Raw genomic sequence first — 55919 nt, 5'->3', positions numbered from 1 at the left:
CGGGTGGGGGGACGAGGGCTCGCCTGGCCTTGGGCTGGCCGGTTCGCGCGCGCATGGCGTAGGAGCCCGGCCCACCCCGGACGCACCGGCCAGGACACCCGGCTTATGTGCGTATGGGTGCGGGGACGCGGATGCCGGGCCCGTCTGCGCACGCTGACCCGTGTCGCGCCAACCCGCGTGCGTGGGGCATGGCGTGGTGGGGGCGTCGTTCGGGGCGGGTGAGCCGCCTTCGCGCGTGTGGACGCGCGAGTGATGGGCCCGGGGACGCGGATGAGGTGGCATCGCACCCGCGTGGATCGGGAGGCGGTCGCCGAGCGGCTCGCTGGGGTGGCGGGGCCGGTGGTGAAGCGGGATGTCGGTGCAGAGCCCACCATGGCCTGGCGGAGTCTCCTCGGGTGAGGTGTGGGTCAATGCGGCCCGGCCATGATCCGCTTGGGTGGCGGGGGTGATGCGGGTCGTGTGTGCCGACAGCCTCTCGCCGTGCGGTGGACATGCCGGGGCGCCGGGCAGAGCGCCATGCCGGGTGGCACGGCCTCATCGCGCCCGCGAACCAGCCGTGCGGGTGTCTCCGCGCAGCCCCGGTGACCGCTTCCGTGCCCGAGCACACCGACCCGCGCGGCCACCCGGGCCGCGCGGTGACGAACAACCCGCCCGCGTGACCGGCTATCCCGCGCGCTTCGGCCCCGGGTTGGCGCGCTGTCGCCGCATGGGGGTCGTGGCGGCCGCGTGACTCGCACGCGGCCGCTCGGGGTGGCGGTGGGCAACCGGGAGCCAGGGGTGAACCCGCTCGGCCGCACCGCATCGTGCTGGCGAGTACGGCGGCAGGGGAGTCGCGCTCGCCCGTCGGCTGCCGGTGTGTCGCGTGCGCGAGATGCCCCGGGTGGTGTCCTCGGCCTGTCCGTGAGGTGATGGGCTGCCGTGCCCGCCGGGCCGGGCGAGGGCTCGCGGGGCGTGTGGCGTGCGCGAGATGCCCCGGGTGGTGTCCTCGGCCTGTCCGTGAGGTGATGGGCTGCCGTGCCCGCCGGGCCGGGCGAGGGCTCGCGGGGCGTGTGGCGTGCGCGAGATGCCCCGGATGGTGTCCTCAGCCTGTCCACGACGTGATGGGCCGCTCGTACCCGCAGAGCCGGGCGATGACTGGCCAGCGGCGCGGTTGCCGGGTGTGTGGTGGCGTGAAATGCCCCGGGCGACCGGGTATGACGTGATGCGCGGCCCGATCCACCGCGCCCGTTCGCCCAGAGCCGGGTCGGGGCCTTGCCGCGCGCGGGTTTCGAGGCGGTCCGATGGCGTGTCCTGCGCCGCCGCCCGCCCCTGGAGAGGCCGCCGTCCCGGGCGCGATGGGCCCTGGCGAGCCCGGCTCGCGCGTCCGGCGCCCCGGGGCGTGTCCCCGCTCCGCCCACGGCCGTCTCCATCCCCGCCCCCGCCCAAGCCCAGGCCTCAAACTCGATCCACTCCAGAGTTGCAAACCGTACGTCCGTCTTGTTTAATGACCGGCATGACCCTCGCCCCCCGCCTCCGCGCTCTCCTCCCCGCCCCGGGCGCGCCTCGCGTCTTCGCGGTCAACCAGCTCGTCGACTCGCTCGGCACCGGCCTGTGGCTGACGTGTTCGGTGGTCTTCTTCATCAAGTCCGTCGGCCTCCCGGAGACGCAGGTCGGCACGGGCATCGCCGTCGCGGGCCTGGCCGGGTTCCTCGCGGGGCCGCTGTTCGGGCACCTGGGGGACCGCATCGGCCTGCGGGGGCTGGCCGTGGTGCTCGCCGCGGCGCAGGCGGTGTGCATGGCGTCGTTCGTGCTGGTGCGCTCGTTCTGGCCGTTCCTGCTGGTCTCGGTGCTCTTCGAGTTCTGCCGCCGGGGCGGGTCGGCGTGCCGGAACGCACTGGTCGCGGCCACCGTCGCGCCGGAGCAGCGGGTGCGGACGCGCGCGTACCTGCGGTCGGTGCTCAATGTCGGCTTCTCGGTGGGGACGCTGGTCGCCGGTGTCGTGCTGACGCTGGACACGCGGGCGGCCTACGTGGCGGTCATCCTGGGCAACGCCGCGACGTTCCTCGCGGGCACGTGGTTCTACCTGCGGGTCCCGGCCGTGACGCCGCGCCCGAAGCCGCCCGGCGCGCCCAAGGGCGGTGTGTGGCGCGATTACCCGTTCCTGTCGCTGACGCTGCTCATCGGGCTGCTGTCGATCGACGTCTCGATCTTCGCGGTGGCGATGCCGGTGTGGATCCTGCAGTACACCGACGCCCCGCGCGCCCTGGTCGCCGGGATCATGCTGCTGAACACGATCATGGCCATCGCGCTGCAGGTACCGGCCACGCGGCGCGCCGACTCGGTCACCGGCGCCGCCTCGCTCGTCCGGCTCGCCGGGCTCTCCTCGGGCGCGGCGTGCCTGCTGTTCCCGCTGACCCTCTACGTCCCGACGTGGACGGCGGTCGCGCTGCTGATCGCGGCGGCGGTGCTGCTGACCGGCGCCGAGCTGTGGCACTCCGCGGGCGGCTTCACCATCTCCATGGACCTCGCCCCCGAGCACGCCCTCGGCGCCTACCAGGGCGTCTTCGGCCTCTCCAGCGCGCTGCACAGCAGCGTCGGGCCCGCGCTGGTCACCGCGCTCGCGCTGGTGTGGGGCGGGCCGGGCTGGCTGGTGCTGGCGGCGTTCTCCGCCGGACTGGGCCTGCTCGCCAGGCCGCTCACCGCGTGGGCGCTGCGGAAGCGCCCGGTCGAGCTGGCGGCCTAACCGACGCGGCAGCGGCCCGCGGCCAGCCGGTCGAGGGAGCCCAGGATCTCCGCCGGGCGGACGTGCGTCAGCGCCACCGACGCCGTCAGCGGGCCGCCCGACGCGGGACGCACGCACACCGCCGTCTCCCATCCGAGGCGGTGCAGGTACACGCGGTCGACGGTCTCCCACGGCAGCCACACCGCGCCGCCCCGGTCCTTCAGGTACAGCCACATTCCGAGGCCGTCGGCGGCCAGGAACGGCCCGCCGCGCGTGTTCAGGTACAGCACCGCCCCCACGATCGCCGCCATCAGCGCCACCGCCACCACCACGACGCCGATCGCGACCGGCGCGGGCGCGACCAGGACGTCCACGGCCACCACCGGCACCATCACCAGCGCCAGGACGCCCAGGAGCGGCCGCCGCGCGCGCAGCACCGGCCACGCCGCGGGCCTCAGCTCGAAGGGGAGGCCGGCCGGGACGAGGTCTGCGGTGGCGTGGGTCGGTGACACGAGGGGAGAGCATACGGAGCCCTCACCCGAAGTACACGCGTCCCCTCGCGAAGTGACTCAGCGCGGCCATGATCTCGGCCTCGCGCTTGTCGCCGAAAACCACCGACGCGGTGAACCTGCTGCCGAAGTAGGCGCGCTGCATCGCGGTGTCCATCGAGGTCATCGCCCCGCCGCCCTGCCCCGCCGAGGGGTCGTGCGGCTGGAACGCCACGACCTTCTCCTGGAGCCAGCGCCGCGTGTAGACGCGCGCGATCGACTCCCACGGCAGCCACACCGCCCGCACCGGCCACTTGCGGGCGCGCACCCACACGCCGTGCTCGTCGCAGGCCAGGGTCGGGCCGCCGAGCATCATCGTCACGGGGATGAACGCCAGAGCCCCCACGCACACCACGACCATGACGAGCAGGAACCCGTACTCGCCGTTCGACACGATGGCGGGCACCACCGCGCAAAGCAGCAACGGCACCATGACCAGGCTGAGGACGCCGCCCATGATGCCCCACACCCTCCCGGCGCTCGGCCGCACGACGAACGGCAGGTCGGCCGGGATGCGCGGGGCGAACCGGTGCGGCTGCGGGACGGAGTAACCGCCCGGGTACTGGTAGGACACGCGGGCAGGTTACGGCATGGGAGCCCGTGTGGCCAGGTCAGCCGATGCGGACGCGGCCGCGCGAGAGCCGGTACAGCGCGGCGAGGACCTCGTCGGGGGACTCCCGCAGCGTCGTGGCCGCGTAGTACTCCGCCGTCGGCGCACCCGGATAGAGGGTGCCGGGCCGGGTCGTGACGATGTACACCTCGGCGTCGTTCCCCATGTGGACGGTCTCGCCGGTGCGGACGCTCGCCACGCACTCCCACGGCAGCCACACCGCGTCGCGCCCCTCGAAGGTGCGCCTGATCCACATGCCCATTTCGTCAGCGGAGAGGACCGGTGCGCGGACCAGCGGACTCGCCACGAGCAGAGCCGTCTGCGCCCCGCCGAGGGCGATGCCGCCCCAGAGGAACTCGGCCCCGTCGTCGCCGGGGAGGACCACGCCCGTGACGATCGAGAGGGCAGCGGCGAGGTAGAGGAAGCCGACCGCCCACCACTGCCAGCGCAGCGAACCGAGAATGTCCAGACGCAGGACGTACGGGAGATCGGTGGGCACCCGGGGGCGGTAGCGGATGAGCTGGATGGCGGGCATGGTCCAGTCTGCCCCGCCCGCGCCAGCCCCTCGGACCCGCGTGCGGAAGCCCGCCATCGGTGAGACGACGCGGGGACGCCCACCCGTCCCCGTGTGACCGCTACCCCTCCGCGGCCGCCTCCTTCCGCACCTGGTCGGCCAGGTGCGCCGGCATCGGCTCGTAGCGGGCGAACTCACGGGTGAACGACCCCGTGCCGGAGGTCATCGCCCGCAGCTCGATCAGGTACCGCACCAGCTCCGTGGCGGGGACCTCGGCGCTGATCAGCGCCTTGTCACCGTCGGTCCCGGTGCCCAGGACGCGCCCGCGGCGGCCGGACAGGTCGCCCATCACCGCGCCCACGTACATCTCCGGGACCCGCACGGTCACCTCGTCGACCGGTTCCAGGACGGTGATCTGCGCCTTCTCGGCGGCATCGCGCAGGGCGAGCGCGCCGGCGCTCTGGAAGGCCGCGTCGGAGGAGTCCACCGAGTGCGCCTTGCCGTCGACCAGGGTGATCCGCACGTCCACCACCGGGTGACCGGCGCCCAGACCGCGCCTCATCTGCGCGAGCACGCCCTTCTCGACACTGGGGATGAACTGCCGGGGGACCACGCCGCCGACGATCTTGTCGACGAACTCGAAACCCGCGCCGCGCGGCAGGGGCTCCACGGTGATGTGGCAGACGCCGTACTGGCCGTGCCCGCCGGACTGCTTCACGTGCCGCCCGTGCCCCTCGGCCTTGGCCGTGAAGGTCTCCCGGAACGCCACCTTCACCGGCTCGGTGTCCAGGTCCACGCCACCGCCGCGCAACCGGTCCAGGACCACGTCGGCGTGCGCCTCGCCCATGCACCACAGCACGATCTGGTGGGTCTCGGCGTTGCGTTCCAGCCGCAGCGTCGGGTCCCCGGCGACGAGCCTGCCGAGGTTCTTGGCCAGCGCGTCCTCGTCGGAGCGGGTCTTGGCGACCACCGCCACCGGCAGCAGTGGCTCCGGCATCGGCCACGGCGCCATCAGCAGCGGCGAGTCCTTCAGCGAGATCGTGTCACCGGTCTCGGCGGTACCGGACTTGGTGATCGCGCAGATGTCCCCGGCGATGCAGCGCGGCGCCTCGTGCAGCGCCGAGCCGAGCGGCGTGTAGATGTGCGCGACGCGTTCGTCGGCGTCGTGGTCGGGGTGACCGCGCTCGCCGAGGCCGTGCCCGGAGATGTGCACCACCGACTCGGGGGTGAGCGTGCCGGAGAACACCCGCACCAGCGACACCCGGCCCACATAGGAGTCGATGGTCGTCTTGACGACCTCGGCGACCAGGGGACCGTCGGGGTCGCAGGTGAGCGGCGCGGCCGGGTGCCCGTCGAGGGTCGTGACGGGCGGGACGTCGTGCTCCAGCGGCGAGGGGAACCCGCGCGTGATGACCTCCAGCAGCGCGTCCAGGCCCACCAGGGTCGGCGCGTTGACCGGGATCACCGGGTGGAAGGAGCCGCGCGCCACGGCGGTCTCCAGGTCGTCGATGAGCGTGTCGACGTCGATCTCCTCGCCGCCGATGTAGCGCTCCATCAGGGTCTCGTCCTCGCTCTCGGCGATGACGCCCTCGATGAGGGTGCCGCGCGCGTCCTCGATCATCGGGAGGTGCTCCGGATCGGGTTCGCGCACCACCGGGGGGTAGCCCTCGGAGTAGTCGTAGATCTTCTGCGTGAGCAGGCCGATGAGGCCCACGACGTGTTCGCCGGTGTCGTCGAGCATGGGCAGGTACAGGGGCAGGACGCCCTCCCCGAACACGCGCCGGCACAGGGCCACCGTCTCGTCGAGGTCGGCGCGGGGATGGTCGAGGCGGGTCACGGCGACCGCGCGGGGCATCTCCACCGCCGCGCACTCGTCCCACAGCGCGACCGTGGCGGCGTCCATGCCGTCGACGGCCGACACCACGAACACGGCGGCGTCGGCGGCGCGCAGGCCCGCGCGCAGCTCACCGACGAAATCGGCGTAACCGGGGGTGTCGAGGAGGTTGATCTTGATCCCGTCGTGCGCGATGGGCGCGCACGAGAGGGTCACCGAGCGCTGTTGCTTGACCGCGGCGGGGTCGGTGTCGCAGGTCGTGGTCCCGTCGGTGATGCTGCCCGCCCGGTCGATCGTCCCGGTGGCGGCCAGCAGAGCTTCCACGAGGGTCGTCTTCCCGACCCCGGAATGGCCGACGACGACCACGTTCCGCACCTCGCCGGGCGCATTCACCACCGGCGCGCGGCCGGTGACTCCCTTCTCTTGAGGCTTGCCTGCTGCCTTCGTCATTGGCGGGCTCCTCACCTGAGAGCGGATGAAATTGTCATGAACCTCGATGACACACCCATCCAACACCGGACACAACCCCGGCGCGCCATGAAACGCGGTGCGGCGCGCGGCGCGGGGTAGGTGGCCGCGTGGTACGGACGGCGGCGAACGATATCGTGTGAGGACGCGCGGGCCGTCGGCGACCTGACCGGACGGGCGCCACCGGGCCCTCGGGCCGGGCGCCCGTGACCCGCCGGAACTGTGAAGGCGGCATGGCGAAGAGTTTCAGCGGGTTCGGCAGGGCCCAACTGGCGCGGTTCCTCGACCCCCTCGGGCGGTACCTCGTCCGCGCCGGGGTCAGCCCGAACGCCGTGACCCTCCTCGGCACCCTCGGCGTCATCGCCGGGTGCGTTTTCCTCGTCGCGCGCGGATACCTGCTGTCGGGCCTGGCGGTGGTGACCGTCTCGGCCTGCACCGACATGGTCGACGGCGCGATGGCCCGCGTGAAGGGCGTCACCAACCGCTTCGGAGCGTTCCTCGACTCCACGATGGACCGCGTCGCCGACGGCGCGATCTTCGGCGCACTCGCCTACTGGGCCGCCACCACCGGGCAGCCGCGCGCGGCCGCCGCCGCGCTGCTGTGCCTGGTCCTGGCGCAGGTCGTGTCCTACGCCAAGGCCCGCGCCGAGGGACTGGGCGCCGACTGCTCCGTCGGCCTCGCCGAACGCCCCGAGCGGCTCGTCCTCATCGGCATCGGCACCCTCCTCGGCGGACTCGAAGTGCCCTACGCGCTGGAGGCCGTCCTGTGGCTCCTGGCGGTCCTGTCGGCGATCACGGTCGTGCAGCGCGTCCTGCACGTCCGCGCCCAACTCGTCCGGGAAGGCAGCCACCGGTGAAGGACAAGCTCACCGAATGGGCGTACGGCGCGGCCTGGCGGCTCGTGCGCGCCCTCCCCGAGTCCTGGGCCGCCGGGCTCTTCCGGGCCGGCGCCGACCGCGCCGCCCGCAAGAACGGGCCCTCCATCCAGCGGCTGCGCGGCAACCTCCGCCGCGTGGTCGGCGAGGCCGTCCCCGAAGCCGAGATGGACGTCCTCGTCCGCGACGGGATGCGCTCCTACGCCCGCTACTGGCTGGAGGCCTTCCGGCTGCCGACCATGGGCCACGAGACCATCCTCGACCGCTTCATCCTCGACAACTACGAGGTCTTCGACAAGCACCGCGAAGAGGGCACCGGCGTCATCGTCGCCCTCCCGCACTCCGGCAACTGGGACCTCGCCGGAGCCTGGGTGTGCGCCAAGGGCTACCCCATCACCACCGTCGCCGAGCGCCTCAAACCCGAGGCCGTCTACGAGAAGTTCCTCGCCTTCCGCCGCTCCCTCGGCATGGAGATCATCCCCCACGCCGGCGGCGACCGCTCGCCCATCGACGCCCTCGCCGACGCCATCAAGGAACGCCACGTCGTCCCCCTCCTCGGCGACCGCGACCTGTCCCGCCGCGGCGTCGAGGTCAGCTTCTTCGGCGGGCGCACCCGCATGCCCGCCGGGCCCGGCCTCCTCGCCCTGCGCACCGGCGCCCCCATCTACACCGTCGTCGTCCACAACGAGGGCCGCATCGGGCGCGGCGAGCTCAAAGGACCCGTCCCCATCCCCACCGAGGGCACCCAGAGCGAACGCGTCGCCGCGATCACCCAGTACATCGCCGACGACTTCGCCGCCGGGATCGCCGCCCACCCCGCCGACTGGCACATGCTCCAGCGGATGTGGCTCGACAAACCCGGGCGCCCCGCGTGAAGATCGGGATCGTCAGCCCCTACTCCTTCGACGTCCCCGGCGGCGTCCAGTTCCACATCCGCGACCTCGCCGCCGCGCTCATGGACCTCGGGCACGAGGTCAGCGTCCTGGCGCCCGCCGACAAGGACGACCCGACCCTGCCGCCCTACGTGGTCGCCGCCGGGAAGTCCGTCCCCGTCCGCTACAACGGCTCCGTGGCCCGCCTCAGCTTCGGGCCCATCTCCGCCGCGCGCGTCCTGCGCTGGCTCCACCAGGGCCGCTTCGACGTCCTGCACCTCCACGAACCCCTCACCCCCAGCCTCTCCATGCTGGCCTGCATCGCCGCGCGCGGGCCCGTCGTCGCCACCTTCCACTCCGCGATGACCCGCTCCAAGGCCCTCGCCGCCGCCCACGGCATCCTCCAGCCGATCCTGGAGAAGATCTCGGCGCGCGTGGTCGTGTCCGCCCTCGCCCGCCGCGTCCAGGTCGAACACCTCGACGGCGGCGGCGTGGAGATCCCCAACGGCGTCGACGTCGCCCACTTCGCCGACGCCGAACCCCTCCCCGGCTGGCCCGGCGACGGCGGCGCCCTCGGCTTCCTCGGCCGCTACACCGAACCCCGCAAGGGCTTCCCCATCGTCCTGGACGCCTTCGCGCGCCTCGCCCCCGAACGCCCCGGCCTGCGCCTCCTCGTGGCCGGGCGCGGCGACCCCGAGCAGGCCGTCGCCGGACTCCCCAAGGACATCGCCGACCGCGTCGTCTTCCTCGGCATGGTCGACGAGGACACCAAGGCCCGCATGCTCCGCAGCGTCGACCTCTACATCGCCCCCAACACCGGCGGCGAGTCCTTCGGCATGATCCTCACCGAGGCCATGGCCGCAGGGACACCCGTCCTCGCCAGCGACCTCGACGCCTTCCGCCGCGTCCTCGACGACGGGAACTGCGGCGCCCTCTTCCCCGTCGGCGACGCCGCCGCCCTCGCCACCGAGGCCGGGCGCCTCCTCGACGACCCCGCCCGCCGCGCCGCCTACCGCGACACCGCCGCCCGCGCCGTCGCCGCCTACGACTGGCCCGTCCTCGCCCGCAGCATCCTCGACGTCTACGAAGCCGCCATCGAGGTCACCGGCGGCGTCGTCACCGGCGACGAGAAAGACCTCCGCCGCGCCGAGGGGGACTGAACACCCCGGCGCCCATCCACTACGATCAGCCGCCATGTGGTGGGTGGTCGGAGTCGTCGCGCTGATCGTGCTCGCGTCGACGTACCTGACCTGGACGGCGACGCGCGTCGAACGGCTGCACCGCCGATCCCAGGCCGCCGCCGAAGCCCTCGACGCCCGCATGGGCGCACGGGCCCTGGCCGCCGCCGCGCTCGCCGCGCGCGTCCGGCCGCACCTCGGCGGCTACGCCGACGCGCTGGACGCAGCCGCCCGCGCCGCCCTCGAATCGGTCGACGGGCAGCGCGAGGCCGCCCAGAACGACCTGACCCGCGTCCTGCGGGAACTCCCGCTGGACCCCGGCGACCCGGAACTGGCCGCCGTCCAGCGCGCCGGGCGCCGCCTGGCCATCGCCAAACAGGTGCACGCCGACATGGTCCGCGACGCGCGCGGCGCGCGATGGCGGCCGGTGGTGCGGGTGTTCGGGCTGGCGCGCAGGCACCCCGAGCCGCGGTACTTCGACATGGACGAGCCGGTCTGAGCCGTGCGAAGGCCCCACTCCGATCCTCTACGGGACGGGTGTGACATCGGTTGACCCGTGGGACGCCGCCGCGAAACAGTGGCCAATGTCCTGCGGATTGGCCAGGCGGTCCGGCCATGATCCAGACGTACGATGGCGGTGACCATACCCTTACCCCCGCTCATCGAGGAGTCCGTCCCAGTGTCGACTGACAACACCACGACCACCGGCACCGCCCGCGTCAAGCGCGGCATGGCCGACATGCTCAAGGGCGGCGTGATCATGGACGTCGTCACGCCCGAGCAGGCGAAGATCGCCGAGGACGCGGGCGCGGTCGCGGTCATGGCGCTCGAACGCGTCCCCGCCGACATCCGCGCCGAGGGCGGCGTGTCCCGCATGAGCGACCCCGACATGATCGACGGGATCGTCGGCGCCGTCTCCATCCCGGTCATGGCCAAGGCCCGCATCGGGCACTTCGTGGAGGCCCAGGTCCTGCAGTCCCTCGGCGTCGACTACATCGACGAGTCCGAGGTCCTCACCCCCGCCGACGAGGTCAACCACATCGACAAGTGGCCCTTCACGGTCCCGTTCGTGTGCGGCGCCACCAACCTCGGTGAGGCCCTGCGCCGCATCTCCGAGGGCGCGGCGATGATCCGCTCCAAGGGCGAGCCCGGCACCGGCAACGTCGTCGAGGCGACCCGCCACATGCGGCAGATCCGCGCCGACATCAAGCGCCTGAGCACCTACGACGAGGCCGAGCTGTACGCCGCCGCCAAGGAACTGCGCGCGCCCTACGAGCTCGTCGCCGAGATCGCCGAGTCCGGCAGCCTGCCGGTCGTCCTGTTCACCGCCGGCGGCATCGCCACCCCCGCCGACGCGGCGATGATGATGCAGCTGGGCGCCGAGGGCGTGTTCGTCGGCTCGGGCATCTTCAAGTCCGGCGACCCCGCCAAGCGCGCCGCCGCGATCGTGCAGGCCACCACCTTCCACGACGACCCCGACGTCGTCGCGAAGGTCTCGCGCGGCCTGGGCGAGGCGATGGTCGGCATCAACGTGACCACCATGCCCGACTCCGAGCGCATGGCGACCCGGGGCTGGTAGTAGCGACCACGCGCGAAAGGGCGGCCCGCTCCGGGCCGCCCTTTCGCGCGTCTCAGGCGTCCTGGTTGCACCAATCGCGGGCGCTCTCCTGGGCCAGGCACCCGATGACCGTGACGGCCAGCCCGATGCCGACCAGCGACCCGCACAGGTAGCCGCCGCTCGCCCCGCCACCGCTGGTCAGCAGGTTCAGCCCGGCGACGATGATCGCGATCGACTCGACCACGATCGCCAGGATCCGCGCCCAGTTCCGCCCGGCGCCCAGCCCGACCGCCGCGGCGATCTCCAGCGCGGCCTGCGCCAGCGCCAAGACGATGAAGACCAGGAAGATCCCGCCGGAGGAGGAGTCCACCTGCCCGGACATGCCGAGCAGCACCAGGGCCAGGACGACGGTTAAGGCGCCCTGGATCCAGAGGATCACCTGCGCGGTCGTGACGTTACCGGGTTTCACGGCGCCTCCCATGGGCTCGCGGGGCTGGGTGAGGGAGCGTCCCGCCGCCTCCGTCCGCGAAGGCACGGGACGCCGGGTCACCCACCACGGTAGAGGGGCCGCGCCCGCGTTGGGGGGAGGCGGGGCTACCGCGTGAACCAGTCACGGGCGGGCCGCCCGGACATCATCACCGCCAGCAGCACCGGGATCACGAACCCGACGATGGTCATCGGATTGGGCCGGACGACGGTGTTCAGCGCCGCCACCGCGGCGCACAGCCCCGCCACGACCAGGACGGCGATGCGGACCCAGCGGTGGCGGCTCGGGACGTACAGGGCCAGCACGCCCGACGCGATCGCCAGGACGATCATGAGGATCGCCGCGTACAGCAGCACCGACACCTGCCCGGTGCTGAACTTCGCGTCCAGGCGCGCGTCATCGCTCTCATGGAAGAGGATCACGCTGAGCCCGATGAACGCGCCCGAACACAGGCTGAGGCCGAACTGGAGCCACAGCGCGATCTGCGCGGCGAGCACCGGCCCGGGCTTCACCGGACCGCGCGGAGGGGTGCGGTCGGTCATCGCGGTCGGCTTCTAGTGGTGGAACCACCGGCGCGGGACGCGCAGGAGCAGGTTCCACACCACGACCAGCGGGACGATCAGGGCGAGCAGGGCGGCGTACACCGGGGCCTTGATGACCCAGATCGCGGCGACGTCGGCGGCGATCAGGACGATCTCGGCGGCGACGATGACCAGCCACAGGACGCGCTTCTGGCCGCGCATCAAAGCCGCGAACAGCAGCCACAGCAGCGCGGCCACCGCGCCGGCGGCCAGCACCGGCCAGCGCTGCTCGCGCACGAACGCGGGGACGGTGTCCGGCAGCGCCACCCCGGCCGGGATGCCCAGGACGTGCACCAGGCCCTTCAGCCAGCCCTTCAGCACACCGCCGCCGGTGACCACGGGAACCGCGATCAGCCCGGCGATGAGGAGCACCGCGATGGCCTGCACCCGGATGAACGTCCGGGCGACCTTCGCGGCCCGGGGCATCGGGTTGTACGTCTTGGCCATGACCGCTCCTCGTAGATGGACACTCGCTGATGTGGCAGGGTAGCGGGTCACACAGCGGAGCGCATCCCCGGGCGGCCCGCGCGTCGTCGTGCGTAGGCTGCCGGTGTGGATCTGACTATCGGTGTGCTGGCCCTCCAGGGCGACTTCCGCGAGCACCTGCTGGCCCTCGCCGAGCTGGGCGTCCTCGCGCGGCCGGTGCGGCGCGTGGAGGAACTCGACACGGTGCACGCCCTCGTGGTGCCCGGCGGCGAATCGACCGCCATCTCCAAACTCGCCGTCGACTTCGGGCTCGCCGGGCCGATCCGTGAACGCATCGCCGCCGGGATGCCCGCCTACGGCTCCTGCGCCGGGATGATCATGCTCGGCGCCGAGGTCCTCGACGGCCGCCCCGACCAGGTCACCTTCGGCGGCGTCGACATGGTCGTCCGCCGCAACGCCTTCGGCCGCCAGATCGACTCCTTCGAGACCGACGTCGAACTCGACGGCATCGGTGAGTTCCGGACCGTGTTCATCCGCGCGCCCTGGGCCGAGACCGTCGGCCCGGACGTCGAGGTCATCGGCCGCATCAAGGGCGGACGGGCGGACGGTAGGATCGTCGCGGTGCGCCAGGGACGGGTCATGGCCACCGCATTCCACCCGGAGGTGACCGGGGATCTGCGCGTGCATCAGACCTTCGTCGACCTCGCGCGGGGATATCTAGACCAGTAGTCCGAAGGGAACACGATGAGCGGCCACTCAAAATGGGCCACCACCAAGCACAAGAAGGCCGTGGTGGACGCCAAGCGAGGCAAGCTGTTCGCGAAGCTGATCAAGAACATCGAGGTGGCTGCGCGCAGCGGCGGTGGTGATCCCGACGGCAACCCGACCCTCTTCGACGCCATCCAGAAGGCCAAGAAGAGCTCGGTGCCCAACGACAACATCGACCGGGCCGTCAAGCGTGGCTCCGGCCTCGAAGCCGGCGGCGCCGAATACGTCACGATGATGTACGAGGGCTACGCCCCCGGCGGTGTCGCCGTCCTCGTCGAATGCCTCTCGGACAACCGCAACCGCGCCGCCGCCGAAGTCCGCGTCGCCCTCACCCGCAACGGCGGGAACCTCGCCGACGCCGGCAGCGTGTCCTACATGTTCACCCGCAAGGGCGTCATCATCGTGTCCAAGGCCGACGGCGTGACCGAGGACGACCTGCTGGTGGCCGTCCTGGACGCCGGCGCCGAAGAGGTCAACGACCTCGGCGACGCCTTCGAGATCCTCAGCGAGGCCACCGACCTCGTCCCGGTGCGCCAGGCGCTCCAGGAGGCCGGTTTCGACTACGACTCCGCCGAATCGGGCTTCGTGCCCTCGGTGACGGTCCCCGTCGACCTCGACGGCGCCCGCAAGGTCATCAAACTCGTCGACGCCCTCGAAGACTCCGACGACGTCCAGAACGTCTGGACCTCCATGGACATCTCCGACGAGGTCGCCAAAGCCCTCGACGAGGACTGACCCCCGCGACACCAACGGCCCCACCCCGGTGGGGCCGTTTCCATGCCCGGTGGGGGACCGGCGTCACTCGTGTGAAAACCACACGCGTTCCCTTGCGTCCCACCCGTACTCTCCACCGCATGGCGACGAAGCTCAACCAGATCGTGGCGGTCGAGAAGGGCGTGAAGGCGAAGTCCGCGCAGGACCTCGCCGACGCCCTGCGGGAGGTCGGCAAACCGGCCCTCCTGTCCGGCATCGCGCGCACCTACCAGCCCAAGGACGAAGAGGGCGAGGTCCTCCCGCCGGAGTCGACCCGCGTCCAGGTCCGCGCCGAGGAGACCCTCAAGCGCGTGGCCGCCGGACTCACCCGCCTCTTCGACGTGACCGCCACCAAGGAGGTCACCAACGGGCGCGCCACCGCCGACGTCGTGGTGGACGGGCAGACCCTGCTGCGCGAAGCGCCGGTCACCTACCTGCTGTTCCTGGAGAAGCAGCTCGCCGAACTCCTCGGGTTCGTGCGCAAGCTCCCGGTCCTCGACGCCGCCGAGACCTGGTCCTTCAGCGACTCCGCCGACTGCTGGGCCACCGAGCCCGTGCGGACCGTGCGCACCAAGCGCGTCCCCCGCAACCACGTCAAGGCCGAGGCGACCGACAAGCACCCGGCGCAGGTCGAGGTCTACCACGAGGACGTCTCCATCGGGTACTGGACGACGGTGAAGTACTCCGGCGCCCTGCCCGCCAAGCGCGTCGCGGAGGTCATCGAGCGCATCGAGAAGCTTCACCACGCCGTCAAGTTCGCCCGCGAGGAGGCCAACTCCATCGAGGTGGCCGACCAGCGCGTCGGCGACAAGGTCTTCGGCTACCTCTTCGGGTAGCCGGTGAGACTCCCCGCCGGGAGCGGCGGGGACCGTCCGCCTGAAAAGCGGGCGGAAGACTGAGACGCAGACTCAGCCTGACCAGCCGGTGGACACGGTTGTACCCCGTGTCAGGGCCTGTCAGCCGGGTGCCCCCGGCCGGCGGCCCGCTCACCGCATCAGATTCAGATTCTCGCTCCAGTCTCAGCACCCGAGCCGTCGGCCGTATCGCGGCCGGGGCCGAACACCGAGGTCGCGGGTTCGAATCCCGCCCTGGCATCCACACTGCCGGGTGGCGCAGGTGGCAGCGCGCGGTGTTGGCAGCCTCAACGGTCACGGATCAGCGATCCGGCACACCAGGGCGGCGACACGGGGCCCGGAGGATGGACACTCCTCCGGGCTCCACCAACCTCGCTACGACAGCGAGCCCGAGATCAGGGCGTGCGTGTCGCGGTAGCCCAGCCGCCGGTAGATGCGGTGCGTGGCGTCCTCGCCCTCCATCGAACCCAGCGCCACGAACGGGAACTCCCGCAGCAGGTCGCGCGTCGCCCACGCCGTCATCGCCGCCGCCAGGCCCTGCCGCCGCGCGCCCGGGTGCACCGTGATCGAGGCCAGGAACGGGACGTCCTCGGCCGGGCCCGAGACCGCGCCGCAGCCGACCAGGCCGTCCTCGCCGGGGATCCCGAACCAGCGCTTGACGTGGCCGTCGCCGGTGCGCGTGGAGGCGTCCGGGAACGACTCGTCCAGCAGCCGCTCGATCGCCGCCTTCCCCGCCTCGTCGCCCGGCAGCCACGCCGCGCGCTCCTCACCGGGCTGGGGCTCCGGCGCGGTGTCGGTGTAGAACCAGCGCCATTCGCCGAATCGTTCGGGACGCAGCTCCGCCGGGAGCAGCTCCATGATCGGGCGCGGCAGGCTCAGCCGCGTCGGCCTGTGCTCGGCGGCCACCGCGGCCACCAGCGCCGCCGCCGTGACGGGATCCCCATCGGCGAGCAGCAGGTCACGGCCGTGGAACACGCGCCGCCAGGCCACCGCACCGTCCACGGCGTAACCGACGGCGTCGGGCGCGGTGAAACTGGTGACGAACGGCGCGTACTCCGACGCGGCCCGCACGGATTCGCCGTCGGGCAGGAAGCGGTAAGAGATGGACACGTATTCGATCCTTACCCCCCGTCGCCCGCGCGGTCAACGGCGCGGGCGGGGTTGAGATTCAGTGCACAAAGACGTATCCGGACGGGTCGCCAAGACACGCCCACCACGGACTGTCGGTGCCCGCCGGTAGGTTCGGCGGCCACGGGTAAGGTCGTGATCGAACATCCATACGGACGCGAAGGGCTTCAACGGTGCGGGTACTCGGCGTCGACCCCGGACTCACCCGCTGCGGCGTCGGCGTGGTCGAGGGCGAGCCGGGACGTCAATGCCGCCTCATCATGGGCGGCGTCATCCGCACCGACCCCGACGCCGACCTCGCCGAACGGCTCCTGTCGGTGGAGACCAAACTGACCGCGATCCTGCAGAAGTACGCCCCCGACGCCGTCGCCGTCGAACGCGTCTTCAGCCAGCACAATGTCGCCTCGGTCATCCCCACCGCCCAGGCCTCCGGCGTCGCCATGCTCGCCGGCGCCCGCCGCGGCCTGCCCGTCACGACCTACACGCCCAGCGAGGTCAAGGCCGCCGTCACCGGATACGGCGACGCCGACAAGAAACAGGTCACCCTCATGGTCACCCGCCTCCTGCGGCTGACCGAGGCCCCACGGCCCGCCGACGCCGCCGACGCCATCGCCCTGGCCATCTGCCACGTGTGGCGAGGCGGCGCCAAGGCCCTCCTCGGCCGGGCCCAGTCGAAGGGAGCACGACAGTGATAGCCAGCGTGCGCGGGACGGTCATCGCCCTCGCCCCCGACGCCGCGGTCGTCGACGTCGGCGGCGTCGGCTACTCCGTGCGCGCCACCCCCGGCACCCTCGCCGGGCTCGCCACCGGCCGCGAGACCACCCTCCACACCACCCTCGTGGTGCGCGAGGACTCCATGACCCTCTACGGCTTCGCCACCGCCGACGAGCGCGACCTCTTCGAGCTCCTCCAGACCGCCTCCGGCGTCGGCCCCCGCCTCGCCCAGGCCGCCCTCGCCGTGCACCCCCCGAACGCCGTCCGCCGCGCCATCGCCGTCGGCGACCAGCGCGTCCTCACCCAGATCCCCGGCGTCGGCAAGAAGGGCGCCGAACGCCTCATCCTGGAACTCAAGGACCGCATCGGACCCGTCACCTGCGACGACGACGGCGCGCCCGTCAGCCCCGTCGCCCGGCCCATGTGGCGCGAGCAGGTCCAGCAGGGCCTCATCGCCCTCGGCTGGACGCAGAAGGACGCCGCCACCGCCATCACCGCGCTCGCCGACACCGTCGACACCGAGCGCCCGAACGTGCCCGAGCTGCTCAAGCAGGCGATCCGGCTGCTGGGGAAGACGCGATGACCGACGACTTCGACGACCTGCGCGACTTCGGCGACGGCGGCGGCGAGCTCGGCCTGGTCTCGGCGCGCGTGCAGCCCGGCGACGGCGACGCCGAGGCGGGCGTGCGCCCGAAGAACCTCGACGAGCTGATCGGGCAGATGCGCGTCCGCGAGCAGCTGGAGCTGCTGCTGGCCGGCGCGCGCGGGCGCGGGACGCCACCCGACCACATCCTGCTGTCCGGCCCGCCCGGGCTGGGCAAGACCACGATGGCGATGATCGTGGCCGCCGAGCTGGGCGTGTCGCTGCGGACGACCTCGGGCCCGGCGATCGAGCGCTCGGGCGACCTGGCGGCGGTGCTGACCGGCCTCTCCCACGGCGACGTCCTCTTCATCGACGAGATCCACCGCATGGCCCGGCCCGCCGAGGAGCTGCTGTACACGGCCATGGAGGACTTCCGGGTCGACGTGATGGTCGGCAAGGGCCCCGGCGCCACCGCCATCCCGCTCGACCTGGAGCCGTTCACGCTGGTGGGCGCCACGACCCGGTCGGGCCTGCTGACCGGGCCGCTGCGGGACCGCTTCGGCTTCATCGGGCAGCTCGACTTCTACGGCGACGCCGAGCTGGAGGCCATCGTGACCCGCTCGGCGAAGATCCTGGACGTCCCGGTCACCGCCGCGGGCGCCAGTGAGATCGCCGGGCGCTCGCGGGGAACACCGCGCATCGCCAACCGTCTGCTGCGGCGGGTCCGCGACTACGCGCAGGTCCGCGCCGGTGGCGTGATCTCGGTGAGCGTGGCGCGCGCGGCCCTGGCCGTCTACGACGTGGACGAGCTGGGCCTGGACCGGCTGGACCGGGCGGTCCTGACCGCGCTGGTGGAGTCCTTCGGCGGCGGGCCGGTGGGCTTGACCACCCTCGCCGTGGCGGTGGGGGAGCAGCCCGACACCGTCGAGGAAGTCTGTGAACCCTTCCTGGTCCGCGCCGGTCTGCTGGCCCGCACGCCGCGGGGGCGGGTCGCCACCGCGCACGGCTGGCGGCACCTGGGACGCGTCCCACCTGCGGGTTCGTTCGGGGCCGCACACGAGGAACTGCCGGTGCCCGGCGCGGATGAGTGAGATTCACGCGTTCGCCGGGTGCATGGGCGCCGCCCGTGGTAATCGTGGCGAAGCTGTGACCCGTGTCGCTTCAAACGCGCAAATCGCGAGCGACTAGACTTCCCGCGATCGTTCGTAATCATCGAGTTCGCTCGAAAGGCTCATCGTGCTTCTTGCCGAATCCGCCGCTGGCGGAGGTAACTTCCTCATCTGGGGCCTGCTGGCCCTCATGTTCGTCGCCATGTACTTCTTCATGATCCGTCCGCAGAAGAAGCGGCAGCGCGAACAGCAGGAGATGCAGCAGGCGGCCGGCCCCGGCACCCGGATCGTCACCATCGGCGGGCTGCACGGCACCATCATCGCCAATGACGATGAGACCGTCACCCTGGAGATCTCCGACGGCGTGCAGGTCGTTTTCGCACGTCAGGCGATCGGCCGGGTGCTGCCGTCCGAGAACACCGACGACGTGGCCGAAGAGGCCGAAGAAGACGCCGAGTCGGGCAACGAGGAGACGGTGGCGAGCGTCGAAGAGACGAACGACGAAAGCACCGCCAAGAAGAACTGAATCCGGCGCGCTACGGTTACTCCCCGTAGCGTCCGGTTACGTGCTCGTTCGCCGGTCCACCCCAAGATGGCCAGGCGCCGACCCCCGCGTCGACGAACGCAGTATGAGCACGGACGGGCCGCCCACCCGGCGACGGGTGGCGGCGCGGCCTGTTCCGGCGTACGCGACCCGAATCGCAGCAAGGAGAGATGACGACCGTGGCTCGTGGACCTTCGGGACCCCTCCAGACTCGGCTGAAGGTGTTCCCATATTTCTTCGCCTTCGGTGCCTTGCTGCTGGTGCTGTGGCTCATCGCGGTGGGCGGGGCGGGATGGAAGTTCCCGACGCCGAAGCTGGGCCTGGACCTGCAGGGCGGCATCAGCATGACCCTTGAGGCGAACATGCCCGACGGGTCGACCCCCGACAACGACCGCATGGAGCAGGCGCGCCAGATCATCGACGACCGCGTCAACGGCACCGGCGTCGCCGAGCCCGAGATCGTCGTCCAGGGCGCCAACAACATCGTGGTCAACGTCGCCGGCAAGGACACCGACCCGGAGCAGCTCCGCAAGGTCGGTGACCCCGCGACCCTCCGCTTCCGCGAGGTGCTGTCGCAGACGCAGGCCGCCGACAACCCCGAAGAGGTCACCGACCCCAACGCCAGCGGCTCGCCCTCGGCCAGCCCCGGCGACGGCTCGGACCCTTCCTCTTCCTCCTCTGCGGGCGCGGGCGACAACCCCACGACCGGTGAGACGAAGCCCCCGGCGGTCAGCGCCGACGTGGAGGCCGCGCGCAAGGCCATCGCCGAGAAGGTCGGCACCGAGCTGTACGCGCAGGCCGAGTCGCTGACCCAGCCGCCGAACGACCCGGCGTCGATGGAGATCTTCAAGCCCTTCGGCGAGCTGAGCTCCGAAGAGATCGCGGCCCTGCCGATCGGCATCCAGTACAACGTGCCGACGATCACCTGCAAGCAGCTGAACGGGCGTCCCCCGGGTTCCATCTCGGCCACCGACCAGCAGGTCATCGCCTGCAACAAGCCCGAGTCGAGCAAGGCCAAGAACGGCCTGGCCTACTACGTCAAGTCCAAGCTGGACGTGGCGAAGGTCGTCGGTGAGGACGTGTCGAACGCCGGTTCCGGCCCCGACTCGCAGAACCCCGGCTCGTGGATGGTGAACATGGAGTTCACCGGCCAGGGCGCCGACAAGTGGCAGGCCCTGACCACCGCGACCGTCGGTAAGCAGGTCGCCATCGTCCTGGACAACCTCGTGGTCTCCGACCCGACGATCCAGAGCGTCATGTCGAGCTCGGCGCAGATCACCGGCAACTTCCGCGCCACCGACGCCAAGCTCCTCGCCGAGCAGCTGAAGTACGGCGCCCTGCCGATCGCGTTCAAGGTCCTCACCATCGAAGAGGTCAGCCCGACCCTGGGCACCTCGCAGATGGAGGGCGGCCTGCTCGCCGGTTTCATCGGCGTCGCGCTCGTCATCGTCTACTGCCTGGTGTACTACCGCCTCCTCGGCCTGGTGGTCATCGCCAGCCTGGCGGCCTCGGCCGCGCTGATCTACCCGTCGATCTCCTTGCTGGGCAAGCAGATGGGCTTCACGCTGACATTGGCCGGCATCACCGGTTTCATCGTCGCCATCGGCATCACCGCCGACTCCTTCGTCGTCTTCTTCGAACGATTGAAGGACGAGGTCAAGGAAGGCCGCTCGGTCCGCAGCGCCGTCCCGCGCGCGTGGGCCCTGGCCCGCCGCACGATCATGTCCGCCAACACGGTGTCCATGCTCGCCGCGGTCGTGCTCTACTTCCTGGCGATCGGCGCCGTCCGCGGCTTCGCCTTCACCCTGGGCCTGTCCACGATCATGGACATCGCGGTGGTCTTCCTCTTCACCCACCCCCTCGTCGCCTGGCTGTCCCGCACCAGGCTGATGGGCTCGACGCGCCTGGCCGGTCTGGGCGCCAGCCGCCGCCGGGTGCCCGGCGCCGTGCGCACGAAGGAGAGCTGACGCAATGTCGGATGTTTCGACCCCTCGCCGCAGCGTGTGGAAGCAGCTCTACAGCGGCGACACCCACTTCGACATCGTCGGCCGCCGCAAGGTCTGGTACCTGGTGTCGCTGGTGCTCATGGTCATCATCGTCGGCAGCATGGCGATCAAGGGCTTCAACCTGGGCGTCGAGTTCGCCGGTGGTAACCAGTTCACCGTCCACGCGCCCGCCGGCACCAGCCTCGAAGACGCCCAGAAGGCCGTCGAGAACAGCGGCGTCGAGGTGGAGTCGGCCCAGGTCGCCGGTACCGGCGACCAGGCCAAGTACGTCCTGAAGACCGGCCCCCTCAGCGACGCCGACAGCCAGAAGGCCCGCGGCGCCATGGCCGACGCGCTGAAGGTGCCCTCGTCCGACATCGGCGTGTCCGAGGTCAGCTCCTCGTGGGGCAAGAGCGTGTCCCGTCAGGCCCTGGTCGCCCTCGCGGTGTTCCTCGTCCTGGTCGCGGCCTACCTCTGGCTCCGCTTCGAGCCGAAGATGGCGATCGCCGCCCTCGTCGCCCTCGTCCACGACGTCGCCCTCACCGCCGGAGTCTTCTCCCTCGTCGGATTCGAGGTCACCCCCGGCACGGTGGTCGGCCTCCTGACGATCCTCGGTTACTCGCTATATGACACCGTCGTAGTGTTCGACCGGGTGCAGGAGAACACGAAGGGCCTGCTGAACGAGACCCGCTTCAGCTACCCCGAGGCCGCGAACAAGGCGCTGAACGAGACGCTGATGCGCTCGATCAACACCTCCCTCATCGGTCTCCTCCCCGTGGCAGGCCTCCTGTTCGTCGGCGTCGGCATCCTCGGCGTCGGCACCCTGAAGGACCTCGCCCTCGTCCTGTTCGTCGGCATGCTCACCGGCACCTACTCGTCGATCTTCCTGGCCACCCCGGTCCTGGTCGACCTGAAGATGCGCGAGCCCCGCGTCCGCGACCACGCGAAGAAGGTCGTGGAAAAGCGCCGCGTCGCAGGCGAAAAGGCAGCCGCCGAAGCCGCCGCCACCGACGACGAGACGGAAGAGGACGCAATCCCCGTCGCCAGCGTCGCCCCCCGCCCGGGCGCCCGCCCCGACACGCGCAAGCGCAAGGCGCGGAAGCTCTAGCGACAAGGGCACAAGAGCAAGAGCAAGGCAAAGCGAGAAGAAGAGGGCCGTCCCGACAGGGGCGGCCCTCTTCGCACACCCGAGTGCAGGACAGGAGAGCCAGTGACGCATAGCTGAGCCGGGTGCGATGCAAAGCGCGGTGCGAGGGAACTAACCCGGGCAAGGTGATTGGCTGGCTACGGGGTCAGAACCCGGGTGGGGAACCGGCTTGTTGTTTTAGACCCGGGCGCAGTGACTGGCGGGCAACGGGGTCAAAGGCCGGGTGGGCACGAGAGCCTGTTGTTTTAGAGCCGCACCGAGACGGCCCGTAAGCCGCACGACAACACGACCCCGTGACCAGATCCGCTGAAGCTGTCTCGGGATAGGAGAGGATCCTCCCTCGGTCGGCCGGACGTGTCCTGGAACGAGGGTTCTCGGGGTGTCAAGACATGCTCTTCGTCTTGACACCCCGGGGTTCATCGTTCACCGTCGCAAAGGCCGAACGCGGGTGGAGCCTCCCGAGAGAGGTCCGGCGTCCAGGGGCCGCACCCCTGGTCGGGTCCCAGGGGTGAAACCCCTGACCAGAGGGTGATGGGAAACCAGCGCCAACACAGGGAAGAGCAGACGGGCGATCCGTGGGGGCGAGACGAGAAGGGAGATGGGCGAACCAGGGGTGAAGGTGGTGAAGCCGCGCGAGACAACCCCCCTAAACATTCCCATAAGGACTCCGGAACTCGATCAACCTCACCGCCCTCACCAACTCCGCCAGCCCCTCCTCCATCCCCACCCGCGGCCGGAACCCCTTCCCCCGGATCTTCGCGTACGACACCTCATAGTCCCGCATGTCCGCATCGCTCCCCACCTCCGCGAAGTGCAGGTAGTAATCCACGTGCTCCAGCAGCTTCCGCGCCAGGTCCTCCTTGGTGAGGTTCATGTCCTCACTCCCCACGTTGTACGCGTCGTCCACCACCGCGTCCCATGTCCGCAATGCCCACACCATCGACCGCGCCAGGTCCGAGACATGCAGGAACGTCCGCTTGAAGCTCCGCTCATAAACGATCAGGCTCCGGTTCGCCACCGCCTGGTAGGCGAACTCGTTCGGCAGCAGGTCCAGCCGCATCCGCGGTGACACCCCGAACGCCGTCGCGTACCGGAACGCCACCGCGTTCCCCGCGGCCAGCACGGCCCGCTCGGCGGTGGCCTTCGTCTCCCCGTACAGCGTGATCGGCGCCAGTGGCGTCCCTTCGTGGCACAGGTAGTCGGGGACGCGTCCGTAGATGGATCCGGTGGAGGCGTAGACGATCTTCTGGTCGGGCCGCCGGTGGGCGAGCAGCGCGTGGGTGCCTTCGACGTTGACGCGGGTGGCGAGCTGGGGGTCCTTTTTGCACGCCGGGTAGCCGACGATCGCGGCGAGGTGGACGATCGCGTCGGCGCCGGTGAGGGCGGTGGCGATGGTCTCCTCGTCGCAGACGTCGCCGTTGACGAACTCGAAGTTGGGGTGCGCGGCGGCGGCGAGGAGCCCTTGGCCTCCGTATCGGAGGACGTCGAGGACGCGCACGTGATGGCCGTCGGCCAGGAGCATCGGGACGAGTGTGGAGCCGACGAAGCCGGCGCCGCCGGTGACGAGGACGCGCATGGTGATCGAGCTTACGTTCGGAAAAAGCTCGAACGAATGTTCGCGTGTTGCTTGCCAACCGGGCGTGTGCGAGGTTTACTATCGAAGTGTTCGAACAACGGTTCGAACGCCTGCCGGGGGAAGGGTCGAGGAGAAGCTGTCGCGGGCCGATCCTCGAAAGCCGCCTCCGGTGCCACGGTGAGCCGTGCCAAGACGTGCCCCGGTCCGCCTTCCCACCGACCCCGGGTGGGCCGGGGCCCGCCGCGGCCGGATGTAGCTGAGGGTCCACTCCAGTCGTCCCTCGGGGAAGAGCTGCATCCGGCCGCCGGCACGGTCCGCCGCAAACCTGTCATCCGTCTCAGCCTCAGACAGGGGGACCCTTCGTTGAGTACCGCCTATGCCGACGCGCACACCGAGCTGGCCGTCCCGGCGCACACCTTGCCGACCCGGTCCCCGCTCGAACTTCTCATCCTGGCCCGCCGCGGGCTCAGCGACGCCGTGGACGAGCCGCACGAGGGGCTCCGGTACGCCACCGCGCACCTGGCCGCCCTGCGCGCCGCCGCCGCGGTGCTGGCCGCGAGGGCGCGTCCGGCGCCCGGACGCCGGTCCCGGCCCCGCAACGTGTGGATGCTGCTCGCCGAAGTGGCCCCGGAGCTGCGGGAATGGGCCGATTTCTTCTCCCTGACCGCGCAGAAGCGGGCCGCCGCGCAGGCGGGCGTCTCGCACGTGGTCACCGCCAAGGAGGCCGATGACCTGGTGCGCGACGCCGACCGTTTCGCCGTCGTCGTCGCCGAGGTCCTCGGGCTCGGGCGGGGGTAGCGGGAGAAGGGGGTTCGCCGGCAGGGAAGTCGTCGCGGCGGGAAGGGCCGCGAGGTGAAGGGTGCGCGCATGTCCGTGCGCGCGCCGGATTCGGTGGTTTTCGTTGTCCAGACCGCGTCTCGCGGTGGTGCGTGCTCTTCAAGAGACACATGGCTCTCTCGCGCTGGCGGCCGCGCCGGTGCCGGAGCTGCCCGGCGTGCGCCGCGCCAGCGACCTGGGGACCGTCCCGCAAGAGGACGGCCTGCCGGTGCGCGAGGGCCTCACCTCGCTGCTGCCGTGGCGTGTGCTGCGGCGCGGCTCGGTCGTGGGCGTCGCGGCGGGCGAGGTCCCGGGCATGACGTCGCTGCTGCTCGCGCTGCTGTCGGGCCCGTCCGGGGCCGGCGCGTGGTGCGGTGTCGTCGGCGGCACCGGCGACCTGCCCGCGCGGGCGGTCGCCGAGGCGGGCGTGGCGGGGGAGCGGCTGGCGCTGGTCCCCGAGCCGGGCGCGAAGTGGGCCGAGGTCGCCTCGGCGCTGCTGGACGGCTTCGACGTCGTCGCCGTGCACGTCCCGCAGGGCCTGGGGGGCGTGACGGGACGGCGGCTGGCCGCGCGCGCCCGCAAGCGCGGCGCGATCCTCGTCCCGTACGGCGCGGCGCCCGGGCGCATCGAGGGCGCCGACGCCGTCCTGAGCGTGGTCGGCGGCCGGTGGAGCGGCCTGGGGCAGGGCCGCGGACGGCTGCGCGAACGCGAGATCGTGGTCTCCTCCCGGGTGCGTGGACGCCCGGTGCGCACCACGCTGCGGCTGCACGGCCCCGAGCACGCCGAACCGGTCGCCGACGTGGTGCCGCTGTCCTCGCGGAGGCGGCCGTGAGGTCACTGGTCCTGTGGTGCCCCGGCTGGCTCGTGGGGGACAACTTCGAACCCGTCGCCGCCGCCGTCGACGAGGTCTGCGCCGGGGTGGAGGTCCTGCGCCCGGGGCTGCTGGCGTGCCCGGCGCGGGGCGCGGCGCGTTTCCACGGCGGTGAGGAGGCCGCCGCCGAGCGCATGGCCGAGGCGGTCGAGGCCCTGGGCCACGAGTGCCGGGTGGGCGTGGCCGGCGGGCTGTTCGCCGGATGGCTGGCCGCGCGCGCCGGGGTCGTCGTGCCGCCCGGCGGTGACGCGGACTTCCTGGCGGGCACCGACATCGCCGCCATCGGCCGTCCCGGGCTCGTGGGGACCCTGCGCCGCCTGGGGATCTACACCCTCGGCGACTTCGCCGCGCTGCCCGCCGCCGACGTCCTCGACCGCTTCGGCTTCGACGCCGCCCACGCCCACCGCTTGGCCGCCGGTGAGCCGCCCCGGCCCACCGTGCCCCGCGAGACCCCGCCGGACCTGACCGTCACCGCCGACTGCGATCCGCCCGTGGACCGCGTGGACGCCGCCGCGTTCACCGGCCGGGCCCTCGCCGAGCGCCTCCAGCGCGCCCTGTCGGCGCGGGGGCTGGCCTGCACGCGCCTGATCGTGCAGGCCGTCACCGGCGCCGGGGAGACCCTCACCCGCACGTGGCGGCACGACGGCGTGCTCACCGGCCAGGCCATCGCCGAGCGCATCCGCTGGCAGCTCGACGGGTGGCTGACCGGCGGGTCCGTCGGCGACGGCGGCGCGCGCCCCACCGCCGGGATCACCGCCGTCACCCTCGTCCCCGACGACGTCATCCCCTACTCCGGGACGCAGGGCGGCCTGTGGGGCGAGGCGGGGGAGGGCCGCGACCGCGCCCACCGCGCCCTCACCCGCGTCCAGGGCCTGCTCGGGCCGGACGCGGTGGTCACCGCCCGCCCCGCCGGGGGCCGCGGCGAGGCCGAGCGCACCCGCCGCGTCACGTGGGACACCGCCGACGCGCTGCCCGACACCTCCGCCGAACCCTGGCCGGGCGGCCTCCCCGCGCCCAGCCCCACCGTCCTGCCGCACGAGCCGGTGTCCCTGCGGCTCCTGGACGCCCGTGGCGAGCCCGTCGCGGTCACCGGGCGCTGCCTGCTGACCGCCGCGCCCGCCTCGTTCCGCGCCATGGGCGAGCCGCGTGCGGTCGCGGTGACGTCCTGGGCGGGTCCCTGGCCGGTCGCCGAGCGCTGGTGGCGCGCCGACGCCCGCCGCTACGCCCGCCTCCAGCTGGGCCTGGCCGACGGGCGCGCGCTGCTCGTGCGCATCGAGGGAGGCCGCTGGTGGGTGGAGGCCGGATATGACTGACCACACGGGCTTCGAGTACGCGGAGTTGCACTGCCACACCCACTACAGCTTCCTCGACGGCGCCGCCTCACCCGCGGAGCTGGTCGAGGAGGCCGTCCGGCTGGGCCTGTCCGGCATGGCCGTCACCGACCACGACGGCATGTACGGCGTCGTGCAGTTCGCCGAGGCCGCGCGCGGCACCGGCCTGCCCACCGTCTTCGGCTCCGAGCTGAGCTTCGACCTGCCCGCCCGGCAGAGCGGCGTCGCCGACCCGGCGGGCCGCCACCTGCTGGTCCTGGCCCGCGACCCCGAGGGCTACGCGCGCCTGTCCACCGCCATCACCGAGGCCTACAGGCTGGGCGAGAAGGGCCGTCCCGTCTACGACCTGGACGCCCTCGGCGCGGCCTCCGGCGGGCACTGGCTGGTCCTCACCGGCTGCCGCAAGGGCTTCCTGCCCGCCGCGCTCGGCTCCGGCGGCGAGGCCTCCGCGGGGACCGAACTGGACCGGCTGATCGCGCTTTTCGGGCGCGGCAACGTCGCCGTCGAGCTCATCCACCACGACCTGCCCGGCGACGACGAGCGCCTGGACGCCCTCGCCGGGCTCGCCGCGCGGTACCGCGTCCCCACCGTCGCCACCAACAACGTGCACTACGCCTCGCCCTCCCGGCAGCCGGTGGCCGCGACCCTCGCCGCGATCCGCGCCCGCCGCACCCTCGACCGCGTCGACGGGTACCTGCCCGCCGCCGCCTCGGCGCACCTGCGCGGCGCGGGGGAGATGCTGGCCCGCTTCGGCGAGCACCGGGAGGCGGTGGCCAACGCGGCCGCCTTCGCCGCCGAGTGCGCCTTCAGCCTGGACCTCATCGCCCCGCGCCTGCCGCACTTCGCGCCCGGCGGGCACACCGAGATGTCGTGGCTGCGGCACCGGGTGGAGGAGGGCGCCCGCCTCCGCTACGGGCACCGGGACAACCCGCGCAGCGCACGCGCCTACGCCGTCATCGACAAGGAACTCGCCGTCATCGACGACATGGGCTTCCCCGGGTACTTCCTCATCGTCGACGACATCGCCGCCTTCTGCCGGAAGAACGGCATCTACTGCCAGGGCCGGGGATCGGCGGCCAACTCCGCCGTCTGCTACGCCCTGGGCATCACCAACGTGGACGCCGTGGAGTACGGGCTGCTGTTCGAGCGGTTCCTGTCGCCCGCGCGCGACGGCCACCCCGACATCGACGTCGACATCGAGTCCGACCGCCGCGAGGAGGTCATCCAGTACGTCTACGGCCACTACGGGCGCGACCACGCGGCGATGGTGGCCAACGTGATCTCCTACCGGCCGCGCTCGGCGGTCCGCGACGTCGCCAAGGCCCTCGGGCACTCACCGGAGACCGCGGAGGGCTGGTCCAAGCAGCTCGACCGGTACGGGGGCGCGGCCGAGAACGAGGCCGAGGGGCTGCCGGACGACGTCGCCGAGCTCGCCGACCGCATCCGCCGCTTCCCGCGCCACCTGGGCATCCATCCCGGCGGCATGGTCATCTGCGACCGGCCCATCGCACAGGTGTGCCCGGTGGAACCGGCGACCATGCCGAACCGGACGGTCCTCCAGTGGGACAAGGACGACTGCGCCTCGGCCGGGCTGGTCAAGTTCGACCTGCTGGGACTGGGCATGCTCACCGCGCTGCGCAAGTGCGTCGAGCTGATCGCCGCGCACCACGGCGTCCACGTGGACCTGGCGAGGCTGCCCAAGGACGACCCGGCGACCTTCGCGATGCTGCGCGCCGCCGACACCGTGGGCGTCTTCCAGGTCGAGTCGCGCGCCCAGATGTCGACGCTGCCCCGGCTGAAACCGGAGAACTTCTACGACCTGGCCATCGAGGTCGCCCTCATCCGCCCCGGGCCCATCCAGGGCGGCTCGGTGCACCCGTACCTGGAGCGCCGGGAGCGCATGCGCGCCGGGCACGACCCGCGGGACGTCTGGAAGCGCGCCACCCACCCCAAGCTGCACGACACGCTCGGCAAGACCCTCGGGGTGCCGTTGTTCCAGGAGCAGTTGATGCAGATCGCCATCGACATCGCGGGTTTCGACGCGGGCCAGGCCGACGAGCTGCGCCGGGCGATGGGGTCGAAGCGCTCCGAGGAGCGGATGCTGGCGCTCAAGGCGCGGCTTTACGCGGGGATGTCGGCCAACGGGGTGACCGACGCGCAGGCCGATGAGATCTACCAGCGCCTGAAGGCCTTCTCCGACTTCGGCTTCCCGGAGAGCCACGCCATCAGCTTCGCCCACATCGTCTACTCCAGCGCGTGGCTGAAGCGGCACTTCCCGGCGGCGTTCACCGCGTCCCTGCTCAACTCGCAGCCGATGGGTTTCTACAGCCCCAACAGCCTCATCGCCGACGCCCGCAGGCACGGGATCACCGTGCTGCGGCCGGACGTGAACCTGAGCGACGCCGACGCGTCCCTTGAGGACGTGCCGGGGCAAGAGGAGCCGTCCTTCGACCCGGCGGGGAGCCTGGCCGAGATCACCGCGCGGCCGGTCCCGCAGCCGGCGATCCGGCTGGGCCTGTCGGCGGTCCGCTCGATCGGCGGGGACCTGGCCGGGCGGATCGCCGCCGGTCAGCCCTACGACGGACCCGCCGGCCTGGCCCGCCGCGCCGGCCCGTCCACCGCGCAGATGGAGGCCCTCGCCGTCGCCGGGGCCTTCGCCTGCTTCGGCCTGGGCCGCCGCGAGGCCCTGTGGGCCGCCGGGGCCGCCGCCCGCGAGCGCGAGGACACCCTCCCCGGCGTGAGCACCGGCCTGGTCGCGCCGCCGCTGCCGGTCATGACGCAGGTCGAGCTCGCCGGGGCCGACTTCTGGGCGACCGGCGTCTCCCCGGACGACCACCCGGTGGCCTTCGCGCGCGCGGACCTGGACGCGCGCGGGGTCGTGCGCGTCGCCGACGCCCCGGCCGTGGCGGACGGGACCCGAGTGCGCGTCGCCGGGCTCATCACCCACCGGCAGCGGCCGGCCACCGCCGGGGGCGTGACCTTCCTGAGCCTGGAGGACGAGACCGGCATCCTGAACGTGGTGTGCTCGCCGGGCCTGTGGGCGCGGCAGCGGACGCTGGCCCGCACCGCCGTGGCGGTGGTCGTGCGGGGCCGGGTGGAGAAGAAGCGCACCGGGCGCGTCGAGGGCGACGACGCCGAGGGCGTGGTCACCAACCTCGTCGCCGATCTCCTGGAGGAGCTGCCCCTGTCGCTGCGGCCGGGGCCCTCGCGCGACTTCCGGTGACGACTCTGTCCCCGGTCCGATGACGACTCTGCTTCTGGTCCGATGACGGACTCCCGACAGGCGGCCGGTCAAGAGCGCCGCTGCCTGCGAGAACGTTCCATCGTCCGGGTGAAAGGGGACGCGAGGCTGTCGGATCCTGCATAGCGGGGCGTCCCCGGGGAACAGCAGACTGTGAGGCAGTCGTGTGCCCGACCGTGCCAGCCCCCTCCTGGAGGTCCTCATATGACACCGGACAGGCCGATGCGCGCCGACGCCCGCCGCAACCGGGTCCGCATCCTTGACGCGGCGGAGGCGGTCTTCACCGAGAAGGGCGCCGGGGCCTCCACCGAAGAGGTCGCCCGGCTGGCCGGGGTGGGCATCGGCACGGTATTCCGGCACTTCCCGACCAAGGAGGACCTGCTGCGCGCCATCGTCACCGCGAGCGTGCAGCGGCTGGCCGAGCAGACCCAGGAGCTCCTGGCGACCGGGGACCCGGAGGCGGCCTTCTTCACCTTCTTCGCGGGCATGGTGGAGCAGGCGGCGGCGAAGAAGACCATCGTGGACCTGCTCGGCGACGCCGCCGGGCTCAGCACCGACCGGCCGATCCACGCCTGGCGGGACGCGATCGAGGCCCTGCTGGTGCGGGCGCAGCGCGAGGGCGCGGTCCGGGAGGACGTGGGCGCGCCGGAGGTGCTGGCGCTGCTGCTGGGGGTGTGCCGCGCGGCGGTGGCGGCGGGGTGGGAGCCGGGGTTGCAGGAGGGCGTCCTGCGGATCGTCTTCGACGGACTCCGCACATAAAAACTAGACGAACGATCGTGCTAATATTCCGGGGTCGTGTCGCGACCACCCCCGGAGCATCCGATGAGCCCGACCGTCGCCCTCGCGGGCATCGCCCTCAACGCCCTCTCCCGCCTCCACCGCGGCCTCGCCGGGCGCGTGGCCTACGACCTGTTCCGCCTGTCCGGGCCGCGCGCCGCGATCCGCGAGGGCGAGGCGGAGGTCCTCGCCACCGCCGTCACCGGCGAGCTGGACCTGGACGGCGTCCCCGTCCGCACCTACCGCTGGGGCGCGAGCGGGACCCCGGTGCTGTTCGTGCACGGCTGGCGCTCGCGCGGCTCACGGGCCGCCCACTACGTCCCGGAGCTGGTGGCGCGCGGGCACACCGTGCTGACCTTCGACGCGCCCGGCCACGGCGCCTCCGGCGGCCGGTCGATGACGATCCTCCAGTACCGCGAGATCATCACCCGCCTGCACGCCGCCCACGGCGACTTCGCCGCCGTCATCGCCCACTCCTTCGGCGTCACCGCGAGCCTGTTCGCGCTGCGGGACCTGCCACCGGCGCGCTTCGCCGGCATCAGCGGCATCGGCGAGTTCGGCTACCTCCTGCAGGCCTTCGGCGCCGGACTGCGGCTGCGCCCGGCGGTGCTGGAGGCGCTGCGGGAGCGCATCGAGACGCACCTGTTCCCCGCCGAGCCCGACATCTGGCGGCGCTTCTCGGTGACGCACCGCCCGCACGAGCTGGACCTGCCCGCGCTGCTGGTGCACGACGGGGACGACGCGTTCGTCCCCGTCACCCAGTCCCACCGCGTCCGCGACGCCCTGGGCGCGGGCCTGATCACCACCACGGGCCTCGGCCACAACCGGATCGTGGCCGATCCGGGGGTCGTGCGGGCCGTGCTGGACTTCGTGTCCCCGGTTCAGGCGGACAGCACGCGGGCGATCGCGCGCTCGGCCCGCTCGTAGGCCAGCGGCGAGGCGCTCAGCAGCGACTCGCCGTTGGCGCCCTCCATCAGGGCGATGAGCTCGAAGGCGACCTGCCCGGGATCGGTCCCGGCGGGCAGCTCACCGGCCTCGGTGGCCGCGCGCACGCCGTCCTCGATGTAGGCCACCCACTCCAGGCGCGCGGCCACGATCGCGTCGCGCACCGGGCCGGGCCGGGAGTCGAACTCGGCGGCCACCGCGAAGAAGAAGCACCCGCCGGGGAAGACCCGCTCGCGGGAGTAGGCCAGCCAGTTGCGGCACAGCGCCAGCAGCCGCTCGCGGCCCCCGGGGACGTCGAGGGCGGGGAACGCCACGTGGTCGAGGAAGATGCGGCGCGCGGCGCGGACGGTGGCCAGCTGCAGCTCCTCCTTGGAGCCGAAGAGGGCGAAGACGCCGCTCTTGCTCAGCGACAGCTCGGTGGCCAGCCGCCCGATGGTGAGCCCGTCGAGGCCCTCCACCGAGGCGATGTCGGCCGCCCGGCGCATGACGAGGCGGCGGGTCTGGTTGCCGCGCTCGACGCGTCCGTCGCGCGCGGCGCCCGACTCGCCGGCGGCCTCGTCACGTCCCGTCTCCGTCCCGTTCACGCCGGTAATCGTATTGACTCCACCGGCGCCGGGCCAGCGGCGGTATCAGTTCTTGCGGGCGGTCAGCAGCGTGAAGGACAGGAACTCGCCCTGATCGGCCTCCAGCATGTCCACCACGGGGGAGTGGGCGCCGGTGTGCTCGGCGACGGCCTTGACCCACAGCAGCCAGTCGGCCCACCCGTCGGGCTGGAGGCGGGCGGAGGTGACGGTGACCAGGTCGGTGATCTCCCACTGGAAGCGCCACCACTCGGGGGTGTGCCAGGCGATGGCCTCCCACCCGACGCAGTTCTTGATGTGCGCGGGGATGGCGCCGAGCTCGCGGATCTCGGTGGTCATGCCGGGCGTGGCCACGGCCAGCTGCCCGCCGGGCTTGAGGAACTTCGCCAGGTAGGGCAGGTAGCCGTCGGCGGTCCCGAAGTACTCGAAGGCGTCGACGCTGATGATGGCGTCGAAGTGGTCCTTGGCGAAGGGCAGGTCGTGGGCCTCGGCGCGGACGGCGTGGACGCGGTCGGCGACACCGGCGGCGGCGTGCACGGCGGCGGCGTTGTCGGGGGCGACCCACAGGTCGGCGGCGAAGACCTCCACGCCGAACTCGCGGGCCAGGAACACCGAGGTGGCGCCCTTGCCGGCGCCCAGGTCCAGGACGCGCATCCCGGGTCGCAGGTCCAGCTCGCGGCAGAGGTGCTCCAGCAGCCACAGCGGATGCGGGCCCATGTCCAGCCCGAGGACCCAGGCCGGGTCGTAGGCCGAGGAGCGCGGGTAGACGTCGGGGCGGTGCAGGGTGGGGAATGAGCTCATGGCCGGGAGTCTGGCACGGACGCCGGGCCCCGTCCCGTCATTAAGCCCCGGGGTGCCGCCGCTCACCGGAAAGGGCCGCCCGGCATGCGCCGGGCGGCCCTCGTCAGATGTGCGTCAGTGACCGGCGGTCACCAGCTCGCGCTCGCGCTCCGCCTCGGACGGGACGGCCCGCCCGAGCTTCGAGGGCCACCAGTTCGCCCGGCCCAGCAGCGCCATCAGCGACGGCAGCAGGAAGATCCGCACGATCGTGGCGTCGATGAGGATCGCCACCGACAGGCCCACGCCGATCTGCTTCATCTCGTTCATGCTCAGGGTGGCGAACACCCCGAACACCGCGACCATGACCACCGCCGCGCTCGTCACCACGCCCGCGGTGCGGGTGATGCCGTAGGCGACGGCCTCACGGGTCTCCATGCCCCGCTCGACGCCCTCGCGGATGCGGCTGACGACGAACACGTGGTAGTCCATGGACAGCCCGAACAGGATCACGAACAGGAACAGCGGGACCCAGGTGACCACGTGCCCGTTGGAGTGGAAGTCCAGCAGCTTCTCCGCCCAGGTCTTCTGGAACACCAGGACCAGGACCCCGAAGGCCGCCGCGGCCGAGACCATGTTCAGCAGCGCCGCCACGGCCGCCACGACCACCGACTTGAACGCGAAGATCATCATCAAGAACGTCAGCAGCACGACGAACCCGATCACCAGCGGCATCGCCGTCTTCTGGTGCGCCACGTAGTCGATGTCGTAGGCGATGCCGCCGGTCACGGCCACGTCGGCGTCACCGATCGTCCCCACGGTGGCGGGGATGAGCTCGTTGCGCAGCTTCTCCAGCGACTCGGCGGCGCCGGGCTGGCTGGAGTCGAAGGGCACCGGCAGCGCCAGGGTCGTGATGGTCATGCTCGCCGACTGGCGGATCTTCGGCTCGGCGTCCGGCGAGAACAGCGGGTCGCCGCCCGCCTTCACCGACAGCGAGATCAGCTGCTCCTTGATCTCGGCGGCCTCCGCGGCGGGCGCCTTGACCGCGATCAGGTGCGTCTGGCCCTCGCTGGGGAACGCCGTGGTGAGCCGGTCGTAGGCCTGCACCATCGGCATGTCCGGCGGGAAGTCCTCCAGCTCGCTGTTCTTGGGGTTGAGGTCGACGGCGAACACCGCCAGCGCGGCCAGCGCCGCCAGGGCAAGCAGCAGGGTCGTACGGGGGGCGCGCAGCGCCGGCTTCAGCAGCGTCGGCCACAGCTTCGGCGTGTGCCCGGGGGTGTGCGCGCGGTTGGTCAGGCGCCAGATGAACGGGACGCGGGGACGGTCCACCGCGCGGCCCAGTTTCGCCAGCACCGCCGGGAGCACCGTGAGCGAGCCCAGCATCGCCACCGCGACCACGATGATCGCGCCGGTCCCGAGCCCGTTGAACACGGGGTCACCGGCCAGGTAGAGGCCCGCCATCGACACGATCACCGCGAAGCCCGACACCACGACCGAGCGGCCGGAGGTCTCGGCGGCGATGGCCACCGCGTCCAGGTGCTTGCGGCCCTTGGCGCGCTCCTCGCGCTCCCGCTTGAGGTAGAACAGCGAGTAGTCGACGCCGACGGCCATGCCGATCAGCAGGATCACGTGCATCGCGCTGCCCGGGTCGGGCACGACCTGGCTGGCCACCGCCCACAGGCCCATCGCCGAGGCCACCGCCGACAGGGCCAGCAGCAGCGGCACACCGGCGGCCACGATCGCCCCGAAGGCCAGCAGCAGGATCACCAGGGTCAACGGCAGGCTGATCATCCCGGCCCGGCCGAGATCGCCGTCGACGAGCTCGTCGATGGCGGTGCCGATCGACTCGTTGCCGATCAGCTCCATGCGCAGGTCCGGGTGCGCCGCCTGGGCGTCGGCGACGACCTGGCGCAGCGCCAGGACCGGGTTCTCACCCCCGTCGGGGACCACGTTGTACTCGATCGGCACCAGCAGCGCCTCGGCCGCCCGCGACGGCACCGGCCCTTCCGCCTTGGCCACCTCCGGGCGGTTCTTCAACCGCGCCAGGACGTCCTCGGCGGCCGACTTCGCCGCCGCCTCGTCCCACGCCCCCGTCGGCGTGATCAGCACGTTGTCGGTGTCGGGGTCGTCGAACTTCCCCTCATTGGCGATCTCGCGGCCGTGGTGGGACTCCCCGACGCCGCCGTTCTCCAGTTGCTTCGTCTCCACGCGGCTGCCCAGCATGAACGTCACGACGACGAACGCCAGCCACAGCCCGATCGCCCACCACGGGTGACGCGCACTCCACTGTGCCGCCTTCGTGGTCACCGATCTGCCCATCTTGATTCCCCTCCGGAAAAGTCTTCATTGGACGAACTCCGTAGTGCCAGATGAGCCTCTCCGGCGGCGGCCCCCGGGTCACTGGGGTGAGACCCCCGGAACGCGGGGGCCTGGGCAGCGCATCTCACGGGGGCTTAGGCCCACCGACGCCGCTTCCCCCGGGCGGACACAATGGGGACCGTGAAGGGAGACGACGTGGAGGATCGCAACAAGGCGGGACGCCTGGAGCTGCTGGGCATGTCGTTCATGCTCATGTTCAGCTCGATCGGCGGACTGACCCTGGGGATCGTGTTCGTCGTCGCCCTCGGCCTGGTCCCGCTGTACATCGGCGTCCTCGGCCTGCTGGCCATCGCGCTGATGACCCGCCGGTTCGCCGACGTGCACCGGGTGTGGATCGGCCGCCGCCTCGGCATCGCCATCGAGCGCCCCTACCTGCCGCTGCCCGACATCGGCATGCACCAGCGCATCATGGTCATGTTCAAGGACCCCGCCACCTGGCGCGACCACGCCTGGCTATGGGTCAACGGCACCGTCGGCTTCACCATCACCGTGACCAACATCGCCCTCTTCGGCGGCGCGCTGTTCCAGCTGACGATGCCGCTGTGGTGGACGCTGTTCGACATCCCCGGCGAATGGGGCATGTTCGGCATCACCGGCGTCATGGCCGTCGACGACACCACCTCCGCCGCGGTCTACGGCATCCCCACCGGCCTGGTCTACCTCGGCCTGTGGTGGTGGCTCGGCCCGATCCTCCTGCGCTCCTACGGGCTGCTGTCCAAGGTCCTCCTCGGCCCCACCACCGAGACGCGCCTGGCCGACCGGGTCCGCGTCCTCACCGAGTCCCGCGCCGAGACCGTCGACACCCAGGCCGCCGAGATCCGCCGCATCGAACGCGACCTCCACGACGGCGCCCAGGCCCGCCTCGTCGCCCTCGGCATGAGCCTCGGCATGGCCGAGGAGATGATCGAACGCGACCCCAAGGCCGCCGCGAAACTCCTCGCCGAGGCCCGCGACAACAGCGTCGCCGCGCTCGTCGAGCTGCGCGACCTCGTCCGCGGCATCCACCCGCCCCTGCTGGCCGACCGGGGCCTGGACGGCGCCGTCCGCGCGCTCGCCCTCAACCACCCCGCCGACGTCGAGGTCGACATCGCCCTGCCCGGCCGCCCCCACGCGCCGGTGGAGTCGGCGGCCTACTTCGCCATCGCCGAGGCCCTCACCAACTCCGCGAAGTACTCCGGGGCGGCCCGGGCGTGGGTGCGCGTCATGTACGTCCGCGGGCAGCTGTCGATGCTCGTCGGCGACGACGGGCGCGGCGGGGCCTCCATCAGCCCCGGCGGCGGCCTCGACGGCATCGCCAAGCGCCTGTCCTCCTTCGACGGCACCCTCTCGGTGCGCAGCCCACTCGGCGGGCCCACGATCGTCACGATGGACATTCCCTGCGAGCTGATGTGAGGCGGACGGCGGTTAGGCTTCCGGTGACAACCGCATCCCTCGCCACCTCCCGGGAGCCGCCGTGCGAGCCGTCCTGGCCGAAGACCACGCCCTCCTGCGCGACGGTCTCATCCGACTCCTGACCGCGCACGACATCGAGGTCATCGACGCCGTCGACAACGGCCCGTCCCTGCAGGCCTCACTGCTGAAGAACCGGCCCGACGTCGCCGTCGTCGACGTCCGCCTCCCCCCGACCTTCACCGACGAGGGCGTGCGCGCCGCCATCGAGGCCCGCCAGCAGATCCCCGGCCTGCCCGTGCTCGTGCTGTCCCAGTACGTCGAGCAGCTCTACGCCCGCGAGCTGATGTCGGACCGCACCGGCGGCGTCGGCTACCTGCTCAAGGACCGCATCAGCAACATCGGCCAGTTCATCGACGCCGTCCACCGCGTCGCCTCCGGCGGCACCGTCATGGACCCCGAGGTCGTCGCGCAGCTCCTCACCGGACGCGGCCGCCAGGCCATCGACGACCTCACCGCCCGCGAGAAAGAGGTCCTGGGCCTCATGGCCGAGGGCCGCTCCAACGCCTCCATCGCGGCGAAGCTGTTCATCACCGAAAAGGCCGTCGGCAAACACACCGCCAACATCTTCCGCAAGCTGGAACTGCCGCCCTCCGAGGACGACAACCGGCGCGTCCTGGCGGTCCTGGCGTACTTGAACGGCTGACCCGGTCCACCCGGCCACCACGGACGGCGGTCTGCCACCCTAGGGGCATGACCTCCGCCGTGACCGAGCTCTTCCGCGCCGCCGTCCACGGCGACGCCGAAGGCATCGACCGCGCCACCTCCTCCCTCGACGCCGACGGCTGGGCCGGAGCGGTCCGCCCCATCCTGGCCGTCTTCGGGATGGCCGTGCAGCGCCGCTTCCCGCCCGACCACCACCGCGCCGACGTCATCCACTTCGTCGCCGACCACCGTGCCGCCGGCCACTACGACGTGTCCGCCGACCTCGCCGAACGCCTCATCCTGGTCGCCCTCGGGCAAGCCGAGATCGACCCCGACCTCGGCTTCGAAGAGGTCGTCACCCCGCAGATCGCGATGGCCGTGAAGATCCTGCGCGACGAGAAGCTCTCCGAGGCCGAACTCGACGCCTTCCTCACCGAAGCCGACGCGCGCGTGGCCGCCTGGCTCGCCGCCGAGGACTGACCCGGGCACCACCCCAACGCGCCCGCGCGGCGATCGTCGCGGCCCCGGACAACGGATAAGCTGCCCACGGCAGAACTGAGCCGACTCCCGAAGGGACCGAAGTGCACCGCATCCTCGCGCACGCAACCCCGCGCAACGTGGTCGTCTGGTCGGTGCTCGACACGGAACTGGCCGCCCGCGCGGCCCTGCGCCCGGCCCCCCTCTCGATCGTGGACGTCGGCGGCGGCACCGGCGGCATGGCCGTGCCGCTCGCCGAGGCCGGACACCACGTCACCGTGGTCGACACCAGCCCCAACGCCCTCGCCGGGCTCACCCGCCGCGCCACCGAGGCCGGCGTCGCCGACCGCATCACCGCCCTCCAGGGCGACGCCGACGACCTCGCCCAGGTCGTCCCCGCCGACGGCGCCGACCTCGTCCTCTGCCACAACGTGCTGGAAATGGTCGACGACCCCGACCGCGCCACCCGCTCCATCGCCGCCGTCACCCGCCCCGGCGGGGCCGTCAGCGTCCTGGTCGCCAACCGCGCCTCCGCCGTCCTCGCCCGCGCCCTCGGCGGGCACCTCCGCCTGGCCCGCGAGATCCTCGACGACCCCGACGGCCGCGCCGGAACCCGCGACACCCTCTCCCGCCGCTTCGAGCTGTCCGGCATCACCGGCCTCGTCGAAGCCGCCGGGCTCGCCGTCGAGCAGGTCCACGGCGTCCGCGTGCTCGCCGACCTCGTCCCCGGCGGCTCCGACACCGAAGGCGCCACCGCCGACGCCCTCCGCGACTTCGAGCTGGCCACCGCCGCCCGCCTGCCCTACCGCGACATCGCCAGCCAGCTGCACCTGCTCGCGCGCAGGCCCGTCACCGAGGACTGACGCGATGACCGGCGAACTCGACCCCAGGCCCCCGCGCTACGGCGAGGGCAGCCTCGCCGACATCCTCCCCTCCGCGCTCGCCCTGCTCGGCGTGCCCGGCGCCCCCGACACCCTCGGCCTGCGCGAAGGACCCCTCGCGGGCGTCCGCCGCGTCGCCGTCCTCCTCGTCGACGGACTCGGCTACCGGCTGCTGCCCAAGGCCGCCGCGGCCGGCGGCGCGCTCGCCGAGGTCGTCGCCGGGCGGCTGGGCTCACTGCGGGCGCTGACCGCCGGGTTCCCGTCCACGACACCGGTGAGCCTGGTCACGCTCGGCACGGGCGTCCCGCCCGGCGCGCACGGCGTGGTCGGCTTCACCCTGAACGTGCCCGGCACCGAACGGGTCCTCAACCACATCCGCTGGGACGGCGACCCCGACCCGGCACTCTGGCAGCCCCTGGAGACCCGCTTCCAGCGCGCCGCCGCCGACGGCGTGAGCGTGAGCGTGGTCTCCCGGCCCGAGTACGCCGGCTCCGGGCTGACCAACTCGGCGTTCCGGGGCGCGGCCTACCGGCCCGCCACCACCCCCGAAGAGGTCGCGACCGGCATGCGCGCGGCGCTCGCCGAGGGCGCGCGCTCCTTCGTCTACGGCTACCTGCCCGACGTCGACTCCAACGGGCACTACCACGGCATCGGCTCCCCGCAGTGGCTGTCGGCGGTGGGCCGGGTGGACCGGCTGATCGCGATGCTCGCCGACGGGCTGCCCTCCGACACCGCCGTGCTGGTCACCGCCGACCACGGCATGATCGACGTGCCCGACGACGCGCGAGTCGACCTGCGGGAACACCCCGAGCTGCGGCGCGGCGTGCGGGTCATCACCGGCGAGGCGCGCGTCCGCTACGTGCACACCGTGCCCGGCGCCGCCGGTGACGTGCGCGACGCCTGGCACGAGCGCCTCGGGAAGCAGGACGTGCTGGTCCTGACCCGCGAGGAGGCCGTCGACACCGGCTGGTTCGGGCCGGTCCCGCCGGGCAACCTGGAGCGGCTCGGGGACGTCATCGCCGTCTGCCACGGGCGCACCGTCATCCTCCACGTGCCCGAGAGCGACATGGAGGCCACCGACAAGCTGCGCGGCTACCACGGCTCCATCACCGCCGACGAGATGGAGATCCCGCTGATCGCCCTCCGCGGCGGGGCCTGATCTGTCGTACCCCGGGGTTAGTCTTCGCCGGTGACCAGCGCGATCTTGCACGTCGACATGGACGCGTTCTTCGCCTCGGTGGAGATGGCGCGCCACCCCGAGCTGCGCCACCGCCCGGTCATCGTGGGCGGGCTCGGACCGCGCGGGGTGGTCTCGGCCGCCAACTACGCCGCGCGCGCCTTCGGCGTGCACAGCGCGCTGCCCATGGCCATCGCCCGCCGCCGCTGCCCGCGCGGGGCCTACCTCCAGCCCGACGGCGCCGAGTACCGGCGCGTGTCCAAGGCCGTCATGCGGATCTTCCGCGACGTCACACCGCTGGTGGAGCCCCTGTCGGTGGACGAGGCCTTCCTGGACGTCACCGGCGCGCGGCGCCTGTTCGGCGAGCCGGTGGCGATCGCCCGGTCCATCCGCGAGCGGGTCGCCGCCGAGCACGGCATCACCTGCACCGTCGGCGTCGCGCAGACCAAGTTCATCGCCAAACTCGCCTCCACCAAGGCCAAACCCGACGGGCTGCTGGTCATCGAGCCCGACGGCGTCCTGGACTTCCTGCACCCCCTGCCCGTGTCGGACCTGTGGGGCGTGGGGGAGCGCACCGCGGCCTCCCTGGCCCGCCTGGGCCTCCACACCGTCGGCGACGTCGCCGCGCTGCCCGTGGCGCGCCTGAAGGCCGCCGTGGGGCAGGCCGCGGCCCTGCACCTGCACGAACTGGCCTCCGGCCGCGACGCGCGGGCGGTGACACCGCACCGCGAGGAGAAGTCGATCGGGGCCGAGGTCACCTTCGACGTCGACGTGAGCGACCCGGCCGTCCTGCGCAAGGCGCTGCTGGAGCTCTCCGACAAGGTCGCCGGGCGCGCCCGCCGCGCCGGGTACGCCGGGCGGACCGTCGCGGTGAAGATCCGCTTCGGCGACTTCCGCACCATCAGCCGCTCCAGGACCGTCCACGAACCCGTCGACGTCGCCCGCGACCTGTTCACCATGGCGCACGCCCTGGTCACCGAGAACGCCGAGGGCCACCCGCTGCGGCTGGTCGGCGTCCGGCTGGAAGGTCTCGTGGAGAGCGACCGGCTCGCCCGCCAGCCCGCGCTGGGTGAGCCCGAACACGGCTGGCGCCAGGCCGAGACCACCGTGGACGGCCTCCGGGAGCGCTTCGGATCCAAGGCCGTCCGCCCCGCCAGCCTTCTCGACCCCGCGCCGGGCGATCTCTAGGTAAAGTCGCATTGTCATCCGGGTACCGGATGGGTGTGACCGACCGTAGACTGGCGTGTGGACAGCTTCACGCGAGCTGCCTACGCTCCAACGTCCCTGTCGGATGGCCGACGTCGCAACCGGGGAGGAGTGCCGTGCCGCTTTCCGAGCATGAGCAGCGATTGTTCGAGGAGATCGAACGGTCGCTCGCCGACGACCCCAAATTCGCCTCCGCCGTCCGCGCGACCGATCCACGGCATCACGCGAAACGCAGGTATCTGGTCGCCGGCGCCATCGTCCTGACCGGGCTGGCGCTGCTGGTCCTGGGCGCGGTGAACCGCACCATCCCGCTCGGCGTCGCCGGCGCGGTGGTCATGTTCGCCGCCCTGTTCGTCCTGCGCCCACCGCGCCGCAAAGGCCGCCTCCGCTCCGTCGGCGGCTCCGCCTCGCGTCGCGTCTCCAAGCGCGGCAGCCTCGCCGACCGCCTCGAAGAACGCTGGCGCAAGCGCGGACTGCGCTGACCCTCACCGAGGGCCGGAGCCGGGGGCGTGTCGTGGGGAAGCGGTACGCCCTCTCTCGTGCCCACCACCGTGCCCGCAACCCGGTTGCGAGGACCGGGGAGGCACCCGCTAGGCTGTGTCCTGCGAGTGATCACGAGGACGATTAGCTCAGCGGGAGAGCACTTCCCTGACACGGAAGGGGTCACTGGTTCAATCCCAGTATCGTCCACCGATGAAGCCCCGGGCCGATGGCCCGGGGCTTTTCGCATGCCCGGGGGGCTCGCCGGGACGCGCGGGCGTCCACATCGGCCGGTCCCCGGGCGGCCCCATGCCCGGCGCCGCGTCGCCGCGCGCCGTGCCGTCCCACCCCCGCACCGCCACCGCGAAGAACCGGTGCGGCGCGTCGTCGTAGGTGCGCAGCCGCCAGCCGGTGCGTTCGGCCGCCGCGCGCAGCGGGGCCTCGGAGAGGACCTCGTCGTCGCGGACGACGCGGCGGTGGCGGGCGGCGAGGGCGGCTCGGCCGGTGGGGTGGAACAGGATCATGAGCCCGCCGGGCGCGGTGACGCGGGCGAGTTCGCGCAGGCCGGTGCCGAGTTCGGGCAGGTGGGGGAGGAGCCCGGCGGCGACGATCGTGCCGAGGGAGGCGGCGGCGAGCGGGAGCCGGTGGGCGTCGGCCGGCAGGAGGGTGGCGCGGGCGGCCCAGGCGATCGCGGCGGTGTAGGCGGGCATGTCGTCGCCGCGCCTGGTGTCCCAGGTGTGGGCGTGGGCGGCGAAGAAGGCGCGGGGTGAGGTGGCGGATCACGGGCCGGCCGGGGTCGCGCAGGTCGATGACGATGTCGGCGTCGTGATGGCGTCCGGGGGCGGCGGACGCGGTGCGCAGCCAGATCACCACGTCCCAGCGCCCGGCGGGCGGGCGGCCGCGCCAGAGGGGGCCGTCGGCGAGGGCGATGGTGCGGCCGTTCTGCTCGGTGTACCGGGCGTCCTCGTCGGCCAGGGGCGTGCGGCCGGACGGGCGGACGCAGAAGCGCCCGGCCGCGTGCAGGGTCCCGGCGAGCCGGTCGGCGACCAGGGGCGCGTGCCCGTCGCCGTCGACGATGACGCGGGCGGGGCCGTCGGGGATGACGGCGGCCAGGTTGTCCAGCAGCTCGCACCAGCGATCGGCGCGCTCGGCGGCCGTCGGTGTCTCCTCACCATCATGCGGTTGCCGGGGCGGGAAGGCCAGAGGCCTGGCGGATGCGCGTTGGCCGAGCGATATCGGCCGCATCTGCGGAAGGGGAGCGTCAGTGGTGGAAGCCGGGCCGGGTCCCCCCGGTGGGCATCGGGCCGGTCAGGGCGTCCAGGTAGGCGACCTCGGCGCGCAGGTCGGCCAGGAACGCCTGCGCCAGGTCGAGGCTGAGGCCGTTGCGGACGACGACGCGCTGCACGGTGAGCTCGGTCAGGTCGGCCGGCATCGGGTAGGCCGGGACGAGCCAGCCGCGGGCGCGCAGGCGGTCGGAGAGGTGGTAGAGGTTCCAGTTGGCGGTGTGGCCGTCCTTGAGGCGCCAGGCGAAGACGGGGATGTCGCGCCCGTCGTTCCACAGCTCGAAGGGCGCCATCGCGCCGATTCGCGCCGACAGGTGCAGGGCGACGTCCTGGCAGGTCTTCTGGACCCGGTGGTAGCCCTCGCGGCCCAGGCGCAGGAACAGGTAGTACTGCATGAGGACCTGCGCGCCGGGGCGGGAGAAGTTCAGCGCGAGGGTCGGCATGTCCCCGCCCAGGTAGCTCACCCGGAAGATGAGGTCCTCGGGCAGCGCGGCGGTGTCGCGCCAGACCACCCATCCCACGCCCGGGTACACCAGGCCGTACTTGTGCCCCGAGGTGCTGATGGACGCCACCCGTGCCACCCGGAAGTCCCACACCAGGCTCGTCTGGAGGAACGGCGCGATGAACGCGCCGGAGGCCCCGTCGACGTGGATGGGCACGTCCAGGCCGGTGGCCTCCTGGACGCGGTCCAGCGCGGCGGCGATCTCGGCCACCGGCTCGTACATGCCGGTGTAGGTGACCCCGAGGACGGCGACCACGCCGATGGTGTTCTCGTCGACGTAGTCGTCCAGGTCGTGCCCGTCGAGCACCTTGTGCTCCAGCGAGATCGGCACGAAGCGCGGCTCGACGTCCCAGTAGGCGCAGAACTTCTCCCAGCACACCTGGACCGCGCTGGACAGCACCAGGTTGGGCCGGTCGGCCGGTCTCCCGGCGGCGCGCCGGGCGTGCTGCCAGCGGCGTTTGAGCGCCAGGCCGCCCAGCATGCACGCCTCGGAGGACCCGATGGTCGAGGTGCCGATGGTGTTCCGGGGATCGGGGGCGTGCCACAGGTCGGCGAGCATCGTCCAGCAGCGCGTCTCGATCGCGGCGGTGGACGGGTACTCGTCCTTGTCGATCATGTTCTTGCCGGCCGCCTCGGCGTAGATCCGGGCGGCCTGCGGGTCCATCCACGTGCTCACGAAGGTGGCCAGGTTGAGCCTGGCGTTCCCGTCCAGCATCGCCTCGTCGTGCACGATCTGGTAGGCCGTCTCCGGCAGCGACTCGCGGTCGGGCAGCGTGAAACGGGACAGCTCGGTGGCCTCGCCCGGCCGCGCGAACAGCGGGTTGAGGGCGACGACGTCGCGGAGGTCCGGCTCGGCCCCGCGTCTGGCGCTGGTCATGGGCGCTCCGATCTGCCGAGCCGGACGGGCCGGGGCGCCCGGGAACGGTGTCATCGCCCCGGCCGTCGGTGTCGCCACCGGTGATCATGAAACTACTGCACGTCCGCCCGGGTGTCCGTGAGTGACGGAAACCCGCGGCGTCTCGGGGAAGACCCCGAGGCCGGTTACGGGTGATCACCGATGGCGCCGACGGGCTCGGAGCGGCAGAGTTGATCTTGTCATCGACGCCGTCCACTCTGGAGGAAGCACATGCGCATCGGCTTGGCCGCGACGACTCTCGTACTGACCGCCGCACTGGCCGTGGGGGCCGCCGCGCCCGCCGGGGCGGCGAGACCCGACCCCGTGCGTCAGGGGCTGGACGCCCTGGTGGGCGCCGACGGCGTCCCGGGCGCGCTGGCGACGGTGACCGGGCGGGACGGGCGCACCCGCGTCTACACCGCCGGTGAGGACGTGCCGCGCGACGGGCGGATCCGGATCGGCAGCGTCACCAAGTCCTTCACCGCCGTGGTGGTGCTGCAACTCGCCGGTGAGGGCGCGATCGAGCTCGACAAGCCGGTGGAGAAGTACCTGCCGGGCCTGCTGCGGGGCGAGGGCGTCGACGGGAACGCCATCACCGTGCGCATGCTGCTGAACCACACCAGCGGGCTGCCCGACTACGAGCTGGACGTCACCGACGACATCATCGCCGGGCGCTACTACGAGCCCCGCGACGCGCTGGACGTGGCCCTGCGCCACCCGGCCGAGTTCACCCCCGGCACGTCCTGGAAGTACAGCAACACCAACTTCCTGGTCGCCGGGCTGGTGGTCCAGAAGATCACCGGGCGTCCCTTCGCCGAGGAGCTCGACCGTCGCGTCCTGAAGCCGGCCGGGCTGGCGCACACCTACTTCCCGGCGCCCGGCGAGACCGAGATCCGGGGACGGCACCCGCGTGGGTACCGCGAGCAGGTCCCGGGCGGCCCCCGGCGCGACGTCACCGACATCGACCCGTCCGCGGCCTGGACGGCCGGCGCGATGGTGTCGACCAACTCCGACCTCGCCCGGTTCTACGACGAGGTGCTCACCGGCGACCTCGTGCCCGATTCCCTGCGCGACGACCTGCTCACCCCGGCGCCGAACGGGCCGTCCGGCTACGCCTACGGGCTGGGCGTGATGAACTTCCCGCTGTCGTGCGGTGGGAGCTACTGGGGCCACTACGGCGGCATTCCCGGCTTCCTGACCTTCAGCGGCGCCGTCGGCGACGGGCGCTCGGCCAGCATCGCGGTCAACCTGGAGACCGCCGGGGGCTCCGAGATTCCCGGGCACGCCGTCGCCGTCCTGGACGCGGCCCTCTGCCGCTGAGGCCGCGTGGATGAACGGCGTCGTTAACACGCCGTTCATCCACCACAGTGGACGATGTGGCGGCCTTGCCGGAACCTCGCTCCGGCCTAGCCGCGCGGTCCTAACTTCCCCTCAGGCGCGCACGCGCGCCGCACCCGGAAAGGGGATGCCATGACCGCGTCGGCCGAAGTGGACGACCCCCTCCTGTCCTATCAGGAGTTCATGGAGAAGCTGCGGCGTCTCACCATCACCGCCAAATCGCCCGACCAGACGGTCAGAGTGACCTACGGGTACTCGGGGAGCCGGGTCGAACTGGGCTCGCGCGGCACCCGCGGCCACACCGAGGAGACGCTGTCCCGGCAGATCAGCGCGGCCCTGGAGGCCAGCCAGCACGGTTACCAGCGGGCGATCGCGCTGCTCTTCGAGCAGGTCACAGGGGAGCGGCCGCCCGCGAAGGAACCGGACAAGGATTCGCCGGCCGCCGTGTACCGGGACTCCCTCGACGCCATCGCGATCGAGACGGTCTCCCCGCGCGGGCTGGTCAAGGTCGGGCGCAGCGGCGTCACCGGCATCAGGCTCATCATCCGGCCGAGGACGCTGTCCCTGGGGACGGTGCCCGACGAGGAGCTGATGGCCGAGGTCAACGCCGCCGTGCGCGGCGCCGAAGAGGAGTACACCAGGAAGTTCGAGGTCGCCAAGGCGAACTCGCTGAGGAAGGACGTCTGATGGGTGGAGAACTCGTCGCTCCGGTGGAGCAGTTACGGCAGGTCGGGTACGAGCTGCTGCCGAAGGCCGCCGGTGAGGCGGCCAAGCTCACCGGGTTCCTGGCCGGCGCGCCCAACTCGGGACCGGGCGGGCGTTTGGCGGCCGAACTGGCCAACGCCGCCTACAACGTGTTCGCCGAGAGCGCCGACCGCATCAACGACTCGGCCATCGCGGTGTGCAAGATCGCCAACGGGTACGAGCTGACCGACAACCTGAACTCCGAGAAGATGCCGAAGCTCGGCGACGTGACCGAGCAGCCCAAGGTCGACCCGCGAACGAGCCGGTTCTAGGAGGCCGCCGGGATGCACACCACGAGCGAGGTCATCGCCGAGATCGCCAACACCAAGAACGCCCTCTACAAATGCTGGGCGTTCCTGACCAGCACCTACAACGGCCAGGCGCACGCGGCCCCGTCCTGGGCCATGGGGCACTGGATCGAGACCGAGTACGGCAAGATCGACGTGGCCTTCGGCTGGGTCATGGACATTCCCGAGGCCGCGGTCTACGACGACTTCCACGGCCGCGCGGTCAAGGCCAGCGACTTCGTCAAGACCACCACCTACGGCTCGCCGGCCAGCTCCATCGCCGACAAGGTCGGCAACTGGACCGGTACGGCCGCCACCAACTTCCACACCGTCTTCATCAAGTCGATGGAAGGCTCGGTGGCCAACCAGCGTGAGCTGCTGGCGGCCGTGGCCAACGCCTACGGCGGCGTCCAATCGCTGTGCCACATGGCCTATGACGCGGCCATCAACGTCGCCAAGGAGGGCCAGAAGGCCTACCAGAACGCCAATGAGGGCAAGGGCGGCGGCGGGAGCAACGACGGCGTCAAGATGTTCGCCAACGTGGTCAACGTCGTCACCGGCGTCGCGGCCGCGGCGGCGGGCGCGGCCACCGGCGGCGCGACCCTGGCCCTGTACCTCGGTAGCGCCTCGGCGATCTCCGGGTTCGTGGCCAACGTCATCAGCGACGGCGACGCCAAGATGCCCGAGATCCACGGCTCCGACCCCATCGAAGTCACCGACAGCTTCGTCCAGGCCATGATCAAGGCCTCCGAGAAGCACCAGAAGAGCGTGAAGGACTGGGAGACCAAGACCCAGGAGGACCTCGCGAAGGTGACCAAGAGCCCCGAGACCATGCTCCTGCCGATCCGGCCCAAGATCGCCCCCGGATAGGGGCGCCAGGGGAGACGCGGGGCGGGACGGTGGAGGATCCCGCCCCGCGTGGCCCCTCACGGGAAAGGGGCCGGTCGCCCGGCCCCTCCCTCGTCCCGTCAGCCCGCCGGGACGAACACCGGGTCGACCCAGTACGAGCTGTCCCGCCAGCTGCCGTGCAGCTGCTCGCCGTTCTCGTCGTAGCGGTACACGTACCGGTACGAGCTGCCGACCGCGGTGATCGGCCCGCTGGTGATGGGCCCGCCGGCGAAGACGTCGTAGGTGTAGGCGTACGTGCCGCCGAAGGCGGTGTAGGTGGCGTGGTAGACGACGCCGGGCACGACCGCCCACGGGTAGGACAGCGTCACCGTCTGCCAGCCGGAGTCGGTCTCGTCGGCGGGCGCGAGGGGCTCGCTGGCGCCGAGGCTGGGCTGATCGGTCGGCCCGACGAGCACCCATCGGTCGCCGTCGGCGCGCTCATTGCCCTCGCCCTTGTAGAAGCGGACGGCGGTGATCGTGCCGGGCTCGGAGACGGTGAACTCGGTGGACAGGCTCACCGCGTCGGTGTCGAAGGTGGCCACCGAGTGGTCGGGCGTCGCGTCGCCCCAGATGTCGTAGGACACCGGGTCGGCCGCGGCGGTCGTGGGGGTCGCCAGGGCCGCGATGGCGGCGACGGCGAGGGTCAGGATCATGCGCTTTCGTGGCATGCGGCGGAGCGTACCGACTATCCACAATGGACGGGGTTACGCGCGATGAACGTTCCGGCGGGCGTTCGCGCCCGCCGGAACGGCCCGCCGGTCAGTCCTCGCGCTGGACCTCGTGCATCAGCTCCACGGGACGGAACCCGAAGGCGGCGTTCACGTGGCGCATCGCGTCGTTGCTCCCGGCGGTCCAGGTGTGCACCCGCCGGGACGCGGGGTGCTCGCGCTCCAGGATCTCCAGGTTGCGGACCTTCATCGCCGCGCCCAGCCGGTGCCCGCGGTGCCCGGCGATGACGAGGGTGTCGTCCTGGTAGACGTCGCTGGGCCGGTGCCCGGGGACGAACATGAGGCTGTACCCGGCGAAGGCACCGTCGGCGGCGCGGGCGGCGGTGGTGATCGAGGTGAACCCGGAGGCCGCCAGGCGCTCCTCGCTGGTGCGCAGGCGGGCCTCGTCCCAGATCACCGGCTCGTGGCCGAGGGTCCCGGTGGGGACCTCGTTGCTCATGGTGGTGCGCATGACGGCGTAGGCGCCGATGTGCTCGTCCGGGCAGGCGCCCGACCAGGAGACGAAGGTGTAGCCGTCGGCGGGCGCCGACGCGCGCAGCTCGCCGAGGGCGGCGAGGGGCAGGTCGAGGACGAAGCGGTTCTCCTCGTGCTCGGTGACGAAACCGAACTTCGCGGCGAACAGCGAGCCGCCGAAGGTCTCCGGGGTCGCACCGGCCGGGATGTTCACCTCGGCGCAGTGGACGCTCCGCCCCAGGCCGGTGGCGTGGCGGTGGCCGTGCTCGAAGAGCGCGGTGCCCACGCCCTCGCGGCGGTGCGCGGGGGCGACGGCCAGCTCCCAGTTGGCCAGGTTCCGGTTCTCCTTGAGGGGGAAGTCCAGGCGCAGCGCGCCGAGTACCTCGCCGTCGGCGACGGCGGCGAACAGCGCGGTGTCGAAGTTGGGGCTGGGGGAGCGCAGGTTGACCGCGATCTCCTCGTAGGCCGACAGGAGAGGGTGGACGCGTCCCTCGGCCTCACCGGCGTGCTTGACCTCGAACCAGCCGCGCAGCGCGGCGTCATCGTGGGGATCGACTTGGCGGATCTCGGGCAACGCGATGCTCCTCGTGCTCGCACGGCCGTGGGGCCGTGGCGGCGTGATCTTGCCGTGCGGGCCGATCATGGCGATGGGATCGCCTGCGCGCAAAGGGTTTTAACCCCGCCGGGGGCGTGCCCGCGATGCCGCTGGGGACGAGGCCGGTGGGGGAGTCCACGCCGGCATGCCGCCGGGATCGCCGTCCCCCTCCAGCGCATGCGGGGCGCGAAGGGACGCCTGCTCGGCGAGGTCGCCCGCGCCCGGCGCGCCGGGGACGGCCTCCACGGCGTCACGCTCATGCGCGGCACCTTGGTGGAGCCCTCCGCGAGGCCGGCCGCCGCGTCACTTCGCCCGCCGACGGCATCTGGTCGGCCACGCGCGCCCACTTCCTCCCCGCGCCCCGCCACGCCGGGCTGTACAGCGTGTCCGGCTTCAGCGACGCCGCCACCGAACCCGGCGTGTTCACCATGACCCTCGCCGCTCCTGGGCCCGCCCGCGTCCTGGCCGCCGCCACCGGCGCCGGGCGGCCCGTCCACCACCACACCCTCGGCGAGATCGCGCACCGGCACGACGACCGCGTCGTGCTCGCCGGCGCCCTCGCCGCCCACGGCCCCGGTCGCGGCCCGCGCGCCGCGCGTGTCGAAGGTCCTCAAGGCCGCCGGGGACGACACCGGCGCCAAGCCGCCGGGCCGCTGCGGCGGGGCTGGAACGAGCTGCTGACGGGCGTCTTCCCGCCGTGCTTCTGCGAGCGCGCCACCGCCCGGCTGTACGGTTTCGGCCCGGCCGCCGGGGTCCCGGTGGCGTCGTGATCGCCGACGCCGCAAGGAATTCACCCGCACCGTCGGCGAGGCCCTGCTCGCCCCGGCGGCCCGTGGCGTCTAGGCTGTCGCGCTATGACCGATGAGCCGGAGCGGGCCTTCGCGCTCGCGTGGAAGAACCGCCGCGTGTTCGCCACCCGGGAGAACTGGCCCGAGGGCGCCCTCGACTCCTGCGAGGCCATCGAGCGGGAGTTCCCCAATGTCCACCCCGTGTGGCACAAGGGCGGGTGGCCCGGCGCGTGGAGCGAGCGCGGCTTCTACGCCACCGTGCGCGGGCTGCCCGGGTCCGGGCGCACGATCTACGCGCCGACGGCCGAGGAGCTGCACGGCAAGATCGCCGCGCTCCCGGCGGCGCAGCGCGGCGCCTAACCGTTCAGGTACCGCAGGACGGCCAGGACGCGCCGGTTGCCTTCTTCGTCGTCGGTGAGCCCGAGCTTGCCGAACATCGAGGTCGTGTACTTGCCGATGGCGCTCTCGCTGAGGAACAGCCTGCGCCCGATCGCCTGGTTGGACAGGCCCTCGGCCATCAGCGCCAGCACCTCGTGCTCGCGGCCGGTGAGGCCCGCCAGGCGGCGCGGCCCGTCCCCGGTGGACAGCAGGCGGGTGATGACGGCGGGGTCCATGGCGGTCCCGCCGGCCGCGACGCGTTCGAGGGCGTCGACGAACTGGTCGGCGTCGAAGACGCTCTCCTTGAGGAAGTAGCCCACGCCCCGGCCGCCGTCGGCGAGGAGCTCACCGGCGTAGAGCCGCTCGACGTGCTGCGACAGGATCAGCACCGGCAGCCCCGGGACCTCCTTGCGGGCGGCGAGGGCCGCGCGCAGGCCCTCGTCGGATTGCGCCGGGGGCATCCGCACGTCCACGACGGACACCTCCGGGCGGTGCTCCAGCAGCGCCGCCAGGGTCTCGGGACCGGTGGTGGCGGTGGCGACGATCTCGTGACCGTAGGCCTCCAGGAGGCGGCACAGGCCGTCGCGCAGGAGGTACAGGTCCTCGGCTATCAGGATCCGCATGGCACCGCCATTCTCGCGCTCGACGGGCCGGTGATCTCCAGGACCCCGTCGAAGACGGCCAGGCGCCGCCGCAGCCCGTCCAGCCCGCCGCCGGGACGCACCTCCGCGCCGCCGCGCCCGTCGTCGGAGACGGTGACCACGACGTCCTTCCCGGTGCGCTCGATGGTGATGACGACCTTGTCCGCGCGGCCGTGCTTGGCGGCGTTGGTCAGCAGCTCGGCGACGCCGAAGTAGAGCGCCGACTCCACCGGCGTCTCCGGCCGCGCGATGTCCGCCGCGCGCACCACGACTTCTAGGGGGCGCTCCAGGGCCAGCGCGCGGACGGCGTCGACGAGGCCGCGCTCGCTGAGCACCGGCGGGTTGACGCCCCGGACGAGCTCGCGCAGCTCCGACAGGGACGTCGCCGCGCCCTTGCGGGCCTCCCGCAGCACCTCCATCGCGCGGCCGGGGTCGGTGGCCATCAGCTTCTCCACCGTCGCCAGGGAGATCCCGAGGGCCACCAGGCGGGCCTGCGCGCCGTCGTGGAGGTCGCGCTCGATGCGGCGGATCTCGGCGGCCTGCGCGACGGTGGCGTCCGCGCGCTGCGCCGTCAGCTCTTCCACGCGCTCGGCGAGCGCGGCCGCGGGGGAGGGACGCAGCAGCGGTACCGCCACCGGAGGCACCGCCCGCCACGCGAAGGGCGCCGAGAGCACGGCGACGACCAGGGCCACCGCGCCCACGACCGGGGCGCCCAGGGCGAAGGCGACCGCGGCCACCACGACGCCCGCCGGGGGAACGGCGGCCACGAGGCCCACAGTGAGCGGCGCGACGACGGCGAACAGCAGGTCCCGCCAGGTCGCCGGATCGCTCCAGCGCATTCGCATCCGCCGGTCCATCAGCGCGTCCCGCTCGCTGTCGTGGTAGCCATAGCCGTTCCACCAGAAGCCGGTCGACATCCGCACCACCGGCGGCGGCTCGCGGCGCGCGTCGGGCATCGCCTCACCGGTCCAGCCCGCGATCAGCGCCCGCGCCCAGCGCGCCACCGGCCGCGAGACCGCCACCAGCACCGGGAACGCGATGACCGCCACCGCGATCCACGTCCACGGATTGGCGAACCACCACCACACCAGCCCGGCCGCACCGGCCCACACCGCGCATACGGGCGAGAACACCGCCACCACGGCGGCCGACCGGGCGAAACCCGTGGTCCACGTCTTCATGGGCACCACTCTGCACGAGGTGATCACCCGTTCCCAAGGGCTCGGCGACGGGAGTGGGCCTGGCCCCACCCGGTCGTGCGCCCAGACCCATACCGGACCACCCCCCTTGATCCATAACTTCGATGCCGCACCCCAACGAAGGAGTCCGGCCATGACCGCCACCCGCTACCGCACCGCCCGCAAGCTCATCCTCATCCACGGCGCCCTGTCCGCCGGAGTGCTCGCCCTCGTCGCCACCGGCGGTGACGACGTCACCGGATTCATGTGGGGACGCTCGATCGCGCTGATCATCGTGGCGGCCCTCCTGTTCCGGCTGGCCGGGGGCACCGAGCGCGCCCGGGCCCGCCTGGCCACCGTCGCGGTGATCATGCCGATCGCGATCGTCGGCGTCGACCTGATCCCCGGGCTGTGCCCGTGGTGGTACACCGCCGCCCAGACGGTCAGCGTGCTTCCCATCGTCGCCATGGCGATCGTCCTCAAGCGACGGTGATCGGGAGCGGGCCGCCCCGCGGGGGCGGCCTACCCTTGCCGGATGGCCGAGCACATGATCACCGTCCCCGGCGCCCGCCTCTTCGTCGACGAGCGCGGGCCCGCCGACGGGCCGCCCCTCCTGTTCCTGCACGGCGGACCCGGGCAGTCCGCCTTCGACTTCCTGCGCTTCCAGGCCGATCACCTCGCCGCGCGCGGCCTGCGGGTCTTCTCCCTCGACCAGCGCGGCCTCCTGCGCTCCGACCCCCTGCCGGAAGGCCACGAGCCGACCGTCGAGGAGATCGTCGCCGACTGCGAGGCCCTCCGCGAGCACTTCGGGCTGCCCGCCTGGACCGTCCTCGGCCACTCGGCCGGCGGGCACTACGCCCTCCGCTACGCCACCGCGCACCCCACCGCGCTCACCGCCGCGATCTTCGACTGCCCCGCCTTCGACTGCGACCTCACCGACCGGGCCCGCCTCCAGGCCGTGGCCGCGCTCCTGGACGACATGGGCGACGCCGAAAACGCCGCCCTCGCCCGCGAGATCGCCGCCCGCCCCGGCCGCCTCACCCCCGAGAGCGGCGCCATCGCCCTCATGAACGCCACCGGCGACCGCCGCGACGAGCTCTTCTTCCGCGACCCGGCCGCCCTCGCCGCCTACAACGCCGTCCACCGCGACAGCGGCTACGCCGCCGAAGACTGGCGCGGCGCGAGCCACCTGCCGCTCCTGGCGGCCATGTACACCTCGCTACTGCCGCTGCTGCCCACCCTCACCGTGCCGACCATGCTCGTCCACGGCGAGGGCGACACCGTCGCGGCGCCCGCCATCGTCGACGCCTACCGGACCACCGCGCCCGGCGCCCGCGTCCACACCTTCACCGGCTCCGGGCACTTCCCCTACGTCGAGGAACCCGAGACCTACGCCGACGTGATCGCCGCGTTCGTCCGCGAGCGCCCCTAGGACCTCGGCCGAACCCGCAGGTGCGCGCGCTCGCCCTGCGGGCCCATCAGGCTCAGCAGCTCCACCGGCTCGTCACCGGCCGGGGCGAACCAGTGCGGCACCCGCGTGTCGAACTCCGCCGCCTCGCCCGGGGTGAGCACCAGGTCGTGCTCGCCCAGCACCAGCCGCAACCGCCCGTTCAGCACGTACAGCCACTCGTGGCCCTCGTGCGTGCGCGGATCCGGCTCGCGCGGCCCCTCCGGGCGGATGACCAGCTTGTGCGCCCGGACCCCGCCCGGCCGCCGTGTCAGCGGCACCACCGTCATCCCGTAGGCGCTCACCGGCCGCATGTGGGCGCGCGGATCGCCCGTCGGCGGCGCGTCCACCAGCTCATCGAGGGTCACCCCGTGCGCCCGTGCCAGGCGCAGCAGCAGCTCCAGCGTCGGCCGCCGCCCACCCGACTCCAGCCGCGAGAGCGTGCTCACCGAGACGCCCGTCGACGCCGACAGCTCCGCCAGCGTCGTGCCCCGCTCGCGGCGCAGGGCGCGCAGGCGCTCGCCGACGCCGTCGAGGGCGCGGTCCAGGTCGTCCATGCCCCGATTTTGCCAGGGCGGCAAGTTCCCTTGCCGGTTTCGCGGGTGCGGGTTCAGGCTCGCGGCATGAACGACGTACTGGTGATCGGCGGCGGGGCCGCCGGACTGAGCGCGGCGATGATGCTGGGACGCGTCCGCCGCTCCGTGACCGTGATCGACTCCGGCGAGCCCCGGAACGCCCCCGCCGAGGGCGTCCACGGCCTCCTCGCCCTCGACGGCACCCCGCCCGGGGAGATCCTGGCGCGCGGGCGCGAGCAGGCTCGCGGCTACGGCGCCGCCTTCGCCGAGGGCGTGGTCGTGGACGTGGCCCGCGACGGCGACGGCTTCACCGCGACGCTGGCCGACGGGACGCGGCTGCGCGCCCGGCGGGTGCTCGTCGCCACCGGCCTCGTGGACGTCCTGCCGGACGTGCCGGGCCTGCGCGAGCGGTGGGGCCGCGAGGTCCTGCACTGCCCCTACTGCCACGGCTGGGAGGCCCGCGACCGCGCGATCGGCGTCCTGGCCACCGGGCCGATGTCGGTCCACCAGGCCCTGCTGTTCAGGGGACTGACCGGCGACCTCGTGTACTTCGCCCACACCACCCGGCCCACCCCCGAGGAGGCCGCGCGGCTGGCCGCGTGGGACATCCCGGTCGTCGAGGGCGAGGTCGCCGAGGCCGTCACCGGCGGCGGGCGCCTCACCGGCGTCCGGCTGGGCGATGGGACGCTCGTGGCGCGCGAGGCCATCGCGGTGGCCACGCGCCTGGAACCGCGCGTGGGCTTCCTCGCCGGGCTGGGCCTGGTCCCCGTCGCGCACCCCTCCGGCATGGGGGAGCACCTCCCGGCAGACCCCGCCGGGCGCACCTCCGTGCCGGGCGTGTGGGTCGCGGGCAACGCCACCGACCTCGCCGCGCAGGTCGGCGCGGCGGCGGCCGCGGGCGCGCTGGCGGGCGCCCAGATCAACGCCGACCTGGTCGCCGAGGACACCGCGCGGCGCCTCACGGCCTGAGCGCCGCCAGGGCGCGCTCGACGGATTCGCGCGCGGTCGCCACCGTGTGGACGCCGACGAGCACCTGGACGCCCAGGCCGTCGGTGAGCGCCAGGAGGTCCCGGGCGGTGGTCTCGGGGTCCAGCCCGGCCCGCAGGCCACCGGCGTCCACCCCGGCGCGCACCAGCACCGACAGCAGCCGGAAGAGGCCGCGGTTGGCCTCGCGCTGCACCGCCGCCAGCCGCGGATCGGTGGCGGCCTGCGCGGCGAAGACCAGCCACGCGCGCGTCCACGGCAGGTCCTCCGCGGTCAGCGGGGTGATGCCGCGGACGGTCTCGGTGAGGATCGCGACGGGATCGTCCCCGGCGCCCGAGGCGGCGATGCGGCCCTCGATCTGCGCGGTGG

General features: G+C 72.6%; 56 protein-coding genes, 1 tRNA gene and 1 pseudogene (1 of these 58 running past the window's edge). 38 read left to right on the top strand and 20 right to left on the bottom strand.

The features are described 5' to 3' along the window. Window positions 1-1492: 1492 nt before the first annotated feature. The gene (locus QSK10_RS01360; protein ID WP_285660698.1) at window positions 1493-2722 is read left to right on the top strand and encodes an MFS transporter; all 1230 of its coding nucleotides are present in this window, start codon (window positions 1493-1495) and stop codon (window positions 2720-2722) included. Here QSK10_RS01360 and QSK10_RS01355 read toward each other — a convergent pair. The 4 genes from QSK10_RS01355 to QSK10_RS01340 all read right to left on the bottom strand — a co-directional run bounded on the left by QSK10_RS01355 (window position 2719) and on the right by QSK10_RS01340 (window position 6657). Further along, a complete protein-coding gene (locus QSK10_RS01355) occupies window positions 2719-3213 on the bottom strand; it encodes a hypothetical protein (protein WP_285660697.1) in 495 nt (164 codons plus the stop codon). The genes QSK10_RS01360 and QSK10_RS01355 overlap by 4 nt on opposite strands. Window positions 3214-3235: 22 nt before the next feature. Then, window positions 3236-3823, bottom strand: coding sequence for a hypothetical protein (locus QSK10_RS01350; RefSeq protein ID WP_285660696.1), 588 nt, complete (start codon window positions 3821-3823; stop codon window positions 3236-3238). 37 nt (window positions 3824-3860) lie between these two features. Then, complete coding sequence (locus QSK10_RS01345; RefSeq protein ID WP_285660695.1) at window positions 3861-4394, bottom strand: hypothetical protein; 534 nt, start codon at window positions 4392-4394, stop codon at window positions 3861-3863. Between the two features lie 100 nt (window positions 4395-4494). Continuing rightward, window positions 4495-6657 (bottom strand): elongation factor G-like protein EF-G2, encoded by a 2163-nt coding sequence (locus tag QSK10_RS01340; RefSeq protein ID WP_285660694.1) that lies wholly within the window; start codon window positions 6655-6657, stop codon window positions 4495-4497. A gap of 251 nt (window positions 6658-6908) precedes the next feature. Between QSK10_RS01340 and pgsA the strand changes: the two genes are divergently transcribed. The 5 genes from pgsA to pdxS all read left to right on the top strand — a co-directional run bounded on the left by pgsA (window position 6909) and on the right by pdxS (window position 11179). Next, the gene (gene pgsA / locus QSK10_RS01335) at window positions 6909-7532 is read left to right on the top strand and encodes a phosphatidylinositol phosphate synthase (protein WP_285660693.1); all 624 of its coding nucleotides are present in this window, start codon (window positions 6909-6911) and stop codon (window positions 7530-7532) included. Further along, the gene (locus tag QSK10_RS01330; RefSeq protein WP_285660692.1) at window positions 7529-8425 is read left to right on the top strand and encodes a phosphatidylinositol mannoside acyltransferase; all 897 of its coding nucleotides are present in this window, start codon (window positions 7529-7531) and stop codon (window positions 8423-8425) included. Before pgsA ends, QSK10_RS01330 begins: the two co-directional genes overlap by 4 nt. After that, window positions 8422-9582 carry a glycosyltransferase family 4 protein gene (locus QSK10_RS01325; RefSeq protein WP_285660691.1) on the top strand — a complete coding sequence of 387 codons (1161 nt, stop codon included), beginning with the start codon at window positions 8422-8424 and terminating at the stop codon, window positions 9580-9582. Before QSK10_RS01330 ends, QSK10_RS01325 begins: the two co-directional genes overlap by 4 nt. 34 nt (window positions 9583-9616) lie before the next feature. Then, window positions 9617-10099 carry a hypothetical protein gene (locus QSK10_RS01320; protein ID WP_285660690.1) on the top strand — a complete coding sequence of 161 codons (483 nt, stop codon included), beginning with the start codon at window positions 9617-9619 and terminating at the stop codon, window positions 10097-10099. Window positions 10100-10231: 132 nt separating this feature from the next. Beyond that, complete coding sequence (pdxS, locus tag QSK10_RS01315; RefSeq protein WP_432705286.1) at window positions 10232-11179, top strand: pyridoxal 5'-phosphate synthase lyase subunit PdxS; 948 nt, start codon at window positions 10232-10234, stop codon at window positions 11177-11179. A gap of 52 nt (window positions 11180-11231) precedes the next feature. Here the strand turns inward: pdxS and QSK10_RS01310 are convergent, their stop codons facing one another. From QSK10_RS01310 to QSK10_RS01300, 3 genes are all read right to left on the bottom strand, one after another. Beyond that, entirely contained in the window at window positions 11232-11627 is a 396-nt protein-coding gene (locus tag QSK10_RS01310; RefSeq protein WP_285660687.1) for a hypothetical protein, read from the bottom strand. Window positions 11628-11752: 125 nt separating this feature from the next. Next, entirely contained in the window at window positions 11753-12187 is a 435-nt protein-coding gene (locus QSK10_RS01305; RefSeq protein WP_285660686.1) for a hypothetical protein, read from the bottom strand. A 12-nt stretch (window positions 12188-12199) separates the two neighbouring features. Then, window positions 12200-12673, bottom strand: a complete 474-nt coding sequence (locus tag QSK10_RS01300) for a hypothetical protein (RefSeq protein WP_285660685.1) — start codon at window positions 12671-12673, stop codon at window positions 12200-12202. 111 nt (window positions 12674-12784) lie between these two features. Between QSK10_RS01300 and pdxT the strand changes: the two genes are divergently transcribed. The 3 genes from pdxT (at window position 12785) to QSK10_RS01285 (ending at window position 15009) form a co-directional block, all read left to right on the top strand. Further along, window positions 12785-13381 (top strand): pyridoxal 5'-phosphate synthase glutaminase subunit PdxT, encoded by a 597-nt coding sequence (pdxT, locus tag QSK10_RS01295; RefSeq protein ID WP_285662887.1) that lies wholly within the window; start codon window positions 12785-12787, stop codon window positions 13379-13381. Between the two features lie 15 nt (window positions 13382-13396). Next, window positions 13397-14155, top strand: coding sequence for a YebC/PmpR family DNA-binding transcriptional regulator (locus QSK10_RS01290; protein ID WP_285660684.1), 759 nt, complete (start codon window positions 13397-13399; stop codon window positions 14153-14155). Window positions 14156-14274: 119 nt separating this feature from the next. Next, complete coding sequence (locus QSK10_RS01285) at window positions 14275-15009, top strand: DUF7873 family protein (RefSeq protein WP_285660683.1); 735 nt, start codon at window positions 14275-14277, stop codon at window positions 15007-15009. A gap of 393 nt (window positions 15010-15402) precedes the next feature. Here QSK10_RS01285 and QSK10_RS01280 read toward each other — a convergent pair whose 3' ends face one another. After that, window positions 15403-16137, bottom strand: a complete 735-nt coding sequence (locus QSK10_RS01280; protein WP_285660682.1) for a GNAT family N-acetyltransferase — start codon at window positions 16135-16137, stop codon at window positions 15403-15405. A 191-nt stretch (window positions 16138-16328) separates the two neighbouring features. Between QSK10_RS01280 and ruvC the strand changes: the two genes are divergently transcribed. The 6 genes from ruvC (at window position 16329) to secF (ending at window position 22198) form a co-directional block, all read left to right on the top strand. After that, entirely contained in the window at window positions 16329-16847 is a 519-nt protein-coding gene (ruvC, locus tag QSK10_RS01275; RefSeq protein ID WP_285660681.1) for a crossover junction endodeoxyribonuclease RuvC, read from the top strand. Beyond that, a complete protein-coding gene (ruvA, locus tag QSK10_RS01270) occupies window positions 16844-17452 on the top strand; it encodes a Holliday junction branch migration protein RuvA (RefSeq protein WP_285660680.1) in 609 nt (202 codons plus the stop codon). Before ruvC ends, ruvA begins: the two co-directional genes overlap by 4 nt. Beyond that, window positions 17449-18543: a Holliday junction branch migration DNA helicase RuvB gene (ruvB, locus tag QSK10_RS01265; RefSeq protein WP_285660679.1), complete on the top strand. Its 1095-nt coding sequence runs from the start codon at window positions 17449-17451 to the stop codon at window positions 18541-18543. The genes ruvA and ruvB overlap by 4 nt, the downstream gene beginning before the upstream one ends. Window positions 18544-18688: 145 nt before the next feature. After that, window positions 18689-19087: a preprotein translocase subunit YajC gene (yajC, locus tag QSK10_RS01260; RefSeq protein ID WP_285660678.1), complete on the top strand. Its 399-nt coding sequence runs from the start codon at window positions 18689-18691 to the stop codon at window positions 19085-19087. Window positions 19088-19326: 239 nt separating this feature from the next. Further along, the gene (secD, locus tag QSK10_RS01255) at window positions 19327-21072 is read left to right on the top strand and encodes a protein translocase subunit SecD (RefSeq protein ID WP_285660677.1); all 1746 of its coding nucleotides are present in this window, start codon (window positions 19327-19329) and stop codon (window positions 21070-21072) included. A 4-nt stretch (window positions 21073-21076) separates the two neighbouring features. Continuing rightward, the gene (gene secF, locus QSK10_RS01250) at window positions 21077-22198 is read left to right on the top strand and encodes a protein translocase subunit SecF (protein ID WP_285660676.1); all 1122 of its coding nucleotides are present in this window, start codon (window positions 21077-21079) and stop codon (window positions 22196-22198) included. Between the two features lie 685 nt (window positions 22199-22883). Here the strand turns inward: secF and QSK10_RS01245 are convergent. Further along, entirely contained in the window at window positions 22884-23813 is a 930-nt protein-coding gene (locus QSK10_RS01245) for an NAD-dependent epimerase/dehydratase family protein (protein WP_285660675.1), read from the bottom strand. Window positions 23814-24176: 363 nt separating this feature from the next. Here QSK10_RS01245 and QSK10_RS01240 point away from each other — a divergent pair, with 363 nt between their 5' ends. From QSK10_RS01240 to QSK10_RS01215, 6 genes and pseudogenes are all read left to right on the top strand, one after another. After that, on the top strand, window positions 24177-24611 hold the full coding sequence (locus QSK10_RS01240; RefSeq protein ID WP_285660674.1) for an SAV_6107 family HEPN domain-containing protein: 435 nt from the start codon (window positions 24177-24179) through the stop codon (window positions 24609-24611). A gap of 196 nt (window positions 24612-24807) precedes the next feature. Continuing rightward, window positions 24808-25461: a hypothetical protein gene (locus QSK10_RS01235; protein WP_285660673.1), complete on the top strand. Its 654-nt coding sequence runs from the start codon at window positions 24808-24810 to the stop codon at window positions 25459-25461. Then, complete coding sequence (locus tag QSK10_RS01230) at window positions 25458-26813, top strand: DNA polymerase Y family protein (RefSeq protein ID WP_285660672.1); 1356 nt, start codon at window positions 25458-25460, stop codon at window positions 26811-26813. The genes QSK10_RS01235 and QSK10_RS01230 overlap by 4 nt, the downstream gene beginning before the upstream one ends. A gap of 16 nt (window positions 26814-26829) precedes the next feature. After that, window positions 26830-30054: pseudogene (locus tag QSK10_RS01225) on the top strand (error-prone DNA polymerase); the annotation flags it as partial. A 222-nt stretch (window positions 30055-30276) separates the two neighbouring features. Next, window positions 30277-30831, top strand: coding sequence for a TetR/AcrR family transcriptional regulator (locus QSK10_RS01220; RefSeq protein WP_285660671.1), 555 nt, complete (start codon window positions 30277-30279; stop codon window positions 30829-30831). Window positions 30832-30894: 63 nt separating this feature from the next. Then, window positions 30895-31776, top strand: a complete 882-nt coding sequence (locus QSK10_RS01215; protein WP_285660670.1) for an alpha/beta fold hydrolase — start codon at window positions 30895-30897, stop codon at window positions 31774-31776. Here the strand turns inward: QSK10_RS01215 and QSK10_RS01210 are convergent. From QSK10_RS01210 to QSK10_RS01200, 3 genes are all read right to left on the bottom strand, one after another. Then, on the bottom strand, window positions 31731-32378 hold the full coding sequence (locus QSK10_RS01210) for a TetR/AcrR family transcriptional regulator (RefSeq protein ID WP_285660669.1): 648 nt from the start codon (window positions 32376-32378) through the stop codon (window positions 31731-31733). The genes QSK10_RS01215 and QSK10_RS01210 overlap by 46 nt on opposite strands. 45 nt (window positions 32379-32423) lie before the next feature. Then, window positions 32424-33176: an SAM-dependent methyltransferase gene (locus tag QSK10_RS01205; RefSeq protein ID WP_285660668.1), complete on the bottom strand. Its 753-nt coding sequence runs from the start codon at window positions 33174-33176 to the stop codon at window positions 32424-32426. Between the two features lie 114 nt (window positions 33177-33290). After that, complete coding sequence (locus QSK10_RS01200; protein ID WP_285660666.1) at window positions 33291-35471, bottom strand: MMPL family transporter; 2181 nt, start codon at window positions 35469-35471, stop codon at window positions 33291-33293. Between the two features lie 180 nt (window positions 35472-35651). On the opposite strand from QSK10_RS01200, the gene QSK10_RS01195 reads away from it, so the two are divergent. The 8 genes from QSK10_RS01195 (at window position 35652) to QSK10_RS01160 (ending at window position 42056) form a co-directional block, all read left to right on the top strand. Beyond that, window positions 35652-36923, top strand: coding sequence for a sensor histidine kinase (locus QSK10_RS01195; protein WP_285660664.1), 1272 nt, complete (start codon window positions 35652-35654; stop codon window positions 36921-36923). 61 nt (window positions 36924-36984) lie between these two features. Further along, on the top strand, window positions 36985-37626 hold the full coding sequence (locus QSK10_RS01190; RefSeq protein ID WP_285660663.1) for a LuxR C-terminal-related transcriptional regulator: 642 nt from the start codon (window positions 36985-36987) through the stop codon (window positions 37624-37626). Between the two features lie 47 nt (window positions 37627-37673). Continuing rightward, window positions 37674-38105, top strand: a complete 432-nt coding sequence (locus tag QSK10_RS01185; protein ID WP_285660662.1) for a hypothetical protein — start codon at window positions 37674-37676, stop codon at window positions 38103-38105. 101 nt (window positions 38106-38206) lie between these two features. Then, the gene (locus QSK10_RS01180; protein WP_285660661.1) at window positions 38207-38965 is read left to right on the top strand and encodes a methyltransferase domain-containing protein; all 759 of its coding nucleotides are present in this window, start codon (window positions 38207-38209) and stop codon (window positions 38963-38965) included. Window positions 38966-38969: 4 nt separating this feature from the next. Continuing rightward, window positions 38970-40142: an alkaline phosphatase family protein gene (locus QSK10_RS01175; RefSeq protein ID WP_285660660.1), complete on the top strand. Its 1173-nt coding sequence runs from the start codon at window positions 38970-38972 to the stop codon at window positions 40140-40142. Window positions 40143-40172: 30 nt separating this feature from the next. Continuing rightward, on the top strand, window positions 40173-41348 hold the full coding sequence (gene dinB / locus QSK10_RS01170) for a DNA polymerase IV (protein WP_285660659.1): 1176 nt from the start codon (window positions 40173-40175) through the stop codon (window positions 41346-41348). A gap of 134 nt (window positions 41349-41482) precedes the next feature. Next, window positions 41483-41848, top strand: coding sequence for an SCO2097 family morphological protein (locus QSK10_RS01165; RefSeq protein WP_285660658.1), 366 nt, complete (start codon window positions 41483-41485; stop codon window positions 41846-41848). A gap of 136 nt (window positions 41849-41984) precedes the next feature. After that, a tRNA-Val gene (locus QSK10_RS01160) sits at window positions 41985-42056 on the top strand. Here QSK10_RS01160 and QSK10_RS01155 read toward each other — a convergent pair. Then, window positions 42038-42556 (bottom strand): class I SAM-dependent methyltransferase, encoded by a 519-nt coding sequence (locus QSK10_RS01155; RefSeq protein ID WP_285660657.1) that lies wholly within the window; start codon window positions 42554-42556, stop codon window positions 42038-42040. The two genes, QSK10_RS01160 and QSK10_RS01155, sit on opposite strands and share 19 nt — an antisense overlap. Window positions 42557-43107: 551 nt before the next feature. Next, a complete protein-coding gene (gene gad / locus QSK10_RS01150; protein WP_285660656.1) occupies window positions 43108-44508 on the bottom strand; it encodes a glutamate decarboxylase in 1401 nt (466 codons plus the stop codon). Window positions 44509-44757: 249 nt separating this feature from the next. On the opposite strand from gad, the gene QSK10_RS01145 reads away from it, so the two are divergent. The 4 genes from QSK10_RS01145 (at window position 44758) to QSK10_RS01130 (ending at window position 47765) form a co-directional block, all read left to right on the top strand. Then, a complete protein-coding gene (locus QSK10_RS01145) occupies window positions 44758-45846 on the top strand; it encodes a serine hydrolase domain-containing protein (RefSeq protein WP_285660654.1) in 1089 nt (362 codons plus the stop codon). A 150-nt stretch (window positions 45847-45996) separates the two neighbouring features. After that, entirely contained in the window at window positions 45997-46551 is a 555-nt protein-coding gene (locus QSK10_RS01140; RefSeq protein WP_285660653.1) for a hypothetical protein, read from the top strand. Continuing rightward, a complete protein-coding gene (locus tag QSK10_RS01135) occupies window positions 46551-46880 on the top strand; it encodes a hypothetical protein (protein WP_285660652.1) in 330 nt (109 codons plus the stop codon). The genes QSK10_RS01140 and QSK10_RS01135 overlap by 1 nt, the downstream gene beginning before the upstream one ends. A gap of 12 nt (window positions 46881-46892) precedes the next feature. Next, window positions 46893-47765, top strand: coding sequence for a hypothetical protein (locus QSK10_RS01130; protein WP_285660651.1), 873 nt, complete (start codon window positions 46893-46895; stop codon window positions 47763-47765). Window positions 47766-47863: 98 nt separating this feature from the next. Here the strand turns inward: QSK10_RS01130 and QSK10_RS01125 are convergent, their stop codons facing one another. Further along, window positions 47864-48451 (bottom strand): DUF4082 domain-containing protein, encoded by a 588-nt coding sequence (locus QSK10_RS01125; protein WP_285660650.1) that lies wholly within the window; start codon window positions 48449-48451, stop codon window positions 47864-47866. 91 nt (window positions 48452-48542) lie between these two features. After that, window positions 48543-49538, bottom strand: coding sequence for a GNAT family N-acetyltransferase (locus QSK10_RS01120; RefSeq protein WP_285660649.1), 996 nt, complete (start codon window positions 49536-49538; stop codon window positions 48543-48545). 404 nt (window positions 49539-49942) lie between these two features. Between QSK10_RS01120 and QSK10_RS01115 the strand changes: the two genes are divergently transcribed. Together QSK10_RS01115 and QSK10_RS01110 are read left to right on the top strand one after the other, a co-directional pair. After that, on the top strand, window positions 49943-50329 hold the full coding sequence (locus QSK10_RS01115; protein ID WP_285660648.1) for a hypothetical protein: 387 nt from the start codon (window positions 49943-49945) through the stop codon (window positions 50327-50329). 84 nt (window positions 50330-50413) lie between these two features. Next, the gene (locus tag QSK10_RS01110) at window positions 50414-50707 is read left to right on the top strand and encodes a hypothetical protein (RefSeq protein ID WP_285660647.1); all 294 of its coding nucleotides are present in this window, start codon (window positions 50414-50416) and stop codon (window positions 50705-50707) included. On the opposite strand, the gene QSK10_RS01105 is transcribed toward QSK10_RS01110, so the two are convergent. Both QSK10_RS01105 and QSK10_RS01100 read right to left on the bottom strand, forming a co-directional pair. Then, window positions 50704-51348, bottom strand: a complete 645-nt coding sequence (locus QSK10_RS01105; protein WP_285660646.1) for a response regulator transcription factor — start codon at window positions 51346-51348, stop codon at window positions 50704-50706. The two genes, QSK10_RS01110 and QSK10_RS01105, sit on opposite strands and share 4 nt — an antisense overlap. Continuing rightward, entirely contained in the window at window positions 51336-52547 is a 1212-nt protein-coding gene (locus QSK10_RS01100; protein ID WP_285660645.1) for a sensor histidine kinase, read from the bottom strand. The genes QSK10_RS01105 and QSK10_RS01100 overlap by 13 nt, the downstream gene beginning before the upstream one ends. Before the next feature lie 151 nt (window positions 52548-52698). Here QSK10_RS01100 and QSK10_RS01095 point away from each other — a divergent pair, with 151 nt between their 5' ends. After that, window positions 52699-53037, top strand: a complete 339-nt coding sequence (locus tag QSK10_RS01095; RefSeq protein ID WP_285660644.1) for a hypothetical protein — start codon at window positions 52699-52701, stop codon at window positions 53035-53037. 42 nt (window positions 53038-53079) lie between these two features. Continuing rightward, window positions 53080-53976 carry an alpha/beta fold hydrolase gene (locus tag QSK10_RS01090; RefSeq protein ID WP_285660643.1) on the top strand — a complete coding sequence of 299 codons (897 nt, stop codon included), beginning with the start codon at window positions 53080-53082 and terminating at the stop codon, window positions 53974-53976. On the opposite strand, the gene QSK10_RS01085 is transcribed toward QSK10_RS01090, so the two are convergent. Continuing rightward, entirely contained in the window at window positions 53973-54548 is a 576-nt protein-coding gene (locus tag QSK10_RS01085; protein ID WP_285660642.1) for a helix-turn-helix domain-containing protein, read from the bottom strand. The genes QSK10_RS01090 and QSK10_RS01085 overlap by 4 nt on opposite strands. A gap of 45 nt (window positions 54549-54593) precedes the next feature. Between QSK10_RS01085 and QSK10_RS01080 the strand changes: the two genes are divergently transcribed. Continuing rightward, window positions 54594-55535, top strand: a complete 942-nt coding sequence (locus QSK10_RS01080) for an NAD(P)/FAD-dependent oxidoreductase (protein WP_432705285.1) — start codon at window positions 54594-54596, stop codon at window positions 55533-55535. Here QSK10_RS01080 and QSK10_RS01075 read toward each other — a convergent pair. Continuing rightward, on the bottom strand, window positions 55525-55919 hold the 3' portion of the coding sequence (locus QSK10_RS01075) for a TetR/AcrR family transcriptional regulator (protein WP_285660640.1). 202 nt of this gene lie beyond the right edge of the window; only the last 395 of its 597 coding nucleotides appear in the window; its start codon lies off the right edge, out of view — the gene reads right to left on this strand; the stop codon is at window positions 55525-55527. The genes QSK10_RS01080 and QSK10_RS01075 overlap by 11 nt on opposite strands.

Origin of the sequence: Actinorhabdospora filicis (genome assembly GCF_030269765.1) — a bacterium.
In the GTDB taxonomy this organism is placed as follows: Bacteria; Actinomycetota; Actinomycetes; order Mycobacteriales; family Micromonosporaceae; genus Actinorhabdospora; species Actinorhabdospora filicis.
This window is presented reverse-complemented; position numbering and strand designations above follow the sequence as displayed.

What these genes read in the sequence shown, in the direction of transcription:
- QSK10_RS01360 (WP_285660698.1), top strand. Translation starts at nt 1,493, where the DNA reads ATGACCCTCGCCCCCCGCCTCCGCGCTCTCCTCCCCGCCCCGGGCGCG.
- QSK10_RS01345 (WP_285660695.1), bottom strand. Translation starts at nt 4,394, where the DNA reads ATGCCCGCCATCCAGCTCATCCGCTACCGCCCCCGGGTGCCCACCGAT.
- QSK10_RS01340 (WP_285660694.1), bottom strand. Translation starts at nt 6,657, where the DNA reads ATGACGAAGGCAGCAGGCAAGCCTCAAGAGAAGGGAGTCACCGGCCGC.
- pgsA (WP_285660693.1), top strand. Translation starts at nt 6,909, where the DNA reads ATGGCGAAGAGTTTCAGCGGGTTCGGCAGGGCCCAACTGGCGCGGTTC.
- QSK10_RS01320 (WP_285660690.1), top strand. Translation starts at nt 9,617, where the DNA reads ATGTGGTGGGTGGTCGGAGTCGTCGCGCTGATCGTGCTCGCGTCGACG.
- pdxS (WP_432705286.1), top strand. Translation starts at nt 10,232, where the DNA reads ATGGCGGTGACCATACCCTTACCCCCGCTCATCGAGGAGTCCGTCCCA.
- QSK10_RS01305 (WP_285660686.1), bottom strand. Translation starts at nt 12,187, where the DNA reads ATGACCGACCGCACCCCTCCGCGCGGTCCGGTGAAGCCCGGGCCGGTG.
- QSK10_RS01300 (WP_285660685.1), bottom strand. Translation starts at nt 12,673, where the DNA reads ATGGCCAAGACGTACAACCCGATGCCCCGGGCCGCGAAGGTCGCCCGG.
- QSK10_RS01290 (WP_285660684.1), top strand. Translation starts at nt 13,397, where the DNA reads ATGAGCGGCCACTCAAAATGGGCCACCACCAAGCACAAGAAGGCCGTG.
- QSK10_RS01285 (WP_285660683.1), top strand. Translation starts at nt 14,275, where the DNA reads ATGGCGACGAAGCTCAACCAGATCGTGGCGGTCGAGAAGGGCGTGAAG.
- ruvB (WP_285660679.1), top strand. Translation starts at nt 17,449, where the DNA reads ATGACCGACGACTTCGACGACCTGCGCGACTTCGGCGACGGCGGCGGC.
- secF (WP_285660676.1), top strand. Translation starts at nt 21,077, where the DNA reads ATGTCGGATGTTTCGACCCCTCGCCGCAGCGTGTGGAAGCAGCTCTAC.
- QSK10_RS01245 (WP_285660675.1), bottom strand. Translation starts at nt 23,813, where the DNA reads ATGCGCGTCCTCGTCACCGGCGGCGCCGGCTTCGTCGGCTCCACACTC.
- QSK10_RS01220 (WP_285660671.1), top strand. Translation starts at nt 30,277, where the DNA reads ATGACACCGGACAGGCCGATGCGCGCCGACGCCCGCCGCAACCGGGTC.
- QSK10_RS01215 (WP_285660670.1), top strand. Translation starts at nt 30,895, where the DNA reads ATGAGCCCGACCGTCGCCCTCGCGGGCATCGCCCTCAACGCCCTCTCC.
- QSK10_RS01205 (WP_285660668.1), bottom strand. Translation starts at nt 33,176, where the DNA reads ATGAGCTCATTCCCCACCCTGCACCGCCCCGACGTCTACCCGCGCTCC.
- QSK10_RS01200 (WP_285660666.1), bottom strand. Translation starts at nt 35,471, where the DNA reads ATGGGCAGATCGGTGACCACGAAGGCGGCACAGTGGAGTGCGCGTCAC.
- QSK10_RS01185 (WP_285660662.1), top strand. Translation starts at nt 37,674, where the DNA reads ATGACCTCCGCCGTGACCGAGCTCTTCCGCGCCGCCGTCCACGGCGAC.
- QSK10_RS01175 (WP_285660660.1), top strand. Translation starts at nt 38,970, where the DNA reads ATGACCGGCGAACTCGACCCCAGGCCCCCGCGCTACGGCGAGGGCAGC.
- QSK10_RS01155 (WP_285660657.1), bottom strand. Translation starts at nt 42,556, where the DNA reads ATGCCCGCCTACACCGCCGCGATCGCCTGGGCCGCCCGCGCCACCCTC.
- gad (WP_285660656.1), bottom strand. Translation starts at nt 44,508, where the DNA reads ATGACCAGCGCCAGACGCGGGGCCGAGCCGGACCTCCGCGACGTCGTC.
- QSK10_RS01145 (WP_285660654.1), top strand. Translation starts at nt 44,758, where the DNA reads ATGCGCATCGGCTTGGCCGCGACGACTCTCGTACTGACCGCCGCACTG.
- QSK10_RS01140 (WP_285660653.1), top strand. Translation starts at nt 45,997, where the DNA reads ATGACCGCGTCGGCCGAAGTGGACGACCCCCTCCTGTCCTATCAGGAG.
- QSK10_RS01135 (WP_285660652.1), top strand. Translation starts at nt 46,551, where the DNA reads ATGGGTGGAGAACTCGTCGCTCCGGTGGAGCAGTTACGGCAGGTCGGG.
- QSK10_RS01130 (WP_285660651.1), top strand. Translation starts at nt 46,893, where the DNA reads ATGCACACCACGAGCGAGGTCATCGCCGAGATCGCCAACACCAAGAAC.
- QSK10_RS01125 (WP_285660650.1), bottom strand. Translation starts at nt 48,451, where the DNA reads ATGCCACGAAAGCGCATGATCCTGACCCTCGCCGTCGCCGCCATCGCG.
- QSK10_RS01110 (WP_285660647.1), top strand. Translation starts at nt 50,414, where the DNA reads ATGACCGATGAGCCGGAGCGGGCCTTCGCGCTCGCGTGGAAGAACCGC.
- QSK10_RS01105 (WP_285660646.1), bottom strand. Translation starts at nt 51,348, where the DNA reads ATGCGGATCCTGATAGCCGAGGACCTGTACCTCCTGCGCGACGGCCTG.
- QSK10_RS01100 (WP_285660645.1), bottom strand. Translation starts at nt 52,547, where the DNA reads ATGAAGACGTGGACCACGGGTTTCGCCCGGTCGGCCGCCGTGGTGGCG.
- QSK10_RS01095 (WP_285660644.1), top strand. Translation starts at nt 52,699, where the DNA reads ATGACCGCCACCCGCTACCGCACCGCCCGCAAGCTCATCCTCATCCAC.
- QSK10_RS01090 (WP_285660643.1), top strand. Translation starts at nt 53,080, where the DNA reads ATGGCCGAGCACATGATCACCGTCCCCGGCGCCCGCCTCTTCGTCGAC.
- QSK10_RS01085 (WP_285660642.1), bottom strand. Translation starts at nt 54,548, where the DNA reads ATGGACGACCTGGACCGCGCCCTCGACGGCGTCGGCGAGCGCCTGCGC.